The following is a 54,616-nucleotide window of genomic DNA, read 5'->3' as shown; positions in this document are numbered from 1 at the left end:
GCTTTGCAACAAGCCCATACGCATAAAGCAAGTCGAGACGTCTTGCTCGATACTCGTCCGACGTTTGACCAACATCCTGGGGAATAATCACCAAAATAATGCAGGCATGAGGGGTGATAGGGGAGCGAAAAATCTTCGACGTTCTTACATGACTAGGCGTGCCCCGGATTTTTGCTTGATACTCTTTCGCCAGTTGCCCACGGGTAAACCTGGTTTCTGAAGCCAGCATTCGAACCGCTGTCTCGTGCATATTCACTGATGCGTTGAGCGGGTTGGGTGCCGTGGCCGTCAAGATCGCTTTGGTGAAGCGCGAGATCAACTCATCCCAAAAATAACTTCCTTTGTGAAGTTGCTTCAGTCGAGCGCGGGCGCCTGAATTCACATAGTCAGCCCACTCGCCCTCAGGAATTTGAATGATCTCGAACTCAGCGGGCGCGGCCTTCTCATATTCAGCGAAAGGCTTATCAACCATCGGGCCTCCTTGCTTCATGTAAACAGCTAGCAATTCCTCTTCGCCCGTGATAACTCGAATACGTCCACGACGAATGGCGTCTTCTTTCACCTTCAAATATTTGATGAAATCAGGGGCGGTGTCCAGTTCGCGCAGCACAAGTTCAAGCGTGACTTCATCAAAGACGTGAACATAGGGCTTGCTGCGGTCGTCCAGGACGCTGAATGGGTGATCGTCTATTTCATCCGCATCGACGCTATACAAAATGAATGAACCGCTAGAGTTCATCCCGAACAATTCAGCCGCCGCCTTTTGCGTGTTCTTCGTGACTGCTATTAAGTGGATACGGTAGTCGGTGCCGGGTTCAATAAACGGGAAAGGCTTTTGGCATTGAGGGTCGAAGTAGAGTTTGCCGGGGTGCTCCTTGAGCCACTTGTAAGCGCCGTAGAGCTGACTCTTGGACTCATCGATTGATTTGCGTCGCCAACGAGGCCAGGCAATTGTTACGTCAATCTCTGCGTTGAAGCTAATGTCTTTGTCCGAGAAGATCAGTAGGTCTGAGCCGAACACAACAAGCATATCGCACAGCTCTTTGCCAACACCTTTGTCGCCTTTTCTCCCCTCTGAGGTGTAGAGCGACGGATAGCTCCACAAATCCAGGAACGTTTGATCGCACAGTCTAGCTAGTACGCGTTCTGTGTCGGTAACGCCTTTTGATCTCGTTATAGCTTTCATTGTGCGTCTGCGCCTTTGGTTGAAATGTCCGCTTGTGGTCGAGTCCGGGTACCTCCTTGGTTGAATTCGCGGCCACGCAGCTGACATTTTGGCTCATGGAGCCAATGCCCGGTATAAGCCGGGCAATTCGAATTTCCGTAGACCCGCTCCCGCTGCACTGCCGAATTACATTCCGCTCCATTGCTGCCACTCATTCTTGGCTGACTGTTTCCGAGAAAACTGCTCGACTCCAATTCAAAGCAATCAGTTGCCTACATCGCACTGAACCAGGGGGTAGGGTTTGGGTTGGAATGAATGGCGGTATTTACTGAAATGCGCGCGGGGTGTTGTTGTCTATGTGTAGGCCCGGCCCAACACCCGGCATATTTCTGGCACCGCCCGGTACAAGCACGAGTAGTGCGACAGCCCGCTGAAGCTTTGGGCTGAGGCAGCGCCCGGAATTGCCGATGCCAGGTAGTGCGCCATCTGCGGCGGCGACCAGTTGTCCGCATCACCATGCCAGAGGTGAGTGGGCACAGCAATGTCGGCCAGTGTGGCGCTCCACGGCTGCACATACGCCCCAACGTCTCTTGCATAGCCCCGCACGCGGCCCAGAAAGCATGAGCGCAATATGGCGGTGATGCGGGCCTGAAACTCAGGGTCGGCGGCCAGGGCCTTGTCAGCACCTTCGGCACTGGCAAACAGCAAGCGAAACAAGGCTTTGGGGGCCAGCCAGGCGAGCAAACTTTGCCAGTAAGACAACAGCAGAAACAGCACAGGCGCAGCCTTGGCCAGTTGAAACACCTGTTGGCCCGCCATGGCTGGCAGAAACTCCCCCGCCTCCAAAGGCGCTGCCGCAGACACCAAGTGCAGACTTGTGACCCCGTTGGGCATGTACCGGCAAGTCTGAAGGGCGATGAACGCACCGATGGAAAATCCAATGAAATCGACGGCTTGACCGCCAGCTTCTTTTGCAATTTCTTCGGCCAGAAGCCGGTAATACGCCTCTCCGGTGATAGAAGGATGGATGGCAAACCGGTCAAGGCAAAGCACCGTCAAGCCGTGCTTTTTTGCTTCCAGGTCGAAGAGCTGCCCTTCTTCCGGGGCACCGGGGGCACCGTGAAAATAGATGACCAGTTTGCCGTGGGTGGAGCCAAATTGATGAAGTTTCAAGGGTGCGACTTCCATGCTGGATATCTAGAAGTGGGTTCAGCTATTCGAGATTCTCGAATAACTGCCGCCGACACCAACTCAAGGTGCTGATCCGGTGTCGGAACACAGGCATAACCGATCAACATGATCTGTCTCACACGTGGTCGCACGCAAATAGTTTTCTTGCACGTGCCAGATCGGTGCTTCCATCCTCAGCCAATTCGAGGAAATAGGGGAGCTGCCAACTTTGGGTTTTAACCGCCTGTTTGGCGACCGGATGACTCCACGGCGGATAGACCCGAATGGCACGTTTTCCAGCATGTTTTTGACTCGACAGAATGCCCATTTTGATCAAGATGCTTTTGTCGAATACGAACTGCCCGCAGCTCTCTGTATTCGATGTGTACACGACAACAAAATCGACTGGATCGTTGGCATCAATAGGCGCTATTACACCGCTTGGCTGCGGACGTTTCCATAGTGTCACGAACTGGCCAACTTTGGTTGGCGTCGTCTTGGCCACACGAAAGACGACACGCTTTGCATCCACTTCAAAACGGCAGGCACCGTAATCCGCACTTTCCATTTCGCGCACAACGGCATCAGACAACTTCATTCCAGCAGACTCATACACATTCTTGACCAAAGCGTGCAAGTCCATTGAATCAAGATGGGGCATTTTTTCCACTCACAGATAGGTGGTTTGTGTTGGTGGTCATGATTTCACTCCGGGGTTGTTGCAGTCTTCATTGTCGGCATCGAAATGAGCACGCGATTGAGAATTTCAAGAATCATTTTCGAGTATCCAAATGTCTTGATTGCAGGTGACACATTCATGACCCGGCATGGACTCCCAAAAACCGTGTTGATGAGCAGGTCATTCTTTGCCGTGCGATTTCTTCCATTTTCTGAGATTGCCTACAGTTATCTCATGGCGGCATACCAGCTAGCCGCTTATGCACGTAGTCAGGGTTAAGTCGGCTGCTGACAATGCAGCCAACACAACTTTTGTCTTGGCACGAGTGACCCCATGAGCAAACCCACCACAGGTGATTTCACCCAAAGCGAAGCTTTCACCAAGACCCCCGGCTGGCTGGACTGGTACAGCGGCCCGGCCAAGCCGCGCTTCCAGTTGCCCGCAGGTAGCGTGGATGCGCATTGCCACGTGTTTGGCCCGGGGGCTGAATTCCCCTACGCACCCGAGCGCAAATACACGCCGTGTGATGCGTCCAAGGCCCAGCTGTTTGCGCTGCGCGACCACCTGGGTTTTGAGAAAAACGTCATCGTGCAAGCCACCTGCCATGGAGCCGACAACCGTGCGCTGGTCGATGCGCTCAGAAGCAGCAAGGGCAAGGCGCGCGGCGTGGCCACCGTCAAGCGCAGCGTGAGTGATGCCGAGCTGCAAGCCATGCACGACGCCGGTGTGCGCGGCGTGCGCTTCAATTTTGTCAAACGGCTGGTGGACTTCACGCCTAAGGACGAGCTGATGGAGATCGCCGCTCGCATCAAGGCCTGGGGCTGGCATGTGGTGATCTACTTTGAAGCCGTGGACCTGCCCGAGCTGTGGGACTTTTTCACCGCGCTGCCGACCACCGTGGTGGTGGACCACATGGGCCGCCCGGACGTGTCGCTGCCGGTGGACGGGCCGCAATTTGCGTTGTTCCAGAAGTTCATGCGCGAGCACGGCAATGTGTGGAGCAAGGTGAGCTGCCCCGAGCGCCTGAGTCTGACCGGCCCCAAGGCCTTGAACGGCGAGCAAAATGCCTACCGCGACGTGATCCCGTTTGCCAAAGCCATTGTTGAAGAGTTTTCAGACCGCGTGTTGTGGGGCACCGACTGGCCGCACCCGAATTTGAAGGATCACATGCCCGACGACGGCCTGCTGGTGGACTTCATCCCGCACATTGCGCCCACGCCCGAACTGCAGCGCAAACTGCTGGTCGACAATCCCAATCGCCTGTACTGGAGCTAAGACACGCATGGCACTCGACAAACCCTACAAAGACATCCCCGGCACCATCATTTTTGACGCCGACCAAAGCCGCAAAGGCTACCACCTCAACCAGTTTTGCATGTCGCTGATGAAGGCCGAAAACCGCGAGCGCTTCAAGCGCGACCAGCGCGCTTATCTGGACGAATGGCCGATGAGCGAAGAGCAAAAGCAGGCCGTGCTCGACATGGACCTGAACCGCGCCATGGCCTTGGGTGGCAACATCTACTTTCTGGCCAAGATCGGCGCCACCCACGGCAAGAGCTTTCAGCAAATGGCGGGCAGCATGACCGGCATGAGCGAGGAAGAGTACCGCGCCATGATGCTCGCCGGTGGCCGCTCCATCGAGGGCAACCGCCATCTGGGCGAAGACGGCGATGCCCAGCCGCAACATCAACCCCAAGGCCAAGCCGGCCGCAAAGCGAGCGTCTGACCATGGCCAAAATTACCGCCTCCGTTTACACCTCCCACGTGCCCGCCATCGGCGCGGCCATTGACCTGGGCAAGACACAAGAGCCGTACTGGCAGCCGCTGTTCAAGGGTTATGAGTTCTCCAAACAGTGGATGAAGGACAACAAGCCCGACGTGATTTTTCTGGTCTACAACGACCACGCCACCGCCTTCAGCCTGGACATGATTCCCACCTTCGCCATCGGCACGGCGGCGCAATTTCTTCCCGCAGACGAGGGTTTTGGCCCGCGCCCGGTGCCCAAAGTCATCGGCCACCCGGACCTGGCATCGCACATCGCCCACTCGGTGATCCAGCAGGACTTTGACCTGACCATCGTCAACAAGATGGAAGTCGACCACGGCCTGACCGTGCCACTGTCCCTGATGTGCGGCCAGCCCGATGCCTGGCCCTGCCCGGTGATCCCGTTTGCCGTCAATGTGGTGCAGTACCCGGTGCCCAGCGGCCAGCGCTGCTTCAACCTCGGCAAAGCCATCCGCAAAGCGGTTGAAAGTTATGACCAGGACCTCAAAGTGCAAATCTGGGGCACCGGCGGCATGAGCCACCAGTTGCAGGGGCCGCGCGCCGGCCTGATCAACAAAGAGTTTGACAACGCGTTTCTGGACCGCCTGATTGCCGACCCGCAAGGCCAGGCCAGCGTGCCGCACATAGACTACGTGCGTGAAGCTGGCAGCGAGGGCGTTGAACTGGTGATGTGGCTCATTGCCCGTGGTGCGATGGACGACGTGGCGGGCAATGCTGCAAATAGCATAGCTACACACGCAGGTAGCGTGCGGGTTAGACACCGTTTTTATCATGTTCCCGCGTCCAATACGGCGGTGGGTCATCTGATTTTGGAGAACATCTGAATGAGCAAAATCATCAAAGTCGCCCTCGCCGGCGCCGGTGCCTTTGGCATCAAACACCTGGACGGCATCCAGAACATCGACGGTGTTGAAGTTGTCTCGCTGGTCAGCCGCGATCTGGAAAAAACAAAAGAAGTCGCCGCCCGATACGGCATCAAGCACGTCACCACCGAGCTGGCGGACAGCCTGGCTTTGCCCGAAGTGGATGCCGTCATCCTGTGCACGCCGACGCAAATGCACGCCGCGCAAAGCATCGCCTGCCTGAAAGCCGGCAAGCATGTGCAAGTGGAAATCCCCTTGGCCGACACCCTCCATGGCGCCCTGGAAGTGGCGGCCATGCAGGAGCAGACCGGCCTGGTGGCCATGTGTGGCCACACCCGCCGCTTCAACCCCAGCCACCAGTATGTGCACCGGCAAATTGCGGCGGGCAAGTTCAACATCCAGCAGATGGATGTGCAGACCTATTTCTTTCGTCGCACCAACATGAACGCGCTGGGCCAGGCCAGGTCCTGGACCGATCACCTGCTGTGGCACCACGCGGCCCACACGGTGGACCTGTTTGCCTACCAGTGCGGCAGCCCCATCGTCAAAGCCAACGCCGTGCAAGGCCCGATCCACCCGGTGCTGGGCATTGCCATGGACATGAGCATCCAGCTCAAGGCCGCCAACGGCGCCATCTGCACGCTGAGTCTGAGCTTCAACAACGACGGCCCGCTGGGCACTTTCTTCCGCTACATCGGCGACACGGCAACCTACATCGCACGCTACGACGACCTGTTCACGGCCAAGGAAGAAAAGATCGACGTCAGCCAGGTTGACGTGTCCATGAACGGCATCGAGCTGCAGGACCGCGAGTTCTTCGCCGCCATCCGCGAAGGGCGCGCGCCCAACAGCAGCGTGGCCCAGCTGCTGCCTTGCTATCAGGTACTGCACGATTTGGAGCAGCAACTGCTGTCCTGATCACCCATGCATCGCCAGGGGCCACGCGGGCTTGGGCCGGGTAGGAGCCCACTACAATCACGCCCTTTTCCTGCCCGTAGCCCCCGTCATGCACATCGTCGTCAACGAAGACCTCAAAGCCTATATCGATCCCCTCACCCCCGACGAGCACGACGCCCTGGAACGCAGCCTGTTGGCTGAAGGCTGCCGCGATGCCCTGGTGCTCTGGGGTGATGTGCTGGTGGACGGCCACAACCGCTATGGCATCTGCCAAAAGCACGGCATTCCGTTCCAGACCCTGCAAAGCACGCTGTTCACGAGCATGGAAGACGTCCACCTGTGGATGATCGACCAGCACCTGGGGCGGCGCAGTGTGTCTGACTTTCAGCGCGGCGTGCTGGCGCTGCGCAAGCGCGAAATCCTGAACGACAGACGCCTCAAGGCAGCGCCCCCGGTGGGGCCTGGCAGCACGGCACCCGCTTTCGAGACCACAGACGCGTCAACACCCGCCGCCCCTGCCACGACCGAGCCGCTGAAAAGCCGCGAAGACATCGCCAAGGCCGCACGCCTGAGCAGCAGCCAGGTCGTGCTGATCGAAAAGATTCAAAAGCAGGCGGCGCCGGAGGTGGTGGCCGCGGTCAAGTCGGGCGCGATCTCGCTCAACGCCGCCGCAGCGGTGGCCACCCTGCCCGAGCAGGAACAAGTGGCCGCAGCCCAAGGCGGCAAGGAACTGCTGCGCCAGGCCGCCAAGCGCGTGCGCGAGAGCAAGAAGCGCGCACCGGTTGACGAGGCCCAGGATTCGGCGGAGGACTCAGTGGCGGCACTGAAGGCCCGCGTCACTGAGTTGGAAGCAGAGAACGCCAAGCTGCGCGCGCAGTTAGCGACATTGATGGGCTGATCGTGGCAACAACTCCCTATTTTTTCGCACCCGCTGGCCACGGGCTGGTTCCGGCTTTGCTGGCCATCCTGGCGCTTGCGGGTTGCGCCTCCACACCATCGGTCGAGCCCGGGGCAGCGGCACCATCGACGACCTCTGCTAACCCTACACCAGCCGGTGCGACACCTGCCACACTCGACGCGGTTGAAAACAGCCAGAAGTTTGCCCGTTGGGTGGCCGAATTCAGCGCCACCGCGCGCACGGCTGGCATTGACGAGGCCACGCTGCATATCGCGTTCGACAACGCCCGCTTCCTGCCACGCGTCATCGAGTCGGACCGTGCGCAGCCCGAGTTCACCCGCACACCGTGGGACTACCTCGATACCGCCGTGTCGGCGCTGCGCGTCACCCGTGGGCAAGACAAGCTGCTGCAACTGCGGCAGCAAATCGACCCTATCGCCGTGCGCTACGGCGTGCCGACCGAGGTGCTGCTCGCGATCTGGGGCATGGAGAGCAGCTACGGCAGTTTTGTGGGCGACCTACCCACCATCGACGCCCTGGCGACGCTGGGCTTTGAAGGCCGACGCGAGGCATGGGCGCGCAACCAATTGCTGGTTGCTTTGAAGATCTTGCAGAGCCACGACATAGTCCGCGTGCAGATGGTGGGCTCATGGGCGGGTGCCATGGGCCAGACGCAATTCCTGCCCTCGGTCTTCCTGGCCTACGCGGTCGATGCCGATGGCGATGGCCGACGCGACATCTGGGGCAGCGTGCCCGATGTGATGGCATCCACCGCCAACTTTTTGGTCGGCTCCGGTTGGCAGGCCGGTCAGCCCTGGGGGGCCGAGGTGCGCTTGCCGCCGGGATTCGACTACGCGCGCACCGATGCCGATGTGCGCCAGCCCACCGCCGCATGGGTAGGCGCGGGCGTGCAGGCCATGGACGGCACAGTGCTGCCAAGCTTTGCCGACGGCTCCATCCTGCTTCCGGCTGGCGCGCGCGGGCCAGCCTTTCTGGTCGGCAGCAACTTCCGCACCATCCTGCGCTACAACAACTCCACCAGTTACGCGCTCGGTGTCCACCTGCTGGCGCAGCGGCTGGCCGGTGGCCCCGCGATCCAGGCCGCCTGGCCGCGCGACCTGCACGCCCTGACGAGTGACCAGATGCTGGCGCTGCAAACGGCGCTGAATGCGCGCGGCTTCGACAGCGGTACGCCCAACGGCAAGATGGGCCCGGCCACGCAGCGCGGCATTCGCCGCTACCAGCGCAGCCTGGACCTGCCGACGGATGGTTATCCGACGCTGGACTTGCTGCAGCGTCTGCAGTGACTGCGCCTACTTGAACTGCAGTTTGGCACCGTTCAAGGGCACGGCGGTCAGGCTGTTCTTGGGCGAGCCGTCAACCAGCTTGTCCGAGTAGGTCAGGTACAGCAGCACCTGCCGCGTCGGGTCCACCATCCGCACGACGCGCATCTTTTTGAACAGCAACGAGCGGCTTTCGCTAAAGACTTCCTCGCTCTTGGGTATCGGCACCGTGGAGGAGATGAGCCCCACCTGCCTACAGGCGATGGAAGACTCCGACTTCTCCGTGGCCACGCCCAGCGCCCCCTTCAACCCACCCGCCTTGGAGCGGGACACGTAGCACGTGATGCCCGCCACCTTGGGATCGTCAAAGGCCTCCACCACAATCTTGTGGTCCGGGCCCAGGAGCTTGAAGGCGGTGTCCACTTCGCCGATTTGCTGGGCGATGGTGGCGGATGCGAACGGAATGGAAATGGCGAAAGCAATAGTGTGGCGTAGTTTCATAGCGCTAATGTAGATTCTTTACATCAAGCGTCTCGGCACACGCCTGGCAGACGCGTGCGGTACCTGGTTTTCACATGGCGTGCTCTAAAGCCTCAGTTTTTCAGGCTGCAAGTGCTCGCTACTGATCCGGCATAGAAATCAACCAATACAGGTACATCAAACCTATCCCAGTAAAGACCATCAGACTCAAAACGGGGATCGGTAGTCCGAGAAAAGCTGCCTGATCCGTTGCGCATTCCATGCCGCCGACTAATCCGGACCTGAAGAATCCAAAATAATTACCATTTTTAAAGAAGTAAACCAGACCCCTGCCGCAGGACCCAATGGCTGCCTCTTGGTGGAATAGCAAATAGACTTGGCGACATGAACTGACCCAGCCAAGAACAAAACTCAGTTCCGCTGCGCGTTGCGCTGTGCGGCGAATTGCAGACCCAGTGGCCGTCAGTAGCAAACCAATAGCTGCCAGTATCAACGCCAATCGCTGAAACCAACACATTGAGCAGACTTCTAAACTGAATGTCAACCCGACGGAAACCGCCGCGATAACCGCACCCAAGCAGAGGGTGCCGAATATCAACAACATCCGATTTGGACGCGCAAAAAAATCAAACATCACTTTTCTGTCCGAATGAATTTACGAACCAGTTCTATTCCGTGAGACGAAGGATTCAACTACACACGTAGTTGATTAGACGCGCCCACGCCTTCTCTTCCTCTGCAATCCAATTGGTAACAACTTGATCGACATTCATTTTCAATTCCTTATTCGAACGTGATTACAACTACAACAGTGGTAGATGGCCGCACCAATGCCGCTGGATGCGCCGGTCACCAGCGCGCGCTTGCCAATGTTGATGGTGAAGAAATGTGTATCGGTCATGCTGGAATGCTCCTGCTTTGGATGATCGGGATATCGATAGGGTCGGCAACGGTGGCAGCAGTCGGATCCCAGTTTGATTTACACCGGCGCACATGGCGTGAAGAAGCGTTGCTTGCGTTGGGGCGTCGTGCGTGGATAGGTCGGTGATGTGGGTGTTACGCAGGGCCATGCGGTGTTCTTTGTGGCCGCGTGCGGGTCGATAGGGTTCATTCCGGGCCGCGTCGCGCTGCCGATGATGTCACGGTCATTCAGATCGTGTTGACTGCGTTCAAAAACTGCGCCATGGATTTCGTATCACATTGGCGGCTCGCCCAATCGGCCACAGCAATTGCAGCCGACGCCTTTGCGCGCTCACGATCAGCACCAAGCCCGACAACGAGGTTGATGCACATGGGCACCAGTATTTCGATCGGCGGATTTAATGTCGCCGCGAAATGGCCGCCGAGTTCCAACAATATGAACCCGTGCAATGTGCTCCATAGCTGTGCAGCCATAAGGTCCGGTTCCATCTGGCGCACGCAGTTGCCTTTGATCAGGCGCTCGCATCCTCCCCGCAGGTGTGAGTAGGACGCCATGAATGCGTCCGCACCTACCTTTGGCGCAGTGGTCGACTCTCCCCGCACGGGACCGTATCTGCCCTGAATCGACAAGCCAAACATCAGGTCATACAGGTGCGCGTTGCGCATGGCGAAGTCCCGGCAGGCCAGCGCAATGGCACACAAATCGGTCATGGCGTCTTGGGTGTTCGCGACCTGCCTGAAGATGTCTGCCTGTTGCCGGAATCCTTCTTCTGCCACCGCCTGGAGCAGTTCTGAAACGCCGCCGAAGTGCGTGTAGACCCCCATCGTCGAAAGACCGGCTTCACTGGATACCGAGCGCGCCTTGATTTCCGTGGGGCCATGGGTGGCCAGCAAACGAATCGCCGCCTTCAGTAGGCGACTTCGGGGATCAGGGTTAACCATGAGAATATTTGCTTGCAGGGTTTCAATAACAACGTTATATTAACACCATAACACTGTTATTCCAGCCGCGCCTGATCCTGGGTTTGCGGTTTTCCCGGTAGTCCGGACTCGTGGGCTATTACCACGAAGCCACCAAGAGAAAGAGGTCAGACGATGAGCAACACCCCCCCGATGCCTGGGCGCATCAATGTGGAAAGCCTGGATTCGGTGTGGGTCGCACACTTGGACGGTGGCGCGTTCGGCCTGATGGGGCTGAACATGGCTGAAGAACTGGCGGCGCTGCTGGATCGCGTGGAGGCCAATGCCGCCGTTGACGCAGTGGTGTTTACAGGGATGCATCCGGGCCGCTTCATCGGTCACGCCGACGTGCGCTGGCTGCAGGAGGGCGGCGCGAGCATCCCGAGGTTGGGGTTGGGTACGTCGTCGGCGGTCGCCCGGGCCTCGAAGGCAGTGCGCGGTGTTCCGGGTCTGGAGGCGATAGCCGGGCTAACGCCACTGGATGGTGGCATGCAGCTCGACAAGCTGCACGAGACCTTTTTTCGGATGAACCGTAGCGGTGTGATTTTTATTGCGGCCCTGAACGGATCTGCGCTGGGGCTGGGCAGCGAGTTCGCGCAAGCCTGCGATGTACGTCTCATGGCCGACGGCGACTTCTTCATCGGGCAGCCGGAAGTACTGCTGGGCATCAACCCCGGAGGTGGCGGCACGCAGCGGTTGCCGCGCCTGGTTGGCAATCACCGCGCGCTGTTGTTGATGCTGGAAGGCCGCCCGGTACCGCCTCGGAAGGCATTGGAAATCGGTTACATCGATGAGGTGGTGCCGCCGGATGAGCTGCTTGAACGAGCGATCGCCCGCGCACGGTACCTGGGCTGCCGTCCCAGAAAAGCCAGGCAGGCGATCAAGCGCGCCGTGTACATCGGGGGGTCCGCCACGCTGGAGGAAGGGCTGCACATGGAGCGCACCGAATTCATCCACATATCGCCCAGCGAGACCGCGCAGACCCTGATGAGCGAATACCTGCGGCGAACCGATCAAGACGGTGATGTGCCGTTCTATAACCCCGAAATTCTCGAAGAAACACTCCAGCACGGATCCCTGCCGGTTCAGGGCAAAGGGAGCAATAAATGAATCGATCATCCAAACAGCATATGCAGGTGGTGCGCCATGACGTGCGCTTTGACTCAGGGGAAACTTACTGCTCGGCTTGGCTCTTTCTTCCAGTGGGAGTAGAGCGCCCCCCTGTAGTCGTGCTCGGGCATGGGCTGGGTGCCATCCGCGAGATGCGCCTGGATGCCTTTGCTGAACGTTTTGCCGCCCAAGGCATCGCCGCCTTGGCTTTTACGTACCGCTATTTCGGTGACAGCGGTGGTCAGCCACGGCAGCTCATGTCCGTCCCACGCCAGTTGGAAGACTGGGAGGCAGCGCTGAACTTCGTCAAGTCTCGTCAAGACCTCGACGACAGCAGGCTCGCAGTATGGGGCAGCTCTTTCGGGGGTGGGCACTCCATCACCATGGCCAGCCGCCATCCCGAGCTGCGCGCAGCGGTTGCCCAATGTCCGTTCTCCGACGGATTGGCTTCGGCCACCGCACAAGGGCTCATCGCGGGCATGAAGGGCTCAATGAGGCTTCTTCCTCTGGCAATGCGTGACTTTGCTGCCAGGCGCAAGGGGCGCGCGCCAGTGACGGTCCCCATCGCTGGAGACCCTGGCCAGTTGGCGTTGATGAGCACGCATGATGCGCTGAATGGCTACTTGAAGTTGGTGCCCAAGGGCTCCGAATTCGTCAACCACGTAGCCGCCCGCGTGATCCCGGAGATCGTGAGATACCGCCCCGGACTTTCTGCTCACAAGATCAAGTGCCCCATTTTGTTCTGTGTTAGCGAAACCGATACGGTCACACCACCGGGGCGAACCCTTGTCCTCGCACGCCGGGCACCACGAGGCGACATCAAGTGCTACAACGCCGGGCACTTCGACTTTTACCTTGGCGCGGTATTTGAGCAATTGGTCTCGGATCAGTCGCGCTTCCTGGTCGAGCATCTTGTGCCGACAACGCCCCATCCAATCTCTCACTAATTTGAAAGAACCCATCGTCATGAAACTCAACACACTTGCACTGGTTACTTTGTCAGCCGCTTGCATGGCCTTGCCAGCGTCGGCGAATGAGGCATCGCCAACGGGTCTTTGGAAAAACATTGATGACGCCACCGGCAAGCCGCGCGGCATGATCCGCATTACCGAATCGAACGGAACACTGCAGGGAAAAATCGAAAAGTTATTCCCTGCACCCAACGAAGATCTCAATCCAACGTGCAAAAAGTGCGAGGGCACGCTCAAGGACGCGCCGGTCATCGGCTTGACGATACTCAGCGGCATGTCCAAAGAAGGTGATCAATACGCTGGTGGCCAGATTCTGGACCCCGACAACGGCAAGACCTACCGCAGCCAGTTGCGTCTCATTGAAGACGGTAAGAAGCTCGAAGTGCGTGGTTACATCGGCGTACCCCTGTTAGGCCGCTCACAGACCTGGGTGCGTCAAGAGTAAGAACGCCCCTGCAAACAACCGCCCTGGAGTGCTATTGACAAATACGCACACCCATGTCGCCTTGTGTGCCAGCCATGGCTGAAACGGGCGCACATGCCGAATTCCATAGCCGACAAAGAGACAAGTATGTCACCCAGCAAACAAGAAATGACGCGATTTTCTGATCTTCCAAGCTCCCGCGCGGCTGCGGCGCCCGATGCGCCGTGTATCGCCGATGCCAGCGCCGCCCTGTCCAACAGCGACTTTCATTTGTGCGTCCTGCGCGCGGCTGGCGTTTTCGAGACCCATGGCATCAAGGCGGGCGACGTCGTCGCGCTCATGCTGCCGAACCAAGCCGAGTTCGTCGTCGCGATGTTCGCGGCCTGGCACCTCGGTGCCGCCATGACGCCTATCAATCCTGCACTGACGCAGAAGGAAGCGTCTCACCAGATCGTCGACTCCCGCGCCAAGCTCCTCATCAACAGCACTGGTGAGGCGGTGGTCGCAGGCGTCACCACGTTGCCCGCGACGGCACAGAAGGATGGCCCCAGGCATGAAGGCAAACCGGTGGACGACCCGTCCGCCCTGGCCTTACTGATCTACACCAGCGGCACCACCGGCCTGCCCAAGGGTGTGATGCTGGACCACGCCAACATCGAAGCCATGACGGAAATGGGCCGCGAGGGGCTGCAGATCACTTCTGCCGACCACTGCCTGCTGATCTTGCCGCTCTTTCATGTCAACGGCATCGTCGTGAGCGTTCTGACGCCATTGGCCAGCGGTGCGCACGTCACGATCCGGCGCCGCTTCGACATTGACACCTTTTTTGCCGACATCGAACGCCTGCGGCCCACGTTTTTCTCAGCCGTTCCGACCATCTACACGATGCTCGGGGCTCTGCCGTCCGATGTGCGCCCCGACGTGTCCAGCCTGCGCTACGGCGTGTGCGGCGCTGCGCCCGCCTCAGCGGAATTGCTCACTGGCTTCGAGGCGCGGTATGGCTTCCCACTGGTCGAGGCCTATGGGCTGTCCGAGGGCACCTGTGGGTCTACGCTGAACCCGGTCGACGGCGTGCGCAAAGCAGGGACGGTTGGTTTACCGTTGCCCGGTCAGAAGATTGCGATTGCGGACGGCAAGGGCGCGCACCTGCCTCCCGGTTCGACCGGTGAAGTGTTGGTCGCCGGCCCTAATGTCATGCGTGGCTACCTTAACCAGCCCGACGCCACCGCAAAAACCATCGTCAATGGCTGGTTGCACACCGGTGACATCGGCCGCATCGACGACGACGGTTACCTCTCCATCGTTGGCCGCCTAAAGGAGATGATCATTCGCGGGGGCGAAAACATCTACCCGAAAGAGATCGAAGATGTTTTGGTCGAGCACCCCAGCGTGCTGGAAGCGGCGGTGGTGGGCGCGCCGGACGAGCGGCTTGGCGAAATCGTGGTCGCCTTCGTATCGCGCCGCCCCGGTGCCACCGTGACGGTCGATGCGTTGAACGCACACTGCGCCTCGCGCTTGGCCCGCCACAAACTGCCGGCGATCATTCACATCATCGAATCCCTGCCAAAAAATGCAGTAGGCAAGATCGCCAAGCCGGTGCTGCGCGAGCAGGTTCGGGGGCAATGAGCATGACCGGCTCAGCACACCAAAGTCGACCGGCCATCTTCGTCACGGGTGCGGCCACAGGCATCGGGCGCGCCTGCGCCGAACGGTTTGCACGGCACGGCTGGTTCGTCGGCCTCTACGACATCGACGCGGATGGCGCTGCAGAGGTGGCTGCGACCCTGGAGCACGGCTGTGTGGTGGCGGGTGCACTCGACGTGACCGATCCTGATGCGTGGCGGGTCGCACTGGCCCAGTTCTGGGAGAAGAGCGGTCAGCGACTGGATGTGCTTTTCAACAATGCTGGGGTGCTGACCGCAGGCCCCTTCGAGACCGTCGAATTGGCGAGGCATCAGGGGATGCTGAACGTGAACGTGCTCGGAATGATCAATGGTTGCCACAGTGCTTTCGACTATCTGCGTCGCACGCCGGGCGCCCGGGTGATCAACATGGCCTCCGCTACAGCGATTTACGGACAGCCTGACCTGGTGACCTACTCAGCGACCAAGTTCGCCGTTCGTGGCTTCACAGAGGGGCTGGAACTGGAGTGGCATCGGCACGGCATTCGTGTCTCAGATGTGTGGCCCAGCTTCGTGCGGACGGACATGGCGAAGAAGTTTGAGCGCATCGCCAGCGCCAAGTCGCTGGGTGTTCGGCTGATGCCGGACGATGTTGCCGCCACCGTCTGGGCCTGTGCAACCAGCCAGTCGCTAGTCCCCAAAACGCATTGGACCGTTGGCCTTCAGGCCAGGCTGCTGGCCATCGCAACGAGTGTCTCACCGGCCCCGATCAGCCGTTGGGTGGTGCGGCAACTTGCACATCAAACATAGGAGCGCACCACACCCCATCCATAGACAACGCTCACATACACATCGCAGGCTGGCGAGCCTCAAGCCCCAAATCCGCATTAACAACTACAAAGGAGACACGATGTACACCAAACGACTCAATCCAATATGCGCTGCAACACTTGCAATCGCTGCTTCACTTCCCATGGCGGCCCACGCCGACGATCCCGACAACATCTTCCGCATCGGATATGCCCATGTCGGATTCGACCTCAAATCGAGCGACTTGACCGGTCCGCCCGGAACGACACCGCCTGGTTTGCGCATCAATGTCAAAGATCTTGACATCCTGGCGCTGAGCTACGAGCGACGTCTGTCTCCGAACTGGGGGGTCCAGTTCCAAGCAGGTATTCCGCCGACATTGACGACTGTGGGCGCAGGCGCGGCAGTACCGGTCGGTACCGTGGCGAAGGCGCGCATCTGGTTCCCGACGGTGTTGGCCCGGTACACCTTCACCGGCGTACCAACCGTTCGACCCTACGTTGGAGTCGGCGTAACCTACACGTTTTTCACTGACGAGGAGGTGACCACCGGTTACACAGCCGCCCTTCAGGGCAGCAGCAGCTCCATGAAGCTGGAGGACTCGTGGAGCCCCTATGTGAGACTTGGCGTCGAGTATCCGATCGATAAAAACTGGATCGTCAACGTTGAGTACTCGACATTTCAAATCAAAAGCACAGCGACCGTTGTCACGCAGACGCCTGGCTTGGGTCCGATCCCCCGGCGTGTGGACATCAAGGATACGCCGCAAATATTTGGCGTGACTATTGGCTACCGCTTTTGACACCCGCCCCCTCGTTGAACACCGATCGAGACTTCAAGAACACGGGACCAAGTCAGCCGCCGTCAGCACCGGCGACAACTATCTATAGGGACGGTATGCCAGCATGAAATTCGATTTTGACTGGTTGGTGATTGGCTCCGGTTTCGGGGGCAGCGTTTCAGCGCTACGGCTTACTGAGAAGGGCTACAGCGTCGGCGTGCTGGAGCGCGGTCGGCGGTTCCGCGACGAGGACCTGGCCGAATCAGCATGGCAGCTCGGACGCTTTGTTTGGGCGCCGATCCTGGGCCTCAAAGGCGTGATGCGCATGCGCGTCTTCCGGCATGTGTTCTTCCCGAGCCAGTCAGCGGTTGGCGGTGGCAGCACGGTCTATGGCGGCGTTCTCTACCGGGCGCGTGACAAGTTCTTTGAGAATGCGCAGTGGCGCGGGCTGGGCGACTGGGCACGCGAACTGCGACCGCACTACGAACAGGCCGAGCGGATGTTGGGGGTAAGCACCGTGCCCTTCACATCCACCAACCAGCGCCTGGCGTTGTCGATGGCTCGGCACTTTGGCCGGGAGGACGATTTCGTCCTGTCGCCGACGGGTGTTTACTTCGGCGATCCTGGGGTGACCGTCAAAGACCCGTTCTTCGGCGGCCAGGGCCCTGATCGCACCGGATGCATGCGGTGCGGATCGTGCATGGTGGGCTGCCGTACTGGCGCGATGAACACGCTGACCAAGAACTACTTGTGGTTCGCGGAGAAGCTTGGCGCGCAGATCAAGGCGGAACGCGAAGTCGTCGATGTGCGGCCGATCGGCGCAGCAGATGGCAGCGAAGGCTACCAGGTGACCACCCAGCGACCTGGTGCCTGGTTTGGCAGGGGGCGCCAAGTGCACACCGCTCGCGGCATCGTGTTGGCGGGCGGCACCTTGGGGACGAACGAGCTGCTGGCGAACTGCAAGCTGAGCGGTTCGCTGCCACGCATCAGTGACCGCCTCGGTGACCTGGTGCGCACCAACAGTGAGTCGGTCCTGAACGTGCGACTGCCCACCGACATGGAGACCTGGAAGGATGTCACCGCCAGCAGCTGCGTGAGACTGGATGACGAGACCCAGATCGAGTTCCTGACCTATGGTCGGCGCGCCGACCTCATGGGGATGATGTACACACTGTTGGTCGGAAGGGGAAACCGCGTCACGCGACCGCTCAAGTGGCTCGGCGCGATTACTCACCATCCCGTGCAATGGCTAAAGACGCTGTGGCCGTTCGGCTGGAGTCGGCACATGGTGACCCTGCTGGTGATGCAGACCCTGGACAACGCGATCGCCTTGAAGCCCAGGAAGCGCTGGCTGGGCGGGGGCTGGCGCGTTGTCACCGAGCAGAATCGAGAGCGGCCGAATCCAACGTACATCGACGTTGCCAACCAAGCAACCCAGTGGCTCGCGCGGCACACCGGGGGCATCGCCCAGAGCAACATCGTTGAGGCGTTGGCGAATATCCCTACCACTGCGCACGTTCTGGGAGGAGCCGTGATTGGCGCTGATGCCTCAAGTGGCGTGATTGATCAGCAGCTGCGCATATTCGGCTACAAGAACATGCTGGTCTGCGATGGAAGCGCGATGCCAGCCAATCCTGGTGTCAACCCGGCACTGACGATTACAGCGTTGGCCGAATACGCGATGTCGCACGTTCCATCAGCAACCACACACCGCCTTGGTACTGCAGGTCAGCCGTGAGCACTTCCAGCGGGATGGGCGGCCGAACCGCCTCGGGCTCTCCACGAAAATGTGCTTGTACCGCTTCCTGAATAGCGGCAGGCAGATCGCTCCACTCATCGGCGGCAGAGAAAGTCTGGAAACGTCACACCATGGGCGTGGCCCGGGTCGCCTACATGCACATAAACGGGATAAAGCATTTGGGTTACCCCTGTCATCAGTGATCAGCCAGGCCAGCCTGCTTGAGGATGCTGCGCTGGGTAGGCTGTGGCAAATCTTTCTTGGGGTGCGGCACTGTCACCTTGTTCGGCTGCACCGCGAGTATCACGATATGCTTCACTTTCAATAGCTACTCACAAAGTAATTACAAGAGCTACAGACCCATTTACTTTATAACCATCCCTCAGCGTCCCCAATCCTTTGCACTCATCCACGCCTCCTTGGGCACGTCGTGAATCCAGACGCGCACGTTGACGACAGGGCATCAGCAACTGTCCACTGAAAATGCGGAGGAAAGCGGCTTAGCAACACAGTTCTTGGTTTCGATAGATTGAATTTTCCGCGACTCACGCAGCACGACCTACCGCTTCCGTCATGGCTGGCGATGCCGTGTGGTCACTGCAACTATCAACAGCATCGACTGTCCAGCGTTCAACGACTTGGCGCTGTGCCACTTCCCATTTTGACTTTTGGATGATCGAAGATCAGACAAGTGGTGGTTGCATGCGCATATAGCTTGCCATCTGGTCCGACGATCCGCCCCTCTGCTGTGGCAACCTGACGGCCAGCATGAACCAATTTGCCTATCGCGCGGATTAACGGAACCCTATCGGTCAAAGCGCGCACCATATTGACCTTCAACTCCAGCGTGGTGAAGCCTTTGCCTGCCTGCAAGGTCGAATGCACTGCACATCCTACCGCCGTGTCGAGCAATGTGGCAAACCATCCGCCATGTACCGTGCCCAAGGGGTTGTAATGCCTGCGGTGCGGTCGACCTTGGAAAACCACGGAGCCAGGCTCAATGCGAATCGCAACGAAATCAAGAGTTTCCCCGATTGGGGCGGGCGGCAGTTTGCCTGTCCGTATCCTCTCGAAGAATTCCATACCAGAGAGACCGGCGAGCTGCTCTTTCGTAGCAATATCTGGTGCGATCAGGTGCGCACATGTTTCCTCTTCCTCTGCCATCCAATTGGCCACAACTTGATCAACATTCATTTGCAATTCCTTCTTCAAACATCTTGACATCGACAACAGTGGTAGATGCGGCATATCACATGGAGAGTCGTTCAAGACTATGCGGTGACGAGTCTTTTGACACGTTCCTCGCGGATGGGCAGATTCAGTAAGGCGGCCAAAGCGGCCAAGACCATGTCGGCGTACCACATCCAAGTGAAGTCTCCGAACTGACTCATTGAGATACCGCCCAGCCAGGCTCCTAGAAATCCTCCAATCTGGTGCGACAGCAATGTCAATCCGAACAAAGTCGCAAGGTAACGGGTACCGAACAGCTTGCCGACGATGGCGGCGGTCGGGGGTACGGTGGCGAGCCAGGTAAGACCAAGCCCGATGGCGAACAGGTAGTAAGTCCACTCGACTTTGGGCATCATCAGATACCCCAAGATGAGTAGCGTTCTTGAACCATACATCACTGACAGGATGTATTTGCTCCGATACTTTGCCACGAATGAGCCTGCAATCAGACTACCCAATATATTGGCGATGCCAATAAGCGCCAAAGACCAACTGGCAACATTAGGCGGCAGACCGCAGAGACCAACCTCCCCTGGTAAATGCGTCACCAAGAAGGCAATATGAAAACCACAGGTAAAAAAACCAGCATGCAAAAGGAGATAACTGGGGTTCTTGAGTGCATCCAGAATCGCTCGCTTTAGCCCACCGTTGTGTACGCCATGAGCGTCAAGTGCTGGCTGTGTGCCTGTCACCCGGCTGACGAGAGGAATGGCGGCCAGGGCCACGATTGCCATGGAGCCGATAGCCCCCATCCAGCCGATACTCTGAATAAGCTTTTGCAGGAGGGGCGCGAAAACGAACTGCCCAAAGGAACCGCCGGCATTGATGATCCCGGAGGCCGCACCTCTTGACTCTACCGGTAAACGCCGAGCTGCCGCACCAATCAGCACGGAAAAACTACCCATTCCCGACCCCACCGAAGCCAATAGACCAAGTGAAGCGGCAAGACCGAATCCACTTGAAACAAAGGGGGTGATGAGGCAACCTAGCGCCAAAATAACCAGGCCCGCGATGAGTACAGGGCGCGGACCGTAGTGATCAGCAATGGCTCCAGCCACCGGTTGAACAGCCCCCCAGGTGAATTGGCCGATAGCCAAAGCGAAGCTGATGGTGACAACACCCAGACCCGTCGAGGTATTCACAGGACTCACAAAGAGCCCGAATGACTGTCTGATACCCATGGTGACCATGAGAATACCTGCTGAAGCAAGAACGATGATCAGCAAATCAGGACGACGCACACTGTGAAACATGGAGCCGTTCTTTCAATAGGTTGTTTTTCATGGGCAGAGAAGTCCACTCCTGCCGAAGTTGCATTTTTATGCCCGCATGCGGCGCGTGCGAAAGGTGCCCCAACCGCTGCTTGCAGCAGACTTCAAGAAAGCCGACAGCCCGCTCTCATTGGGACGCGGCGATTGGCCCCTTGCAATGCGTTTGAGTTGGCGCTCGTACCACCACACCTCCATCATCCCCATGCGATCAACTGCCTTGATGCCGGTTTTGATCGGGCGGACCTGCTGCGGGCTGTCACGTCCTTGCAGCAAGGCGGCGGGTGCGTCGGGGTCGATCGCCAGCAGCCGCGCCAGGCCCACCACATCCAGCGCACCGGAACGCAGGGCGGCGTTCATGCCGGCCGCGGTGCGGAAGCCTCCGGTCACCATCAGCGGCACCTTCACGGCGGCACGCACTTTCTCGGCAAATTCGATGAAATAGGCTTCGCGGGCCACTGTGGACACCTTTTGAGGCTCTTGCGTCGCGCCACCCATGGCGGGCATCTCGTAGGTGCCACCTGAAATCTCGATCAGGTCGATGCCCGCATCGGCCAGCGCCCGGATCGTCTCGAGCGATTCTTCTTCGGTAAAGCCGCCGCGTTGGAAGTCGGCCGAGTTGAGCTTGATCGCCACCGGGAAGTCTGGCCCGACCTGGCGGCGGATTTCCGCGTAGACGGCCAACACGAAGCGCCGCCGCTTCTCAGAAGTGCCGCCCCATTCGTCATTGCGTCGGTTATGGTGCGGAGAGAGGAACTGGCTGACCAGGTAGCCATGCGCCCCGTGGATCTGCACGCCACTGAATCCGGCCTTTTTACAGATGGCAGCGCTGCGGCCAAATCGCTCGATGATGTCCTGTATCTCGGACGGGGTGGCTTCGCGCGGGGTCTCAAATATTGCCGCCATGTCCTCCCGGAAAGGCACAGCCGAGGGTGCGAGGTTGTACGCATTCAACCCCTTGGTTGATTGTTTTCCCGGGTGGTTGAGCTGCACCCAGATAGCCGTCCCTTGCTCGGTTGCCGCTTGCGCCCATTGCCTGAGGACAGACAAGTCAGTCTCGTCCTCGATCGCCACATTGCCCGGCTCGCCCAGTGCGCGGCGGTCGATCATCACGTTGCCCGTCAAGATCATTCCCAGCCCCGAGGAACCCCAGCGCCGGTACAGTCGTACAAAGTCCGGGGTCGGGCGATTGTCGTAGGTAGCCAGCGTTTCACTCATGGCCGCCTTGGCGAGTCGGTTGCGCAGCACGGTGCCGTTGCGGAGGGTCAAAGGTTGATTCAGCAGGTCTGTTTTCATGGGGACCTCAGAACGCGGTGCGGTCATAGGGAGAAACGATCTTCGGCGGCTGGAGGAATGCCGTCAGCCCCTGGAACCACATCACTTCGCGAAAGTCGCCACTGATGGTCAAGTCTTTGCTGCCCACGCCTCTGATGAAGGCTGCCTGGGCGTCCTTGGCTGACAGAATAGAGAAACCTTTGGCAGCATTGGTAAAGCTGAGTGTGAACTGGGCATTCGGCGACAAACCGGCAAAGGACTGGATCGCACCGTTTTCGATGACATAGTGGCGACCGGCACCGGAAGCTGTGCGAATCTGAAATAGCAGGCGTTTGGCCCCGACATACTGTGCGCAGTCGGGGCTGTGCTTGATCTTTCGTTGCAGCATCTGGGCGAGTGCCCACAACAGGAATTTAAATTTAAGCATTTCGGGCATCCTTTAGAAGTGAAGAGCGCGCTCGGACGATGACTGTCATCACGTCACTCGCTCAGAAACTGGACTGCGTGACGCAGGAAGCGCTGCGGGTACTGGAACTGTGCGGCGTGGCCAGCGTCGGGGTAGATGAACAACTGAGCATTCGGCATGTTGCGAGCCATGTAGAACGAGTTGATGGTCGGGACCATCACGTCGTTCACCCCATTGAGAATGAACGTGGGGTGGTGGACGCCGCGCAAATAAGCGAAGGGATCGTCCTCCGACAGCCTTGGCAGATAGAGTATGTTGGCCTCGATCTGTGCAATTCCGGCTTCCTGGGAGGACGGCGGATCTTGATCCTTGCGCTGGTGACGCCGTTCCCAGAACGCCTTTGCGGCCTGCTCGGCCTGCGCCGAGCGACCAAAGAACAGGTACAGGAAGTCTTCAAAATCGGGGACGGGATTGACGGCGGTGGTCAGCACGCGCTGCTCCATGTCGGGGTTGCCGCCGCGCGGGCCGGTACCCAACAACATCAGTTTGCGCACCAGAGTGGGATGACGCCAGGTCAGATCCAGTGCCTGAAAGCCGCCCAGCGAAAAGCCCAGAAGGTCGATCTGCTGCAGGCCCAGCGCGCGCACGAAGGCGGCCGCATCGTCGGCCATGTCCTCAATTCGGGTGCGCGGTTTGCCGCCAGACGACGCTATGCCGCGGCCGTTGTAGAGAATGACTTCACGGCCTTCGGCAAGACCGTCGGTCATCAAGGGGTCCCAATGGTCCATGCCGCCACGAAAATGTTGCAGCAACAACATGGGCGGTTGGTCTGACGTGGCATTGCCCCAGCGGCGATAGGCGAATTTGTCGCCATCGACTTCCACAAAGCGGGTGGTGGCGGTGAGGTGGTTGTAGCTCATATTGAAATCCTTTTGTGGACGGGCTTTGGCTGCGATCTCAGGTCGCGCTTCGCACCGGCAGCGCCAGTCGAGGCTTGCCCAGCACCTGGGTCGCCACCTTTGACGCAACGCGCCGCGACAAGAAGCGCACGCCGAACGTGGATAACTGGTTAAACAGGCCAGGTACCACCGTGCGCTTGCCAGCCAGCATTGCGCGGACGGCAGCGTGTGCCACGAACTCAGCGCTTTTCGTCGAAGCATTTGCGATCCACGAGTAGTCGCCCCCGCCGGACGCGGCGTGGAACGCGGTTTCGGTGCCGCCGGGGCAGATGCAGGTCACCGACAGTGGTGTGCCGCGGTACTCGTCATGGAGAGCCTCGCTGAAGTTGCGCACGAACGCTTTCGACGCGGCATACAGCGCCATATTCGGCACGGACTGGTACGCGCCGGTCGACGCGATGTTCAGCATGTGCGCAGGTGTGGTGCCAGCCCTGTGCGCATCCACAAAGCAGCGCGCAAGCGCGACGAGCGAAGTCATGTTGAGCTGGACAAGCTCCGCGTCACGCGCCCAATCGACCTCGTCGAAGCGGCGAAAATAGCCGAAGCCGGCGTTGTTGATCAGGATGTCGATAGGGCCACTGGCAGTGGCGGCGGCCCACAGTGCGTGCGCGGCATCGGGCTTGCCGAGATCGGCGGTGACGATCTCGACCTTCACGCCCTTGCAGCTTGCGGCGACCGCTTCAAGCGCGGCGCGGCGGCGCGCCGTCAGCACGAGATCAATGCCGAGCGCCGCCAACTCACGCGCGATGGCCGCGCCAATGCCGCTGGATGCGCCGGTCACCAGTGCGCGCTTAGCCATCTTGACGGTGGTGTTTGTACTCATATTTGCCTCAACAGACTCATGCGTTGACATCAACAACCACGCGGCCCTGGACTCTTCCTTCGAGCATTTGGGCGGCAACCGTGGGCACCTCGGCCAAGCCGACCACGTGAGTCGCGCGTGCGAGCTTGGCCAAATCCAGGTCCCGCGCCAGCCGTGACCAAGCCTCGATGCGCACCTGTTGGGGGGCATTGACCGAATCAATGCCAGCAAGCGTCACATTACGCAAGATGAAAGGCAGCACAGAAGCAGGGAGGTCCATGCCTTGGGCCAGACCGCAAGCGGTGACCACGCCCCGGTACTTTGTTTGCGCCAGCACATTGGCCAGCGTGTGGCTGCCGACCGAGTCGACGGCACCAGCCCACTTTTCACCGGCTATCGGCGCTCCCGGCTCCGACAGCGTCCGGCGATCGATGATGTCGGCAGCCCCCAGGCTGCGCAGATACTCGCTCTCCTCCAGTCGCCCGGTAGAGGCGACAACCCGGTAACCGAGGCCGGACAGGAGGGCGATGGCGACGGAGCCGACACCGCCATTGGCACCCGTCACGAGGATGTCCCCATGCTGGGGCGTGAGCCCGCCATGCTCAAGCGCCATCACCGACAGCATCGCTGTGTAGCCCGCCGTCCCGATGGCCATCGCATCCTTGGTGGACAAGGCGGCCGGAAGCTTGATCAGCCACTCACCTTTCACGCGCGCCTGCTGCGCATAGCCGCCGTGGTGGGTTTGGCTCAAGCCCCAGCCATTGGCGACGACGCGGTCGCCAGCAGCGATGCCGGGGTAGGAAGAAGTCTTGACCGTGCCGGCGAAGTCGATGCCGGGAATCAGGGGGAACTGGCGAATGACCTCCGCACGGCCGGTGATGGCTATCGCGTCCTTGTAGTTCACGGTGGAGTAATCGATGTCGACCACGACATCGCCGGGCATGAGGTCTGCATCGCTCAGCGAGACTACGCTGGTCGTGATCTTGTCACCGGTCTTGCTGGCAAGTAGTGCTTGGAATGTCATCGTTTTCTTTCAAATGGTTTGTTATTGCGATTGCTGAGCTGAAATCAACCGATCTTGTAGCGAGGAGCAGGCGTTCCAGCCTGGGTACCGGCAAACAGTTCGGTGCGGGCTGCCTCGTACTTGTCCCACAGACTGGCATCGGCGACTGACGGCCAAGTGATCATTTCGCCTTGGTCCAGGCCCGCGAGCGCCGCATCAACCATGTGCTCGGTCGTCATCAAAGTCTCCTTGTTGAGGGCGGCCAGCGGAACGCCCGACAGATCCCAGAGCTCGGTAGCCGTCGCTGCTGGCAGAACCAGTTGAACCTTCACCCCGGTTTCAGCCAGTTCTTGCTGCAAGCCTCTGCTGTATTGCAATACGAAGGCTTTGGTGCCGCTGTAGATGGCGCTGATGGGCAGCGAGTGGACGGCCAGGGCGGAAGCGATGTTGATGATCAGGCCCTGGTTCCTCGCCACGAACGCGGGCATCACAGCTTGCGTCAGACGCGTTAGTGCTGTGATGTTGAGGGCAATCTGGGTCAGCGCGTCGTTCGCAGATGTCTGGGCAGCAGGTGCCAGGCGCGCAACACCGGCGTTGTTCACCAGGACGTGCACGTCCCCATGGGTGGCCAGAATCGTCTCGATTCGCGCCACATCCTGATCTTTGGTCAGATCGGCCACGACTGGCTCGGCTTTGATACCGTGCGCCTTTGATATCTGCGTGCAGAGCGCTTCCAGTCGGTCAGCGCGTCGTGCGACCAGGATGAGATCGTATCCACGCGCAGCGAGGCGATCCGCATAGACGGCTCCGATGCCGGAGGAAGCCCCGGTGATAAGGGCGACTTTCTTAGAGCTGGGATTTGTCATTGTTAGCTTTCCAATTAAATTGAATGATTGATCTGCAAATGCCTGAATCTGTCCTATCGGGCAAGAAACTCAAGTGCGCTGGGCACGAATTCGGCATGGAACTGGAATATGCCGCCATGCCCCGCATCGGGATAAATGATCAAGGTGCTGTTCGGAAGCCGCCGCGCCAAGTCGTGCGTGTTTGGCGTGGGGACCATGCGGTCTGCATCGCCGTTGACAACGAGCACCGGCTGCTTCACGACCGAGAGATCCGCGGGTTCTTTTTGGCCCCAGGCGCGCAGGGCCTGCAACTGGGCCAGAAACGCGCTCACGGAAATGTCCTTGTCCCGATTCTCAGATCGCTCCTTCAACCGCTCCAGGAACGCCTTGCCGGCTTCGATGCCATTGGGTGTGCGGGTAAAGAACAGGTACTGCTTTGCATCCTGGCCCGTAAAGAAGCCCCGCAGCATGTCGTAAAAGGTCACCCCCGACACCGAACTGATGCCCTCGCCACCCGCAGGGCCGGTCCCCGCGAGAATCATTTTTCGGACGAGTTGCGGCTCCTTCAGCACGATTTCCTGGGCAACCATGCCGCCCATCGAAAAGCCCAACAGGTCCACCTGCTGGAAGCCCATGGCCTTGATGAAGGTGACGGCATCGTCGGCCATCTGTTCCATCGCATTCGACGGTGAGCCACTGGATGCCCCGATGCCACGGTTGTCGAAAGCAATTACATGGTGCTTCGCTGCAATGCCATCCATGATCCGGGGATCCCAGTTGTCCAGCACGGCAGCCAGATGGGCAAGAAGCACCACGGGCGTTCCGCCGTTTTGCTTCCCCAATTCCCGGTACGCGAAGCTGATGTCGCCTGCCGTAATGGTTTGCGTGGCCACACTCTTCCAGGAGTTTCCCAACGTTTGGCCAGATGTCTGCAGAGCTTGGGGCATCCCGGTGGACACCGCGTCTGCTGCGCTCACTGACGCTGGCAGGAGTGTGGCAGCCATTGCGAGCCCGACCAGTGCGGCCTTCAAAAAATGTTGCATTGCATTGGTCTTCATGCTCAGGCTCCGAGGCTTGGATAGTCGGTGTAGCCCTTTGGGCCGGGCGTGTAGAACGTTGACATGTCCAGAGCGCTGACTGCCGCGCCGTTTCGCATGCGGGCAACCCAATCGGGATTGGCGATAAATGGTCTGCCAAATGCAATCAGATCGGCACGCCCTTCTGCAAGCGCAGCCTCGGCACTGGCGCGGTCAAATCCACCGGCAAGAATGAAGGTGCCTTTGAACGCGGCACGCAAGGCTTTTTTAGTTGCTTCTGGTACGGGTGGTGTGCCCAAGGCAGAATGGTCTAGCACGTGGATATAGGCCAACTCCAGTGAAGACAAGGCATCCGTCAGTGCAAGGTATTGCGCATCCACTTCAGGGAATGTGCCTGTGCCTCCCAAAACACCGTGCGGGGACAGGCGGATACCCACCTTGTCCGCACCAATAGCGGCAGCGGTCGCGCGTGCAACTTCCAGTGCAAAGCGGTTCCGGCCTTCGATGCTGCTGCCATAGCCGTCCGTTCGCTTGTTGACGTTCGCATTCAGGAACTGCTCGATCAGGTAGCCATTTGCAGCGTGCAACTCAACGCCATCAAAGCCTGCTTCGATGGCCAGCTTGGCGGATTGCACATATTCATCAACGGCGGTCGTGATGTCCGCCTGCGTCATCGCCCAGGGCGTTGAATGCGGCTGCATGCCTTGAGCGTCTGTGATCATCTCTCCAGGGCACGGGTCTGCTGAAGGTCCCACCACCTCGGCCCCTGCCGGAAGATTGGCAACGTGCGTTACCCGGCCTGTGTGCATCAGTTGAATGACGATCTTCCCGCCTTTGGCATGCACGGCATCGGTCACCTGCTTCCAGCCTGCGACTTGAACGGCATTGAAAAGGCCGGGCATGCGGGGATAGCCCAGCCCGTTGGGCGATGGCGAGGTGCCCTCAGTGATGATCAAGCCCGCCGTCGCGCGTTGACCGTAGTACTCGGCCATCAGCGCAGTGGGTATGTTGTCTTGTGAAGCACGGCTGCGGGTGAGCGGCGACATGACAACACGATTGCTCAATTGCAAGGACGATGCCTTAAGCGGTGTAAATAACATGGTTGTTTTCCGATGGGTTGTGTGGGATGGGCTGTGATCAGTTCGCCTGGGGCAGGTAGCCCGGGCGCGGCGCCGTTAGCCCTTGCCGGACCTGTTGTGTCAGTGCATCGGCCAGCACTTCTTCTGCGCCTGTCTCCAGCCCGTCGAGTGCGCGTTGGACGATTTCTTCAGCGCTGCTCTTCGGTACTTCGAAGCCGCGTGTGAGGTCAGTGTCCACATAGGCCATGTGCAATCCCAGTACCTGGGTCTTCTGACCCGCCAGCTCGTGGCGCAGAGCGTTGGTCAGCGACCACGCGGCTGACTTGCTGGCCGAATAGGCTGCCAACTCGCCACCGTTCACCCACGACGCGACCGACAACACATTGAGCAGCGCGCCGCCGCCATTGGCCTTGAGCACCGGCGCGAAGGCCTTGCTCATGTTCAGCATGCCAAAGAAGTTGGTCTCGAAGATGCGACGCGCAACCGCTTCGCTGTCCTGCGCGAGAAACCCTCCGGGTTGGGCAATGCCGGCGTTGTTGATCACCAGCGTTACGTCCGCCGCCTGGTGTGCAGCGGCGGCAACCTGCCAGGCATTGGTCACATCCAGCTGCAAAGCCTGCACACCGGCCAAGGTCACCGTTGCAGGATCTCGGGCTGTGGCGTAGACTTTGCGGGCGCCACGGGCGAGCAATTCACGCGCAAAGGCCAAACCGATTCCACGGTTGGCACCGGTGACGAGGACGACAGCATTTTCGATTTTCATAGGGGACTCCAAAAGAGGGGGTGGGAAACTAGACTCACTTGACTTTGACGACGACCTTGCCTTTTGCCCGGCCTGCCTCGACGTAGGCCAGGGCTGCATTGGTTTCTGCAAACGGGAAGACCCTATCCACCACGGGGCGGATAACACCGGCGTCCAAGAGGCGGGTGATCTCGCGCAGTTGGCTGCCGTTGGCTTTCATGAAAAGGAACGAGAAATCGACCCCAAGGCGCTTGGCCTTGCGGCGGACGCCCGCGCTCAGCAGCCGCATGACCAGTCTGACGAAGCCGGGGGCTTTGATTTCCTTGCCGAATGCGGGATCAGGCGGCCCGGAGATGGAGATGAGTTTTCCGCCGGGTTTGAGCACGCTCAGAGACTTCACCAGAGTTTTGTTGTCCTGGCTGTTCAGGACCACGTCGTAGTCGCGCAGCACATCCTCAAAGTCTTGCGTCTTGTAGTCGATGACGACATCCGCGCCCAGACTCTTGACGAGCGCGACATTGCCTGAGCTCGTGGTGGTGGCAACGGTGGCGCCCAGGTGCTTGGCCAACTGGATGGCAAACGTACCTACACCGCCGGAGCCAGCCTGTATGAAGACCTTCTGCCCCTTCTTCAGCTTGGCCTTCTCGACCAATGCCTGCCAGGCCGTCAAGGCCACCAGGGGAATGGAAGCGGCTTCTTCCATGGTCAGGCCCTTGGGCTTGAGCGCCAGGGACGCTTCCTTGACGGGGACGAATTCCGCGAACGTGCCTATTCGTAAATCATCGGGCCGCGCATAGACCGCATCGCCCGGCTTGAACTGCCGCACGCGCCTACCAACCTTGACAACCTCCCCCGCCACGTCGTGACCCAGGATGAGCGGCAGGCGGTAGGGCACGATGAGTTTGAACTCTCCGTTGCGGACTTTGGCGTCCACCAGGTTCACGCCAGCGGCATGCACCTGGACCAGGATCTCGTCATCGCGCAGCTCCGGCGTTGGCACATCTGCCAAGCGCAACGCGCTCTTTTTTCCATAGCGATCAATGGTGAATGCTTTCATGGTTTTCCTCTTGTCAAAAAGTGGTGGGGTGGAACCCAATGGTTTGGGCTATCTTGGAATTTCGTATGATGATCGTCATATTTTTTGGCAAAAAAAACTTCAGTCGGTGGATGCAGGCTTAGCCAGACTCAGGCTCTTCAATGTCGCGCTACGCAGCGCGTCGGACAATGCGGAATCATTGACAGCGCGGGCCAGCATCAAAGTGCCAACCATCGTGGCCACGGTCACCAGCGCACGCTCATGCGCGCCGGGTTGCCCCCAGTCCGGGAACTGGCGGGCGACGAGATCAACCATCTCCTTGATACGGCGCGTGGCGGCGCGGCGCACCTCGGGCGATTGGCGCGGCATCTCGGAACCCAGGGCTGAAATCGGGCAACCGGTCTCAATGCTCTCCAGATGCTCCTTGGAAAGATAGACCTGCATGAGGGCCTGCAGCGCCCGCTCGGGCGGCACTGCCGCGATGACACTCGCCGCAGCGGCGTTGGCTTCGGCACCCGCACGGTCCGCCGCTTCGGCCAGCATGGCTTCGCGAGACGCAAAATGGGCGTAAAAGGCGCCATGCGTCAGGCCGGCTTCTTTCATGATGTCGGCAACACCCGTGCCGTCATAGCCGCTACGACGGATGGCGCGTGCCGCGGCATCGACGATGCGCTCGTGCGAAGCTTCTTTGGCTGCGGTTCGGATATTGGATGGTGAATTTCGCATGACGAGCATCATACAACAATTTATTCCAGCATGCAACAGGCTGATCAAGGCATGGCGGCAGTACCAGTATGCGGGCCACATTTTGCCACTTGCTAGCTATTAAATGTATAGCTGTATATGCATATTGCACGAGGGATGTCGCCACATTTATATTGAACCATTCGCTGAAAATGACCAATCCCCTAAACTAAGCTTTTCTCTCAACCAACACCGTCCGCCACCATGCACCTCCGCAAACTAGGCCCCTTCCAAGTCTCCGCGATTGGCCTGGGCTGCATGAACCTCAGCCACGCGTACGGCGCTCCGGTATCGGCAGAACAGGGCGAGCGTGTGCTGCTGTCGGCGCTGGACGCCGGCGTCACGCTGTTTGACACCGCTGCCCTCTACGGCTTTGGCGCCAATGAAATCCTGGTCGGACGGGTCTTGAAACCGCACCGCCAAAAGTTCACCTTGGCCAGCAAGTGCGGCATGCAGGGCGTGGACGTGAATGGCGACGGCAAACTGCTGCGCGTGATTGACGGGCGTCCGCAGACCATTCGCAAGACCTGCGAAGACAGTCTGCGCCGCCTGCAAACCGATGTGATCGACCTCTACTACCTGCACCGCTGGGATAAAAAGGTGCCGGTTGAAGACAGTGTGGGCGCCTTGAGCGACCTGGTGCGCAAGGGCCATATCCGCAGCATTGGCCTGTCTGAAGTGTCCGCCGCGACCTTGCGCCGCGCGCATGCCGTGCACCCGATTGCCGCCGTGCAAACCGAGTATTCGCTGTGGACGCGCAACCCCGAGATCGCCGTGCTGGATGCCTGCAAGGAACTCGGGGTGGCCTTTGTCGCCTTCAGCCCGGTGGCGCGTGGCTTTTTGTGCGGCCAGCTGCAAGACGTGAACACGCTGGATGCCAAGGACATTCGGCGCAGCATGCCGCGTTTCGCGCCCGATACCTACGCGGCCAACCTCAAGCTGCTGCCGGCCTACCAGCAAGTGGCCCAAGAGGTGGGCTGCAGTCCGGCGCAGCTGGCGCTGGCCTGGCTGCTGCACCGGGGCGAGCACATCATCCCCATCCCCGGCACCACCAGCGTGGCGCATCTGGCCGAAGACCTGGCGGCGGTGGACCTGCGTTTGAGCCCGGCGGTCATGGCCCGGCTCGATGCGTTGATCAACCAGAAAAATGTGGTGGGTAGCCGCTACAACGCGCAGGGCAACAGCGAAGTCGATACCGAAGACTTTTAGGCGTGCGCTGATACAAAACGAAATAAATCGAAACCCCGCTGAGACCTGCCGCCGGCCATTCTGGACATGATAGGGCCGGCGATGGACGGCTCTGAGCTGTGCCGCATCATCCGCAAAGAAAGCGACATCCCCCTTGTGATGCTGACCGTTCGCGGCAAGGATGTAACAAGCTGAATATCCACTGAACTGTGGGTCGCGCCACGTCTCCAATGTTCATGAAGCCATCTATCAAAGGCGCGGCGAAACGCCTTACCTTTTCGCTGTTTGTCGTGTCTGCCTTGGGCGGATGCGCGGTCTACGGGCCTGTCGCCCCTGGACCCTACACGTACACAACGGACGCTTATGGCCAACCCGTTTACGCGACGCCTCCCGTCAGTGCGTACCCGTACTATTCCCCTTACTACTATGACCCTGTGTACATAGCGCCACCGGTATCTTTGAACTTCGGCTTTGGATTCCCGTTATGGGGCGGCCATCATTCATTTGATCGGGGCGGGCGCGGTGGGCCACGCGGCTCTGGGCGCGGTCACCGGTGATCTTGGGCGTCCTTGGGGCTTGAATCCGGCATCCGTCACACACGGTTGATGTTCACTTCAGCAGCAGGGTGCCAAGGTCAAACGCGGCATCTCCGACTTGGGCTGGCGTGGGTGACACGCCGGCGTCGAGCAGCTTGCGCGCCTGCAGGTGGTCGCGGCTGGCGTTGACGCTGTCCACCGCCAGCAATTGCCCGGCGCGCAGGTGATACACAGAGAAACTGCCGCTGTCCATGTCGCCGCGCACAGCCCACTGGTCAGCGCCGCCGGAGAGGCCCGCCATCTGCAGCTTCTTGTCGTACTGGTCGCTCCAGAACCAGGGCGTGGCAGTGAAGGGGCGCTCTTGTCCCAGCAGCGCGGCGGCGACCGACTTGCCCTGCTCGATGGCGTTTTGCACCGACTCCAAGCGCAGCAGGCTGCCGTCCGGCAGGCGGCGCGCGGCGCAGTCGCCTGCCGCCACGATGACCGGATCACTGGTGCGGCCGCAGGCATCGACCACGATGCCGCGCTCGCATGCCAGGCCGGCGTCGCGGGCGAGCTGCTCGTTGGCGCTCACGCCAATGCCCACCACCACCAGGGCGGCGGGGTGCAGCGTGCCATCGGCCATGCGCACGCCGCTCACAGTGCCTTGGCGGTCGGCTTCCAGCGCCGTGATCTGCGCTCCCAACACCAGGTTGACGCCATGGCTGCGGTGCAACTGGGCGTACCAGTCGGACAGCAGCGGGGCCAGCACGCGCCCCAGCAGTCGGGGCGCAGCTTCCAGCACGGTGACGCGCAAGCCCTTCTTGCGCGCGGTGGCCGCCACTTCCAGGCCGATGAAACCGCCGCCAATCACCACCACCGGCAACTGCTGTTCGATGCACATCGCCATGCGTTCGGCGATGGCGCTGGCATCCATGCGTGAACGCAGGGCCAGCACACCCTTGGCATCGCCACCTGGCAGTGGCAGGCGGCGCGGAGTGGAGCCGGTGGCCAGCACCAGGCCGCTGTAGGACAGGGCACTGCCGTCGGCCAGCTTGACTTGCCGGGCCGCACGGTCGATGGCGTTGACCTGGGTGTGGGTGCGCAGCGCGATGTTTTTGCGCGCCAGCGCTTCGGGCGCACGCATCACCAGTTGCTCAGCGCCGATGTCACCGGCCAGCCAGGCTTTGGACAGCGGCGGGCGGTGGTAGGGGCCGTGGGGCTCGTCGCCCAGCAGGGTGATGGCGCCGGCAAAGCCGCCGGCGCGCAGGGCCTCGGCGGTTTGCACACCGGCCTGGCCGGCGCCGATGATGACGATGTGGGCCGTCATGCTCTATTCCTGCATGTCAGGCAGGTGGATGATCAGGCCGTCCAGCGCGGCGCTGGCCTTGATCTGGCAGGCCAGGCGGCTGCCCGGGCGGCGCTCGGCGGCCACGTTGTCCAGCATGGCCAGTTCGTTGTCGCTGGCGGGTGGCAAGTCCGCCAAGCGGGCTTCATCCACATAGCAGTGGCAGGTGGCGCAGGCACAGGAGCCGCCGCATTCGCCCAGAATGCCGTCCACGCCGTTGGCCGTGGCGCCCTGCATCAGGCTCCAGCCGTCGGCCAGCTTGAGGGTGGTGGCTTGCCCCGAGGCTTCGATGTAGGTGATGTTGGCCATGGTGTCAGACCACTGCCAATTCCAGCACCAGCGGGCTGCGGAAGGTGGAAGACGGCATCCAGGGCAGTTGCTCCTGCACGCGGTGGTACTCGGGCACCACTTTGTGGAACTCGTCAAACGCAATCTTCACCGCCAGGCGCGCAATGGCGGTGCCCAAACAGGCATGTACACCACCACCAAAGCCGAGGTGGCCGCGCGGCTTGCGCGTGATGTCGTAGGCATCGGGGTTGGGGTACTGGCGCTCGTCGCGGTTGCCGCTGCCATAGGCCAGGCAGACAAAGTCACCCGCCTTCATGGTCTGGCCGTGAAGGGTCACGTCTTTCATCAGGCGGCGGCGAAAGCGCTGGGCCGAGGTGTTGAAGCGTAGCGACTCTTCCACCGCGTCCGCCAGCAGCGCCGGGTTGGCCACGCACTGGCGGCGTGCATCGGCGAAGTCGGCCATGTTGAGGGCAAACATGGCCATGAAGCCGCCCAACGATTCGATACCGGCCATGATCAGCGTGGTGGTGGTCAGCAGCACTTCGCGCTCGTCGAGTTTGTCGCCATCAATTTCGGCCATGCTGAAGTGCGAGATCAGGTCGTTGCGCGGGCTGGCGCGGCGCTCGGCAATGACGCCGGCGGCGTAGTCCTGCATCCAGTTGTAGGCGGCGATGTGCTCGGGGCCCTTGGTGCGGGTGACCGGGTCGGACTGCACCATCATGACGGCCTTGTCACGCACGGTGGATTCCGGCACTGTGACCTCGGCTCCGGTGGGCAGTCCCAGCGCCGCAAACAGCACGCGCACCGTGAACTTGGACGAGAACTCGCTGATGAAGTCGAACTGTTTTTTTCCGCGCAAGGATTCGGCCACTTCACGGGCGATGTCACGGATCGGTTCGCTCAAGGATTCCAGATTGCGTTTCATGAATGCGTGCTGGATCAGGCCGCGCAGGCGGTCATGGCGCGGTGCGTCGGTGGTGCCCAGCGTGGCGCCGGCCCGGCCGGGCAACTCGGTCATCAGGTTGCCGCTGGCGGACGAATAGGTCTGCGCGTCCTGCCCGGCAGAGACGATGTCGGCGTAGCGCGACAGGATCCACATGTCGGCTTCAGGGCTCCAGAAGCAGGGGTGTTCGTCGCGCAGGGTTTTGTAAAACGGGAACGGGTTCGCGTCCACGGCAGGTGCATAAGGGTCAAAACTGAACATGGCTTGTCTCCGGTAGTTATTTGTCGAAGGCGAACTTTAGGGGCAGTGGTGCGGTTGCGCACTGCAAAAAGGTGTGCCAGTGCTGGTACTTTTCATTCAAAATTGGTTCATGACCATAAGCAATAAAACCCGTGTTCCCAAGCGCAAGGCACAGGCAATTCCGACCTTTGCCCTGTATGGCGAGAGCGTCACTTCGGCGCAGGACATGTTGCACATTGAAGATGTGCAGTCGCGCAGCCAGCTCTACCAATGGGAGATCGAGCCCCATGTGCACCACGGCCTGTACCAGGTGCTGTGGCTGCAGCAGGGCACGGCCGATGTGCTGCTCGATGAGCGGCGCGAAGCGGTGCGGGGGCCGACCGCCATCGTGGTGCCGCCGGGGGTGGTGCATGGCTTTCGTTTCGCACCTGCCACCGATGGCCTGGTGCTGACGCTGAGCGCCAAGTTTCTGGAAGCCGGGGAGTTCCAGGCCGTCGGTGAAGCGTTTCGTGCGCTGTTTGCGGCACCGGGCCTGCTGCCGTTTGAGCCCGGGCAGGTGACGGCGGTGCGGCTCAATGCGCTGTTTCGGGAATTACTGGCCGAGTTCCTGCTGCCGGGCTCGGACGGCTCGCCGGTGCCGGTGTGGCTGGCCCGCTCACTGGTGTGGCGGCTGGCCCAGGCCAGTGCCCGTGGGCAGCAGGTGCAGGGTAAACGCGCTTATGGGCACCAGGCACTTTTCACACGTTTTCTGCTGCTGGTGGAACAACACTTTCTGGAGCACTGGCCGCTGGAGCGTTATGCCTCACGCCTGGGCCTGTCCACGCCACGGCTGAACCGACTGGTACGTGAGCAGCGTGGTGTCAGCGCGCTGGAGCTGGTGCACGAGCGCCTGACGCGCGAGGCCTGCCGTCGGCTGATCTACATTGCCGCCCCGGCGGCCCGGCTGGCGGCAGAGCTGGGGTTTGAAGACCCGGCGTATTTCTCGCGCTTCTTCAAGCGCCGCATGGGCGTGAGCCCGCAGCGTTACCGGTCAGAGCACGGCGGGCAGGACTGAGCGAGGGTCATGACGGTGCTGCCAGCTCAGTGCTTGCCACTTTGAGCGAAATCTGGCTCAAGCCCGCGCGCAACCATTGATGCGCAGGATCGTTTTGGTAGCGAAGGTGCCAGATCATGTACATCGGCATCTTGGGGCAGTCCAGCGGCACCGGTGCGCTGGCCAGATCTTTGAACAGATGTTGCTGTAGCAAGCCGGGGGCTGTGGCCAGCAGCTGGCTGCCGCGCATGAAGGCGGGCAGCGCGGCCATGCCGGGCACCATGACCCTGAATTGGCGCTGCACGCCACGCCCGGCCAGCCACTGGTCCAGATCCAGCGCACGTTTGGGCTCGTACACCACGGTGATGTGTTCTGCGGCCAGGTAGTCGGCCAGGGTTTGCGGCGCGTCCCGCTGATTGGGATCGTAATACACGCGGTAGCTGTCTTCAAACAGGCGTTTTTGCATCACGTCGCCGCCCACTGGCGGGCGCGGGCTGATGACCAGCTGGCAGTGCTCCTGGCGCAGCATCTCCAGGCTGGGGATGTTGGACGGAATCACCCGCAGGGTCACACCCGGCGCTTCTTGCCGCAATTGCGCCATCAGCGGCGGCAGCAACACGTCACGCTGAAAGTCGTTGGCGGCGATGGTGAAGGTGCAGCGCCAGCGCGCCGGGTCAAACGCGCCTGACATGGCAAAACCTTCCATGGCCATCAGCAGCTCGCGCGCTTTGCCCGCCAGCTGCTCGGCGTGTGCGGTGGCCACGATACCCCGGCCGGATTTGACAAACAGCGCGTCGCCCGTGATGGCGCGCAGTTTGTCCAGCAAATGACTCACAGCCGACTGGGTCACACCCAGGCGCTGCGCGGCACCGGTGATGGAACCCACCTCCACCACCGCCACCAGAAGCTGCAGCAGGTGGCCGTCAAGGTCGGTGTAGTTGAATTTGCTCATGGGTGTCCGTTGTGCTTATTCATCGAATCTGCTCATGTGTTTCATCATGATTCATCTCTTTATTTTATTTAATAGTTGCCAAATACTCCAGCTTTGTCCGTCCTCTCAACAAGTCGAAACAGGAGATTCACAGTGGTTTCACGCACCCCCTTGCCGCAAATTCCGGGCACCAACCCGTTTGATGGCGAATTGGCCAAAAAAGGCTATGCACTCAACAAGATGTGTTTTTCGTTCAACTCGGCCGAGAACCGCGCCGAGTTCAAAAATGACGAAGAAGCCTACATGCGCAAATACGGTCTGACCAAACCACAGGCCGCCGCCATCCGTGCCAAGAACGTGCTGCAACTGCTTGACGCGGGGGGCAATGCCTACTACCTGGCCAAATTTGCCGGCATTTTTGGGCTGGATATGCAGGACATTGGTGCGCAGCAAACCGGCATGACCAAAGAAGAATTCAAGGCCAAGCTCGTGGCCGCAGGCAAATAAATCAGGAGAACAACAATGGCAAAAATCATCGGTGGCCTCGGCACCTCCCACATTCCCGCCATCGGCGGCGCAATCCACAAAGGCTTGCAGCAAGACCCGTACTGGAAGCCTTTTTTTGACGGCTTTCCCCCCATTCACGAATGGCTCAAAGCGCAAAAGCCCGATGTGATGGTGATCTTCTACAACGATCACGGCCTGAACTTTTTCCTGGACAAGATGCCCACTTTTGCGGTCGGTGCGGCTCCTCAATACGTCAATTCCGACGAAGGCTGGGGCATTCCTTCGCTGGAAGCGCTCAAGGGGGAGGTGGACTTGTCCTGGCAAATCATCAACCATCTGGTAGACAAGGAGTTCGATATCACCACCTGCCAGGAATTGCTGGTGGATCACGCCTGCTCCTTGCCGCTGAAGCTGTTTTTCCCCGAGGGTAACTACCCCGTGACGGTGGTGCCGGTGTGTATCAACACGGTGCAGTTCCCGCTGCCCAAAGCCCACCGGGTGTATACGCTGGGCCGCGCCGTGGGTGAAGCCGTGGCGGCTTGGGACAGCAGCAAAAAGGTGGCTTTCATTGCGTCAGGCGGCTTGAGTCATCAGCTTGAAGGCACACGCGCCGGTTTCATCAACAAGGACTTTGACCTGAAGTTCATGGAAAGCCTGCTGACCAACCCCGAGTGGGCGACCCAGTTCAGCATCCACGAGCTGGTGGAAAAAACCGGCACCCAGGGCATCGAGCTGCTGACCTGGCTGGCCATGCGTGCGGCCTTGACGGTGGGTGAGGGCGCAGGTGTGCGCAAGGTGCACAGCAATTACCACATCCCGATTTCCAACACCGCTACGGGTTTGCTGGCGCTGGAAAAGGTGAGCTGAAGAGCGGGAAGCAACCGGGGGGCTGCGGCGTGCCCCTCCCCCCGGTCGATCAGTCCTCGCCCAGCCCGATCGGTGCCGGGGCGTGGTTCACGATGCGGGTGAACAATTGGTCGTACAGCGGGTCACGCGGGTATTGGCCGGTGAGCGGATCGCAATTGGTCTCGAACGCGGCATCGATATCCTTCCAGTCAGCCGCGCTGAGCACCTTCATGGCCGCAGGCAAGATCACCGTTTCTTCCAGGCGCATGTGCTCCAGGTAGAAGCTCAGGTAACGTTTGGCAGCCACGTCAAACGGCTCGCGCCGGGATTCGCCCAGCAGCTCCCAGGCCAGCAGCAGGTGCTGCAACTCGCGCACGTTGGACTCACCCAGTTCGTGCTCCCGGTCCAGTTGGGCGATCAGCGCCGCGGTCTCGGGTGAACGGGCCGCCACCTTCGGGAATAACAACTCGGTTTCCTTCGGGTGGTGCAGGCGCTCGGGAAACTCGTCGATGTAGAACAGCATGGCACGCAACACGTCAAAGAAGTTTTGCGGATGGGCACCGGGGCCACGCGCCACCATCATGCCCAGCGAGCGCAGCATGGCCGCCAGGGTGGCGTGTTCGTCGCGAATGATGTGAATGCTGGAGGGTTCCATGGTGTGCTCTTTGGGTGAAGGTTGAAGATCAGGTGTCAAGCATGTTTTAGGCCTCTAGCCCAGGTAGAACGTGCACAAATAGCTATTATTTATATAGCAATCATAGTCAGCGTGCCACACCCAGCAGCTTGTCCAGCAGGGCGGGCTGCTCCTGCAGGCTGCGGGCGGTGCCGGTGTGCACCACGGTGCCACGGTCGAGCACAGCGGCGGTGTCCGAGATGGCCAGAATCGCCTGCGGGTGCTGCTCGACGATGATGGCTGACAAGCCCTCATCGCGGGTGATGCGCCGGATGGCGCGCAGCAGCTCCTGCACGATGATCGGTGCCAGGCCTTCACAGGGTTCGTCCAGCAGCAGCAGCGTGGGGTTGAGCACCAGCGCACGGCCCAGGGCCAGCATCTGCTGCTCGCCACCCGAGAGCTGGGTGCCCAGGTTGCTCTTGCGCTCGGCCAGGCGGGGAAACAGCTCGTAGACACGCTCGGGAGTCCAGGGGCGTGAGGCCCGTCCGGCGCGGGCCGGGCGGGCCACCGCGGTCAGGTTCTCATGCACTGTGAGGGACTTGAAGATGTTGCGCTCTTGCGGCACCCAGCCAATGCCGGCGGCGGCGCGTTCGTGGGAGGGCAGCTTGTGCAGTGTGACCGACGTTGCGCCAGTCCCCAAGCTGATGCTGCCGCCATGCTGGCGTGTGGCCCCGGCCAGGGTGTTGATCAGCGTGGTTTTACCGGTGCCGTTGCGCCCCAGCAGCGCCAGCGTCTGGCCTTCGGCGATGGACAGCGACACGCCGTGCAAGACCACCGCCTCGCCGTAGCCGGCGCTCAAATTCTCGACCTTGAGCAATTCACCCATGGTGTGTGCCTCCTGCGCTGGCCATCATGCCGCCCATGGCATCGTTGATTTCATCACCATGGCCCAGGTACACGGCCTTGACCTGCGGGTCATGGGCAATCTGGTCCGGGTCGCCCTCGGTCAGCACCGTGCCGTTCACCAGCACCGTCATGCGCTTGGCAAAGCTGAACACCAGGTCCATGTCGTGTTCGATCAGCAAAATAGACACGTCAGCGGGCAGTGCCGCCACGGTTTGCAGCAGCTCTTCGCGCTCACCGGCGGGCACACCGGCCACCGGTTCGTCCAGCAGCAGCACCCGTGGTTCACAGGCCAGGGCAATGGCGATCTCCAGCAGGCGACGCTTGCCGTAGGCCAGCACGCGGGTGGGCTGCGTCATCACCGCCGTCAGGTGGAACTGCTCCAGCAGTTGTTCGCAACGCTCGGTCACGCGCTGATTTGCGCCCAGCGCCTGCCACCATTTGTTGCCCAGGCCTTGCTGCTGCGACACCACCATGGCCAGCGTTTCCAGCGGGGTCAGGGTGTCGAACAACTGGTTGATCTGGAAGGTGCGCACCATGCCGCGGCGCACCCGTTGGTAAGGTGCCAGCGTGGTGATGTCTTGCCCCTCCAGCACGATCTTGCCCGAGGTGGGTTGCAGCACGCCGGTGAGCAGATTAATCAGCGTGGTTTTGCCCGCGCCATTGGGGCCGATCAGCGCGTGACGCGCGCCTTGTTTCAGGTCCAGCGTGACATTGTTGGTGGCGGTGATGCCGCCAAACTTCATCACCAGGCCTTGGGCCGACAACACGGTGTCGCTCATGCCGCACCCCCCGTCTTGCCTTTCCCAAACCAGGTCCAGGGCCTGATCAGGCGCTCACGCCCGACCAGCACCAGCACCACCAGGAACAGGCCGATCCAGAAGGTCCAGTACTGCGGCGTGATGCTCGATATCGCGTCCTGCATCAGCTTGAACACAATCGCGCCGGTGATGCCGCCATACAGCCAGCCGACACCCCCAATCACCAGGATCAGCATCACATCGGCCGAGCGGTGAAACTCGAACAAGTCCAGCGAGGCAAACCCGGTGGTTTGCGCCAGCAAGGCCCCTGCCGCTCCGGCCAGGGCCGCTGCCACCGTGTAGACCAGCGCCATGCGACTGTTGACGGCAATACCAATGGCCATGGCGCGCAAGCGGTTGTCGCGAATGGCTTTGAGCGTGGCACCAAACGGTGAATTCACAAACCGACGCGTGATGACAAAGACCACCAGCAGCACCGTCAGTGAATACCAGGCCGCCGTGCGCCCGGTCAGGTCAAACTCAAACTGCCCCAACAGCGGCCCCATCATCACGCCCTGCAGGCCATCGGCGCCGCCGGTGAGCCAGTCCAGCTTGTTGGCCAGCTCGCCCAGGATCAGGGCCACACCCAGCGTGACCATCAGCCGCGTCAGGTCGGTGCCGCGCAAAATGGTGGCGCTGCACAGCGCACCCAGCAGCGCGGCGCAGGCGATACCTACCGCCAGGCCGACCAGCGGGTCAGGCATCACCAGCTTGGCAAACAGGGCCGCCGAATACGCCCCCATGCCAAAGAAGGCCGCATGACCGAGCGACACGATGCCGGTGAAGCCCAGAATCAAATCCAGCGACAGCGCAAACAGCGCCACGATGGCTATCTCGTTGATGATCAGCGCGTGACCACTCAGCAGCAACGGCGAGGCCAGCGCCAGCAGCCACAGCGGGACTTCCCAACGCTTCCAGCGGCCAGTCTGGCGAAGCAGGTCTTGTGTGTTGCTCATCATTTGCCGCCCTTGCGCACAAACAGGCCTTGCGGTCGCCAGATCAAAATCGCAATCATCAGGCTGTACACAATAAAGCCGCCCAGTTTGGGGATGTAGTACTTGCCCGCCACATCGGCAATGCCCAGCAACAGCGCGGCCAGCAGGGGGCCGGTGATGCTGGAGGTGCCGCCCACGGCGACCACAATCAAAAAGTAAATCATGAATTTCAGCGGAAAGCTCGGATCCAGCCCCAGCACTTCTGCCCCCAGTGCGCCACCGAGACCGGCCAGCCCGGAGCCGACCGCAAAGGTGGTCAGAAACACCAGGTTGACGTTGATGCCCATACCGGCGGCCACACGCTGGTCGTCCACCGAGGCGCGCAGGCGACTGCCGAAGCGGGTTTTGGTCAGCACGTACTGCAACGCCACGGTGAGCGCCGCACATACGGCAATGATGAACAGCCGGTAGTGCCCCATGCCCAGCATCCAGGCCCCGTCACCGAATTCGGTGCGGCCCTTGAGCCATTCGGGCAGCTGGATAATTTGCTGGCCCGAACCAATGAAGTAGTCGGCGCTGGCCACGGCCATGAAGGTCAGGCCGATGGAAAACAGCACCTGGTCCAGGTGCGGCTTGTGGTACAGCGGGCGGTACAGCGTGCGCTCCAGCAGCGCACCCAAGAGGGCCGAGCCGACAAAGGCCAGCGGCAGGCACAGCAGAAAGGGCACGCCAAATTTTTGCATCAGCAGCACGGTGATGTAGCCACCCACCATGGCAAAGGCACCGTGCGCCAGGTTGATGAAGTTCATCAGCCCCATGGTCACGGCCAGGCCCACCGCCAGAATGAAGAGCAGCATGCCGTAGGCGATGCCGTCAAAGAGAATGGTCAGCATAAGCGATCCAGAGTAATGCACATACCGGAGCCAGTCCGGCCTGTGTGTCAGGCCAACGTGCGGTGAAATTACTTGGCTTTGCCGGGGTCTTTCACATCCTTGATCACGTCAAATTCCACGTTGTAGAGCTGGCCGTCTTTCTTCTCGACCTTGCGCAGGTAGATGTTGTGCACCACGTCGCGGGTTTGCGCGTCGATGAACATCGGGCCGCGCGGGCTCTCGAAAATCTGGCCCTTCATGGCCGCCAGCAAGGCGTCCCCACCGCCCTGCCCTTTGGTCGCCTTGAGCGCTTCGTAAATCACACGCATGCCGTCATAACCGCCAACCGCCATGAAGTTGGGGCGCAGGCCGGGGTTGGCTTTGCCAAAGGCTTCGACAAACTTCTTGTTCACGGCAGACGGGTGGGCGGTCGAATAATGGTGCGAGGTCACCACGCCCAAAGCGCCATCGCCCATGCCGTTGAGCTGATCGTCATCGGTCACGTCACCGGTGCCAATCAGCTTGATGCCGGCCTTGTCCATGCCGCGTTCCAGAAACTGCTTCATCACAGCAGCACCTGCGCCTGATGGCACAAACACAAACAGCGCGTCAGGTTTCAGGTCGCGCACTTTTTGCAGAAACGGCGCGAAGTCGGGGTTGCGCAAAGGCACCCGCAGCGATTCCGGAACCTGGCCGCCGTTGAACAGGAAGCGCTCCTTGAAATATTTTTCAGCGTCGATGCCGGGGCCGTAATCGCTGACCAGGGTCACCACTTTCTTGATACCGTTTTTCGGAGCCCAGTCACCCATGGCCACGGCGGCCTGCGCCAGCGTGAAACTGGTGCGCACCACATAGGGCGAGGCTTGCGTGATGCTGCTGGTGGCGGCGGCCATCACCACCAAGGGGGTTTTGGACTGCGTGGCAATCGGCGCGGTGGCCAGGGCCGAGGGCGTGATGCCAAAGCCGGCCAGCACGTTCACCTTGTCATTCACCACCAGGTCTTGCGCCAGGCGTTTGGTCACGTCGGGGATGCTGGTGTCGTCCTTGACGATCAGCCCCACCTTCTTGCCCGCCACCGTGTCGCCGTTTTGCGCCATGTACAGCTTGGCGGCGGCCTCGATCTGGCGGCCGGTGCTGGCCTGTTGGCCGGTCATGGGCAAAATCAGGCCAATTTTAAAAGTATTGCCTTGCGCTATTGAATTACTAGCAGCAAGTAAAGATACAGCAAGGGCTATGGCATGAATGAATTGCCGTTTGTTCATGGTTCGTCTCCAGGGTGATGGAAGGGTTCGCTTTTTTATGCTTAATGTGCAGGCAAAAAGAACCGCGCGCAATAGCGATTTCAGACTGTTTGTTATAACGCTTTGAGATAACCCAATAGCCCAGGGGCACAGCTCTTTGCCGTGGATCAGCCGCTGACTTGACTGAGGTCACAGAAGCGCTGAACAGATTCTCAGCTGCGCTTGCGAATCAGCCGCACACCAGGCATCTGGTCAAGCCGCTGGCTCAGCACGGCTTCACGCAGGTTGCGCTGGGCGATGCGGGAGTGCTCGCGCATCAGGCGACTGGACGAATACCTGCCAAATGCACAGCCATCATCACCCCTCAAGCACCGTCAGTGCCTGCGCCAGATCGGCCAGCAAATCGTCCGCCTGTTCGACCCCCACATGCAGGCGTAGCAGCCACCCGCTGCTTGTCGCGCGCTGTGGCGCAACGGCGACCAGGCTGTGCACGCCGCCCCAGCTGTTGCCGAGAGTGAAAAGCTGCAGGGCTGCGACGAAGTTTTCTATGGCCTGCATGTCGTTTTGCCGGAGGGTGAAAGACAGCAAACCATTGCCAAGTTTGAAATCGCGTTGCCACAGATGATGGTAGGTGTCGCCTGGCCGTGGTGGGTAATTGACCTGGCTTATTGCCGCATGGCTTTGCAGAAAGGTTGCAATGCGCAGGGCCGAGGCGTACTGGCGTTCCAGTCGCAGCGCCAGGGTGGGCAGACCGCGCAGAGCCAAGAAGCATTCATCGGGGGCGACATAGTAGCCAAGCAGTTCGGCGGTGTCGCGCAGGGCGTGATAGGCGGCAACATCGCGGGTGCTGACTGCGCCCATCAGCAAGTCGGAATGACCGCCCACATATTTGGTCAGGGCTTGCACGCAATAGTCCACGCCCGCATCCAGCGCCCGAAAGCCCAGTGCCGTGGCCCAGGTGTTGTCCATTGCCACCTTGATCTGACGCGCGTGCGCAGCCGCATGGTCACGGTCATGGGGCCGACACCGCAGGGCACCGGGGTGATCCAGGAGGCTTTTTTCTTCACGCCTTCAAAGTCCACATCGCCGACGATGACCGCGTTTTGCCCGGTCACGTCGATGTGCGCGGGCAGCGGCAGTTGCACCAGGATGCCGTGAGCGGAAATTGACCTGAAAAAGGGGCTGGGCTCGGATTGGGCCGATGGAACGCCAGCGTTTCGCGTTGCCAGTGACGTTTGGCGCAAAAGGCGCTGTCAAGGCCCGAACACCAGCCGAGACTAGCCTCAGCCTGCGTGGGCGGAGCGCCAGGCGACTTCCGGCAGCAAGCCGGCCAACAGCTCGTGCTCGGTTTCGTCACCCGATGGCAGATACCCGAAGTCCAACTTGAAGTCGCCCAAGGCCACGCCGTGCCGCCTGGCCCACGCGTACATGGCGCCAAAGCTGTCGGCAATGCCGGCCGCCGGACCGACGTGACGGTGGCGCAGCAGCTTCTGCGCCGGAATGTGCACCGCCGTGAACCCGCGCGGAACGGCTGCGCCCTCCCTAAGCCGCACCCCCACCAGTTGCAGATACGCCGAATCGACCAGGCCCAGAGACACGTCCATGAATGGCCCCTGTTGCAGCGCCTGCAACTCTGGCGCGCGCTGGAAAACCTGCTGCCAGGCCTTGGGCACTTCGTCCCATAGCCGCTGCCAGGGTGCCTGCACCAGCACGCCCGCGACGGTCATTCCCCCTTGTTCCACTACTTCCACGCGCGACCTCCCTTTCACTTTTCTGGGTATAAAAAAGAAGGCAATGTACTGCTCTCTTTCGCGGTACGCGGTCCTGGTTCCAAACTGCCCCCAAAACACGTGGATCACAAGATCGATCTCCATACCCATTGGGACACACGCCTTCCCTTCTCAACGGGAGATCTGCTTGGCGCCCTGGTTCGCAGATCCGAACCTGAGCGCTTTCGGCCAAGGAATCTGCACCAGCGCCACGCCGAGGAGAATGCAGGCAAGGCCAGGGAGCATGCGTGCGTGGAAGGTCTCTCCTCGGAACCAGCAGCCCAGAAGAACACCGACTATCGGGTTCCAATAGGCATAGGTTCCCGCCTTGGCGCAGGGCCAAACCTTCGAGAGATAGATATAGGCGGAGTAAGCCAGGATCGAGCCGAAGGTTATCAGGTATCCCACGGCGAGGAGGCTTCGGGGGTTCCACGTGCCGTGGGAAATGCCGCCGGTGAGGGATGCCGCAAGCAGGGAAAGTACACCTGCCACCAGCATTTCGACGCCGATCTGGGAAAAGTGCCCGCTTTCATCGGCATGGCGTTTGCCGTACAAGGTTCCGTAGGCCCAAAGTGAAGCCGAAAGGACAAGCGCCGCTGCGCCAGAAAGGGCCGGACCTTGTCCGGATGGCCACAGGAGCACCAGCACACCCAAAAAACCCATACCAAGCCCGCACCATGCCTTTGGATCGAGTCCGCGAGGATCCATCAACGCCAGGAACAAAGGGACGGTGGCTCCCAGCGCGGCAGTGACGCCACTGCTGACGCGACCTTCGGCCCAGCCGATCAAGCCCATGCATACGCCCAGCAACGTGATGCCCACCAAGGCGATGTGGGGAATCTCTCGCCATGACGGAAAGCGCTCCTTTCTAATTTGCCCGATGAGGAGGGCGAGGATTCCCGCCGGAATGAAGCGTACGGCCGAAAGACCAAATGGCGTGAAAGTCTCGATGGCAAAGGCAATGGCGAGGAAGGTAGAGCCCCACACAACGGAGGCGGTCAGGTAGGCGAGCCAGGCGAGCATTCCATCACCTCTCTTGCGGATTGGCGTTCATGCAGCGGTGCATCTTCTGGAGAAGGCGCGTGAGTTCTTCTCGCTCATCGCGCTCCAGGCAGGATTCAGGATCCGATGGCACCTTGCCGCTGCGCCACAGGCGCTCGGGCACTGAGGCGAGCTTCTCCATGCCAGCGTCAGTCATTGTGATGATGACCCGTTTCCCGTTGGAAGGATCGCGCTGCCGACAAATCCAGCCCGACCGCTCCAGTGTGTCCAGCATCGAGGTCGTGCTTGGTCGGTCTCCATGAATCAGAACCGCGACTTCGCTGGGTGTCAGTGTTGCGGACTCTTTCAGCTTGCGCAGCAGGAATATCTGCTTTGGAGTGATCCCGTGAGGTGCGAGCGCCCGGGCGACATGGCGCTTCCAGTCCAGATGGATTTCAGAGATGAGTTCGAGGGCTTGACCTTTCATGGTTAGAATTCTAATCATGCTTTTCAAGAAAGCAAGCAATAAATCGCTTCCAGCGAACCGCCAGCTGAACTCCCGCCAGCACTCCCCAAGAAGCGGCCCAGGCCCTGTGCCCACGGTGGCGGCCATCGGGCAGTCCGTGCAAAAGGCCGACACGTGCATATCGATAAAACCGGCATCCGCGTCAAAGGCCATCTGGACTGGCTGCGCTGCGCGGTCACGACCACCTTGACCTGGCTGTAGCGACGAATACAAGATAATTTTGTCAATATGAATACATCTGTGCCAGTGAACAAATTAGCAGAGGTTGAAGCGGGCGATTTTGGAGTCTGGCTCACGCAAGTGCTGGCCTCATTTCGGGGTTCCGCAGGAACTGACGTTCCGTGTGGGAGTTGCCGTGGTTGCTGTACATCTTCCTATTTCATTCACGTTCGCCCGAGTGACCTCAAGACCATCGGTGCTGTACCCAAAAGTCTCCTAACTGCTGCACCTGGACTGCCACAAGGCTACAAGTTGATTGGATTTACATCAAACGGCTTTTGCGCGCTGCTCAAAAACGGTGACTGCTCCATCTACAGCAGTCGTCTCCAAACTTGTCGTGACTACGACTGTCGGGTATTCACCGCAGCGGGAATCAATGCGGGAGGTGCAGACAAGGCTGCCATTAACCAGCGCGTGCAGGAGTGGCAGTTTTCCTATGCCACTGGTCAGGATCAGCAAATCCACAATGCCATCAAGAAGGCTGCATCGTTCATTGTCAAGAATCGCGCTGCGTTTCCCGGTGGGCGAGCGCCAGTTGCGCCGAGCGATATCGCCGTTCTTGCCATCAAAGTGCATGGCGTTTTCCTCCTGCCAGAAATGGGAAGTCAAACGCCGTCTGAAATTGCAGAAGCGATCATTCGGGCCAGTCGTGAGTTTGAGGCCTCCAGGTCAACGGATGGAACAGAAAAACAGTGATCACTATTGTTAGATTGCACCAATGACAGTTTTTGACCTGCAGCCCCCGTCAATACTTCGCAAGAGGCTATTATTTCAATAGCACATCCAGGCTGGCTGATCGCCTGCCGGTTTCGGGCGTAGGGCCCGTCACAGGCGGCAGGTGACGGCAAAAGCCGCATGCACCGTAGGCGCATCCCACCCCATCGAGCCACCCCTCAACGCTACCGCGCCGTTGCGCGCTGCGCAGGGAGTTCTTGATCCGCGTGGTCACGGCCAAGGGGGGCAACGGAGTTGCGTGGAACCGACGGTGACGGCGTTTTGGCCAACCCTCAGAGATCCAGCACCAGCCGCGCAGTTTTTGCCCGCGAGCAACAAGGCAGAAACTGGTCGTTGGCCGCCTGCTCCTCGGGGGTCAGGTACTGGTCCTTGTGATCCGGCACACCTTCAAGCACGCGTGTCAGGCAGGTGCCGCACACACCCTGTTCACACGCAGTTTGTACCTCGACGCCGGCGTCTGACAACGCCTTGGTGACGGTCTGGTCTTTGGCCACGGTGATGATGCGTCCTGAGCTGGCCAACTTGACCTCGAAGCTGGCATCAGCCTCGGACTTGAGCACCTCGGCGGCAAAAAATTCGTAGTGCAACCGGCCCTCGGGCCAGCCAATGTCGCGCGCTGTTTTTAGTACCGCGTCCATGAAGCCTTTGGGGCCGCAGACGTAGAGGTGGCAGCCAGCTTTGGGCGCACACAGCAGCGTTGCCAGATTGAGCTTTTGCGCCGCATCGCCGTCGTCGAAATGGAACTGCACCTGGTCAGCAAAGCTGGAGGCGGCGATGCGTTCCCGAAACGCCGTGCGCTCGATTGAGCGGGTGCAGTAATGCAGCTCGAAGTCGGCACCGGTGTTGGCCAGGCGCTCGGCCATGCACAGGATGGGTGTGATGCCGATGCCGCCGCCCAGCAGCAAGCTGTGCTTGGCATCGTGCGCTAGCGGAAAGTGGTTCTTGGGCGCGCTGATTTGCAACACCTGGCCTTCCTGCACCTGCTCATGCACCGCCTGCGAGCCCCCGCGTGAGGCCGGGTCACGCAGCACACCAATCAGGTAGCGGTGGGTTTCCTTGGGGTCGTTGCACAGCGAGTACGGACGGGTCAGGCCGCCGGGCAAGTGCACATCCACATGCGAGCCCGCCGAGAAGCCTGGCAGCGCTGTGCCGTCTTGTGCGGCTACCAGTTCCAGGGTGCAGATGTCGGTGGCCACGGTGGCTTTGCGCGCCACACGAACCGACAGGGCCGATGTGCTGCTCATGATGTGCCCCTCAAACGCTGGTGCCGACTGGGCCAGCGCCTTGTTTTTCCTGCGCAATCACACGCTCCAGAATCCTGCGCGACTGCACACCACCGGCATCGATATTAAGCATCAGCAAGGCGCGTTCGGGGTGGGCCAGCAGGTTTTGCTGCTGGCGCTCCAGCATCTCCAGGTCTTCGCCAAAAATCTTGCCCTGGCCTTCGCGAATGCTGGCGGTGAGCGCCTTGTCGGCCGGGTTGAACTTGCGCGCCATGCCCCAGAAGTAGTGGATCGAGGTCTCGGTCTCGGGCGTGATGAAGTCCACCACCACGCTGTAGGCCTTTTTGTCGTTGGGTGCGTCATAGCCGCCATGGCCCTGGTGTGCCACACCGACTTCAATCATCACGTGGCTGGGCGGTGTGAAGCGGCAAATTTGCCAGCGGTCCACCGGCACGTCGTCGGCCAGGTGGTTGGCGCGCAAGGCCATTTGCCAGAATGGCGGGGGCTGGATACCGCTCATAAAGCGGCTGGTCACCACCGTGTCGCCCTCGACCGTGGTCTTGCATGGGGTCTCGTCGATTTCTTTCTGGCCGATGCTGCTGGCGTGCACATAGGTCTCGTGTGTCAGGTCCATCAGGTTGTCGATCATCAGGCGGTAATCGCAATTGATGTGGTACAGGCCACCGCCATAGGCCCACTCGGGGTTGTCATACCACGCCATGTGCGGAATTTTGGCCTCATCCGCCTGCGCTGCGTCGCCGGGCCAGACCCAGATGAAGCCGTAGCGCTCAACGACGGGGTAGGCTTTGATGGCCGGAAAACCGCGCACGCGCTGGCCCGGCATGGCAATCGTCTTGCCCTGGCAGCCCATTTCCAGGCCGTGGTAGCCGCAGACCAGCTTACCCTCGGACACGTAACCGAGCGACAAGGGCGCGCCACGGTGCGGGCAGAAGTCTTCAACTGCGGCCACCTTGTTTTCTTCACCGCGATAGAAGGCGATGCGCTCGCCGCAGATGGTGCGGCCCAGCGGTTTTTCGTCGATTTCGTTGGGGGTGGCGGCAACGTACCAGGTGTTTTTGGGGAACATGATGGAGACCTCGTTGGTTCAAAAAAGTCCTGCGATGGGGTGGGCAGGGGTGGCTGGCGCAATTTTCATTCAGTATGCTGAATGTGATTCATTGTACGGAATGACTGAGGGCAGTGCCAGCCCGATTTGATCGGGATTAACCCTTGGTTTTGGGCTCGTCGGCTTGGTTCTGCTGGTCGTTCAAATGCACAAACTTGCGCAGCAGGCGCATGAATTCGCGCTGCTCGGCAGCGTCCAGACTGTCCATCATGCCCAGGTACATCTGCTCGATGCCCGAGCGCATGCCCTGCAAGACCGCTTCACCCGCCGGGGTGAGCGACAGGCTGCGCTGGCGGCGCGGCAGCACCTCGCGCAGTATCCAGCCCTTGGCCTCCAACCGGGTGGCGATGTCGGCGGTGCTGGAGGTGTCCAGCGCAATCAGCTGCGCCAGTGTCACCTGGTCCACACCGGGCGATTCAAACAGCGTGCGCAGGATGGCGTACTGGATCGGCGTGACCTGGCGGCCATGTACTTCGTGGAACTTGGACACCGCAATTTGCTGGGCGCGGCGAATCAGGTGGCCGGGCTCGTCATAGAGCGTGAAGGCAGGTGCTTGGCTTGTGGCTTGGGTCATGGCGGGATTTTGCCCCAAGGGCTTTTTTTATAGACAACAGGATTGAACACCGGCGTGAGGGGCAAACCCGCCATCCGCCCGTCATTAAGCGCGGCTGCCCTGCCCCTGCACTGGGTTGCCATGTGTTCTGATCCCGAAGATTTGCTATTGTTTTAATAGCTTCTTGTGCAGATATCTATTGGGCTACAGGTCAATTTCCCTTAAAAATCCATCCATGGCTCACAACGCTTCATGCCGGGGCGGCGGCACGTAGGCGACGCGCGCATCACGCACCTGCTGGTGGTTCTGCTCGGCCCAATGCAGCAGATTGCGCATCGGCAGCAGGAATGATTGCCCCAACGCGGTCAACTCATAGTCCACCCGGGGCGGCACCGTGGCATGGGCGGTGCGCAGCACCAGGCCGTCCTGCTCCAGGCGACGCAGGGTCTGCGACAACATACGCTGCGAAATATCGCCAATGGTGGTTTTGAGCACACTGAAGCGCAGGCTCTGGTGGTCGCCAAGTGTGAACAGCACCAGCATGCTCCAGCGGTCACCCATGCGTTCCAGCACGTCCCGGATCGGGCAACGCTCGGCCCAATCAACTTTTGATTTGTGTACTGCCATGGCTCTTCCTTTGCAACAGGGTGATGGTTACGTCAAGGGAACCTGGTGACTTTCAGAACCCTTCTTGTATTTTCGTCCGCAGTCCGTACCATACCATTAGCAACGAACAAAGTGAATATTAGTATTGAATAAATACCTAGTCACACCGCTGCGAATTTCGTTTCATTTCAACTTAAAGGACATCCACATGACTTCCACCTTGCTCGTCACCGGCGCATCCGGTCACCTGGGCCAACGCGTGATTCATCACCTGCTGGAGACGCTGAAAGTGGCCCCGCAACGCATCATCGCCACCACCCGCAAGCCCGAAACCCTCAAAGACCTGGCTGCCAAGGGCATCACCGTGCGCGGCGCCGACTTTGACGACGCAGCCTCGCTGCGCAGTGCTTTTGCGGGGGCGGATCGCCTGCTGCTTATCAGCACCGACGCGCTGGACCGCCCCGGCCGCCGCTTGGCGCAGCAGCAAGCCGCCGTCGCTGCAGCGCAGCAAGCCGGTGTGGCGCATGTGGTCTACACCTCCATGCCGCTGCCTGAAAATTCGCCCCTGTTGATTGCTCCTGACCACGCCGGCACCGAGAAAGCGCTGGCCAGCAGCGCGCTCAAGGGCTGGACGCTGCTGCGCAACCACTGGTATTTTGAAAACCTGTTCATGTGGCTGCCGTCAGCCTTGGCCAGCGGCCAGTGGTACAGCGCGGCCGAGCAAGGCAAGGTGGCCCACATCGCGCGCGACGACCTGGCACGTGCTGCTGCCGCCGCATTGCTCAAAGACACCGGCAAGAACACCTACACCCTGAGCGGCGCCGAGGCATTCACCACCGAGCAAATCGCCCAACAGGTGTCGCAAGCCACGGGCAAACCGCTGCAAGTGGTGCCTGTGCCGCTGGCGGGCCTGATTCAGGGCATGGTGAGCGCGGGCTTCCCCGAGCCACTGGCGGCAGTGTTTGCCTCGTTCGACACCAACACCGCCGCAGGCCGCGTGGCCGAGGTCACGGGTGACTTCCAGAAGCTCACCGGAGTTGCGCCGCAGCCATTTGCCGGCTGGTTAAGCGCCAACGCCGCTGCATTGGCTGCGTTATAAGCTCCTGACGAAGGCGAGTCATCAAGGGCAAGCGGGGTAGCTGCGGATCGTCGCCAGCGAGCCTGCTGCACTGTGGCGAATCTGGCTCTCGTCGTAGCGGTGCTCTGCACCCACCGGGCAGGCACTGCGGGCCGTACAACCCAGCGCACAGTCGGAGTCGGCAGCCAGTCGGCCCGTGTTGCAGGCTTGCAAATTGAAACTGCCACTGACCAGCGCCCCGGCCGGGCACGCCGAGATGCAGGGCTTGTTCACACAGCTGTCACAGGGGTAACCGTTGTCAATCGGGGCCGAGGGGGGAAGGGCCGTGTCGGTCAGGATCGCCACCCGGTAGGCAAACCAGCTGCCCCACACCGAATCAATGCCCACCATAAAAGGCGCGGCGCGATGCCAGCCTGCGATCGCCCCCAGCCGTTGCAAACCAATGCGTTGCGCGCCCGGAAACACCACACGCGAGCGCACTTGTGGCAAGGCCTGAGCCAGCCAGCGTTCGACGGTGCGCACGCTGTACTCGTCAATCGGATGCGCACTGTGAATGCCCTCGGCCTGCACACATTCCCACAAGCGCCGACCCGCATGCCCAAACAGAATCAATTGCCGTTCATGCGGTACCGGTTCCAGCGGAGCCACCAGATCCGGGGGCAGCGCCGCCAGGTCAAACACGTGCTGACGGTTCAGCCCGGCGTGGTCAAGGACATCGGCCTGCGGGAGGATGGTGCTTGGGTTCATAAGGGAGTCAGGTTCGGAAAGAACCTGAGTTTATGGGCTACCCAAGCCCCAGCAAGCGCACCGCGTTGTCTTTCAAGATGCCGGGCATCACCTCGGGTTTGAAGCCGGCTTCTTCAAAGTCTTTCATCCAGCGATCCGGCGTGATCAGCGGGTAGTCGCTGCCAAACAGAATGCGGTCTTTGAGCAAGGTGTTGGCGTACTGCACCAGTTGCTTGGGGAAATACTTGGGGCTCCAGCCGCTCAGGTCGATCCACACATTGGGCTTGTGCGTAGCCACGCTCAGCGCCTCGTCCTGCCACGGGAAACTGGGATGCGCCATGACAATCTGCATGTCGGGGAAATCAACCGCCACGTCGTCCAGGTGCATCGGGTTGCTGTAGGCCAGGCGCAGGCCGCCACCGCAGCGCATGCCGCTGCCAATGCCGCTGTGGCCGGTGTGGAAGATGGCGGGCATCTTGTATTCGGCAATCACCTCGTAAATCGGCCAGGCCATCTTGTCGTAGGGGTGGTAGCCCTGCACCGTGGGGTGGAACTTGAAGCCCTTGATGCCGAACTCCTCAATCAGCTTGCGGGCCTCGCGCGCACCCATCTTGCCCTTGTGCGGGTCGATGCTGGCAAAGGCCATCATCATGTCCGAATTGGCTTTGGCCGCCTCGGCAATTTCCTCATTGGGAATGCGCCTGCGCCCCATCTGGGTTTCAGCGTCCACCGTGAACATGATCAGGCCAATCTTGCGCTCGCGGTAGTAGGCAATGGTCTCCGCGATGGTCGGCCTGCGGCTGTTGCGAAAGTACTTGTCGGCCGCGCGGTCGTACTCCTCGCCATAACTGTCAAACGGGTTCCAGCAACTCACTTCCGCATGGGTG

At 60.4% G+C, this 54,616-nt stretch carries 62 protein-coding genes and 2 pseudogenes (2 of these 64 only partly in view); 20 read left to right on the top strand and 44 right to left on the bottom strand.

From position 1 onward, the window contains the following. From RFER_RS01670 to RFER_RS01660, 3 genes are all read right to left on the bottom strand, one after another. Positions 1 to 1,186, bottom strand: partial view of a YecA family protein gene (locus RFER_RS01670; RefSeq protein ID WP_049765598.1) — the 5' portion only. It extends 362 nt beyond the left edge of the window; the window shows 1,186 of its 1,548 coding nt (coding positions 1–1,186); it begins with the start codon at positions 1,184 to 1,186; the stop codon falls past the left edge of the window. Positions 1,187 to 1,519: 333 nt separating this feature from the next. After that, positions 1,520 to 2,338, bottom strand: coding sequence for an alpha/beta fold hydrolase (locus RFER_RS01665; protein ID WP_244095780.1), 819 nt, complete (start codon positions 2,336 to 2,338; stop codon positions 1,520 to 1,522). A gap of 133 nt (positions 2,339 to 2,471) precedes the next feature. Next, positions 2,472 to 2,996, bottom strand: coding sequence for a MepB family protein (locus RFER_RS01660; protein WP_011462660.1), 525 nt, complete (start codon positions 2,994 to 2,996; stop codon positions 2,472 to 2,474). 351 nt (positions 2,997 to 3,347) lie between these two features. Between RFER_RS01660 and RFER_RS01655 the strand changes: the two genes are divergently transcribed. From RFER_RS01655 to RFER_RS01630, 6 genes are all read left to right on the top strand, one after another. Beyond that, entirely contained in the window at positions 3,348 to 4,289 is a 942-nt protein-coding gene (locus RFER_RS01655) for an amidohydrolase family protein (RefSeq protein WP_011462659.1), read from the top strand. 7 nt (positions 4,290 to 4,296) lie between these two features. Next, entirely contained in the window at positions 4,297 to 4,740 is a 444-nt protein-coding gene (gene ligA / locus RFER_RS01650) for a protocatechuate 4,5-dioxygenase subunit alpha (protein ID WP_011462658.1), read from the top strand. A gap of 2 nt (positions 4,741 to 4,742) precedes the next feature. Next, positions 4,743 to 5,624, top strand: coding sequence for a class III extradiol dioxygenase subunit beta (locus RFER_RS01645; protein ID WP_011462657.1), 882 nt, complete (start codon positions 4,743 to 4,745; stop codon positions 5,622 to 5,624). Then, positions 5,625 to 6,581 (top strand): Gfo/Idh/MocA family oxidoreductase, encoded by a 957-nt coding sequence (locus RFER_RS01640; RefSeq protein WP_011462656.1) that lies wholly within the window; start codon positions 5,625 to 5,627, stop codon positions 6,579 to 6,581. It begins immediately after the preceding gene. Between the two features lie 88 nt (positions 6,582 to 6,669). Beyond that, positions 6,670 to 7,458 carry a hypothetical protein gene (locus RFER_RS01635; RefSeq protein ID WP_011462655.1) on the top strand — a complete coding sequence of 263 codons (789 nt, stop codon included), beginning with the start codon at positions 6,670 to 6,672 and terminating at the stop codon, positions 7,456 to 7,458. A 2-nt stretch (positions 7,459 to 7,460) separates the two neighbouring features. Further along, positions 7,461 to 8,765, top strand: a complete 1,305-nt coding sequence (locus RFER_RS01630) for a lytic murein transglycosylase (RefSeq protein WP_011462654.1) — start codon at positions 7,461 to 7,463, stop codon at positions 8,763 to 8,765. 6 nt (positions 8,766 to 8,771) lie between these two features. Here the strand turns inward: RFER_RS01630 and RFER_RS01625 are convergent, their stop codons facing one another. The 4 genes from RFER_RS01625 to RFER_RS01615 all read right to left on the bottom strand — a co-directional run bounded on the left by RFER_RS01625 (position 8,772) and on the right by RFER_RS01615 (position 11,084). Continuing rightward, entirely contained in the window at positions 8,772 to 9,242 is a 471-nt protein-coding gene (locus RFER_RS01625) for a CreA family protein (RefSeq protein ID WP_011462653.1), read from the bottom strand. Between the two features lie 118 nt (positions 9,243 to 9,360). After that, on the bottom strand, positions 9,361 to 9,855 hold the full coding sequence (locus RFER_RS01620) for a disulfide bond formation protein B (protein ID WP_041790018.1): 495 nt from the start codon (positions 9,853 to 9,855) through the stop codon (positions 9,361 to 9,363). Between the two features lie 141 nt (positions 9,856 to 9,996). Beyond that, positions 9,997 to 10,122 carry a hypothetical protein gene (locus RFER_RS24795; protein WP_279587690.1) on the bottom strand — a complete coding sequence of 42 codons (126 nt, stop codon included), beginning with the start codon at positions 10,120 to 10,122 and terminating at the stop codon, positions 9,997 to 9,999. A gap of 248 nt (positions 10,123 to 10,370) precedes the next feature. After that, the gene (locus RFER_RS01615) at positions 10,371 to 11,084 is read right to left on the bottom strand and encodes a TetR/AcrR family transcriptional regulator (protein WP_011462652.1); all 714 of its coding nucleotides are present in this window, start codon (positions 11,082 to 11,084) and stop codon (positions 10,371 to 10,373) included. A gap of 153 nt (positions 11,085 to 11,237) precedes the next feature. Between RFER_RS01615 and RFER_RS01610 the strand changes: the two genes are divergently transcribed. The 7 genes from RFER_RS01610 to RFER_RS01580 all read left to right on the top strand — a co-directional run bounded on the left by RFER_RS01610 (position 11,238) and on the right by RFER_RS01580 (position 18,558). Beyond that, positions 11,238 to 12,212: an enoyl-CoA hydratase/isomerase family protein gene (locus RFER_RS01610; RefSeq protein WP_011462651.1), complete on the top strand. Its 975-nt coding sequence runs from the start codon at positions 11,238 to 11,240 to the stop codon at positions 12,210 to 12,212. Beyond that, on the top strand, positions 12,209 to 13,159 hold the full coding sequence (locus tag RFER_RS01605; RefSeq protein WP_011462650.1) for an alpha/beta hydrolase: 951 nt from the start codon (positions 12,209 to 12,211) through the stop codon (positions 13,157 to 13,159). The genes RFER_RS01610 and RFER_RS01605 overlap by 4 nt, the downstream gene beginning before the upstream one ends. Before the next feature lie 19 nt (positions 13,160 to 13,178). Further along, entirely contained in the window at positions 13,179 to 13,628 is a 450-nt protein-coding gene (locus RFER_RS01600; RefSeq protein ID WP_041790015.1) for a DUF2147 domain-containing protein, read from the top strand. 147 nt (positions 13,629 to 13,775) lie between these two features. Next, complete coding sequence (locus RFER_RS01595; RefSeq protein WP_041791234.1) at positions 13,776 to 15,233, top strand: class I adenylate-forming enzyme family protein; 1,458 nt, start codon at positions 13,776 to 13,778, stop codon at positions 15,231 to 15,233. Further along, positions 15,230 to 16,039 (top strand): SDR family oxidoreductase, encoded by an 810-nt coding sequence (locus RFER_RS01590; RefSeq protein WP_244095779.1) that lies wholly within the window; start codon positions 15,230 to 15,232, stop codon positions 16,037 to 16,039. The genes RFER_RS01595 and RFER_RS01590 overlap by 4 nt, the downstream gene beginning before the upstream one ends. 100 nt (positions 16,040 to 16,139) lie before the next feature. Next, positions 16,140 to 16,841 (top strand): OmpW/AlkL family protein, encoded by a 702-nt coding sequence (locus tag RFER_RS01585; RefSeq protein ID WP_011462646.1) that lies wholly within the window; start codon positions 16,140 to 16,142, stop codon positions 16,839 to 16,841. A gap of 103 nt (positions 16,842 to 16,944) precedes the next feature. Then, the gene (locus RFER_RS01580; protein WP_011462645.1) at positions 16,945 to 18,558 is read left to right on the top strand and encodes a GMC oxidoreductase; all 1,614 of its coding nucleotides are present in this window, start codon (positions 16,945 to 16,947) and stop codon (positions 18,556 to 18,558) included. Here the strand turns inward: RFER_RS01580 and RFER_RS25055 are convergent. The 15 genes from RFER_RS25055 to RFER_RS01515 form a co-directional block, all read right to left on the bottom strand. Next, positions 18,479 to 18,643: a hypothetical protein gene (locus tag RFER_RS25055; protein ID WP_425057095.1), complete on the bottom strand. Its 165-nt coding sequence runs from the start codon at positions 18,641 to 18,643 to the stop codon at positions 18,479 to 18,481. The genes RFER_RS01580 and RFER_RS25055 overlap by 80 nt on opposite strands. Positions 18,644 to 18,754: 111 nt before the next feature. After that, a complete protein-coding gene (locus RFER_RS23270; RefSeq protein ID WP_011462644.1) occupies positions 18,755 to 18,883 on the bottom strand; it encodes a type II toxin-antitoxin system HicA family toxin in 129 nt (42 codons plus the stop codon). A 305-nt stretch (positions 18,884 to 19,188) separates the two neighbouring features. Further along, positions 19,189 to 19,752, bottom strand: coding sequence for a PaaI family thioesterase (locus RFER_RS01575; RefSeq protein WP_011462643.1), 564 nt, complete (start codon positions 19,750 to 19,752; stop codon positions 19,189 to 19,191). A gap of 77 nt (positions 19,753 to 19,829) precedes the next feature. Further along, positions 19,830 to 21,041 carry an MFS transporter gene (locus tag RFER_RS01570; RefSeq protein ID WP_011462642.1) on the bottom strand — a complete coding sequence of 404 codons (1,212 nt, stop codon included), beginning with the start codon at positions 21,039 to 21,041 and terminating at the stop codon, positions 19,830 to 19,832. Between the two features lie 66 nt (positions 21,042 to 21,107). Beyond that, a complete protein-coding gene (locus RFER_RS01565; RefSeq protein ID WP_011462641.1) occupies positions 21,108 to 22,352 on the bottom strand; it encodes an NADH:flavin oxidoreductase/NADH oxidase family protein in 1,245 nt (414 codons plus the stop codon). Between the two features lie 7 nt (positions 22,353 to 22,359). Next, positions 22,360 to 22,758 carry a hypothetical protein gene (locus RFER_RS01560; RefSeq protein ID WP_011462640.1) on the bottom strand — a complete coding sequence of 133 codons (399 nt, stop codon included), beginning with the start codon at positions 22,756 to 22,758 and terminating at the stop codon, positions 22,360 to 22,362. Positions 22,759 to 22,811: 53 nt separating this feature from the next. Continuing rightward, the gene (locus tag RFER_RS01555) at positions 22,812 to 23,657 is read right to left on the bottom strand and encodes an alpha/beta fold hydrolase (RefSeq protein WP_011462639.1); all 846 of its coding nucleotides are present in this window, start codon (positions 23,655 to 23,657) and stop codon (positions 22,812 to 22,814) included. 37 nt (positions 23,658 to 23,694) lie between these two features. Further along, positions 23,695 to 24,519, bottom strand: coding sequence for an SDR family NAD(P)-dependent oxidoreductase (locus tag RFER_RS01550; protein ID WP_041790010.1), 825 nt, complete (start codon positions 24,517 to 24,519; stop codon positions 23,695 to 23,697). Positions 24,520 to 24,535: 16 nt separating this feature from the next. After that, entirely contained in the window at positions 24,536 to 25,522 is a 987-nt protein-coding gene (locus tag RFER_RS01545; protein ID WP_011462637.1) for an MDR family oxidoreductase, read from the bottom strand. Between the two features lie 44 nt (positions 25,523 to 25,566). Continuing rightward, positions 25,567 to 26,367, bottom strand: a complete 801-nt coding sequence (locus tag RFER_RS01540) for an SDR family NAD(P)-dependent oxidoreductase (protein WP_011462636.1) — start codon at positions 26,365 to 26,367, stop codon at positions 25,567 to 25,569. Between the two features lie 53 nt (positions 26,368 to 26,420). After that, complete coding sequence (locus RFER_RS01535; RefSeq protein WP_425057094.1) at positions 26,421 to 27,293, bottom strand: alpha/beta fold hydrolase; 873 nt, start codon at positions 27,291 to 27,293, stop codon at positions 26,421 to 26,423. A gap of 113 nt (positions 27,294 to 27,406) precedes the next feature. Continuing rightward, positions 27,407 to 28,483, bottom strand: coding sequence for an alkene reductase (locus RFER_RS01530; RefSeq protein WP_011462634.1), 1,077 nt, complete (start codon positions 28,481 to 28,483; stop codon positions 27,407 to 27,409). A 37-nt stretch (positions 28,484 to 28,520) separates the two neighbouring features. Further along, entirely contained in the window at positions 28,521 to 29,225 is a 705-nt protein-coding gene (locus tag RFER_RS01525) for an SDR family oxidoreductase (RefSeq protein ID WP_011462633.1), read from the bottom strand. A gap of 34 nt (positions 29,226 to 29,259) precedes the next feature. Then, positions 29,260 to 30,261, bottom strand: a complete 1,002-nt coding sequence (locus RFER_RS01520) for an NADP-dependent oxidoreductase (RefSeq protein ID WP_011462632.1) — start codon at positions 30,259 to 30,261, stop codon at positions 29,260 to 29,262. 99 nt (positions 30,262 to 30,360) lie between these two features. Continuing rightward, the gene (locus RFER_RS01515) at positions 30,361 to 30,978 is read right to left on the bottom strand and encodes a TetR/AcrR family transcriptional regulator (protein ID WP_041790009.1); all 618 of its coding nucleotides are present in this window, start codon (positions 30,976 to 30,978) and stop codon (positions 30,361 to 30,363) included. 210 nt (positions 30,979 to 31,188) lie between these two features. Here RFER_RS01515 and RFER_RS01510 point away from each other — a divergent pair, with 210 nt between their 5' ends. Both RFER_RS01510 and RFER_RS24790 read left to right on the top strand, forming a co-directional pair. Beyond that, the gene (locus RFER_RS01510) at positions 31,189 to 32,193 is read left to right on the top strand and encodes an aldo/keto reductase (protein WP_011462630.1); all 1,005 of its coding nucleotides are present in this window, start codon (positions 31,189 to 31,191) and stop codon (positions 32,191 to 32,193) included. A 450-nt stretch (positions 32,194 to 32,643) separates the two neighbouring features. After that, positions 32,644 to 32,778, top strand: coding sequence for a hypothetical protein (locus RFER_RS24790; protein ID WP_279587689.1), 135 nt, complete (start codon positions 32,644 to 32,646; stop codon positions 32,776 to 32,778). Between the two features lie 3 nt (positions 32,779 to 32,781). Here the strand turns inward: RFER_RS24790 and RFER_RS01505 are convergent, their stop codons facing one another. From RFER_RS01505 to RFER_RS01495, 3 genes are read right to left on the bottom strand one after another with little or no spacing between them, the layout of a single operon-like run. Then, positions 32,782 to 34,017 (bottom strand): NAD(P)/FAD-dependent oxidoreductase, encoded by a 1,236-nt coding sequence (locus RFER_RS01505; RefSeq protein ID WP_011462628.1) that lies wholly within the window; start codon positions 34,015 to 34,017, stop codon positions 32,782 to 32,784. Positions 34,018 to 34,020: 3 nt separating this feature from the next. Next, entirely contained in the window at positions 34,021 to 34,344 is a 324-nt protein-coding gene (locus RFER_RS01500; RefSeq protein WP_011462627.1) for a 2Fe-2S iron-sulfur cluster-binding protein, read from the bottom strand. A 4-nt stretch (positions 34,345 to 34,348) separates the two neighbouring features. Next, positions 34,349 to 35,527, bottom strand: coding sequence for a cytochrome P450 (locus RFER_RS01495; protein ID WP_011462626.1), 1,179 nt, complete (start codon positions 35,525 to 35,527; stop codon positions 34,349 to 34,351). A 109-nt stretch (positions 35,528 to 35,636) separates the two neighbouring features. Between RFER_RS01495 and RFER_RS01490 the strand changes: the two genes are divergently transcribed. Further along, on the top strand, positions 35,637 to 36,560 hold the full coding sequence (locus RFER_RS01490) for a helix-turn-helix domain-containing protein (protein ID WP_011462625.1): 924 nt from the start codon (positions 35,637 to 35,639) through the stop codon (positions 36,558 to 36,560). Positions 36,561 to 36,567: 7 nt separating this feature from the next. Here the strand turns inward: RFER_RS01490 and RFER_RS01485 are convergent, their stop codons facing one another. Further along, positions 36,568 to 37,491, bottom strand: a complete 924-nt coding sequence (locus RFER_RS01485; protein WP_011462624.1) for a LysR family transcriptional regulator — start codon at positions 37,489 to 37,491, stop codon at positions 36,568 to 36,570. 132 nt (positions 37,492 to 37,623) lie between these two features. On the opposite strand from RFER_RS01485, the gene RFER_RS01480 reads away from it, so the two are divergent. Then, the gene (locus tag RFER_RS01480; protein ID WP_011462623.1) at positions 37,624 to 37,977 is read left to right on the top strand and encodes a protocatechuate 4,5-dioxygenase subunit alpha; all 354 of its coding nucleotides are present in this window, start codon (positions 37,624 to 37,626) and stop codon (positions 37,975 to 37,977) included. Positions 37,978 to 37,992: 15 nt separating this feature from the next. Further along, the gene (locus tag RFER_RS01475; RefSeq protein ID WP_011462622.1) at positions 37,993 to 38,844 is read left to right on the top strand and encodes a class III extradiol dioxygenase family protein; all 852 of its coding nucleotides are present in this window, start codon (positions 37,993 to 37,995) and stop codon (positions 38,842 to 38,844) included. Between the two features lie 49 nt (positions 38,845 to 38,893). On the opposite strand, the gene RFER_RS01470 is transcribed toward RFER_RS01475, so the two are convergent. The 12 genes and pseudogenes from RFER_RS01470 to RFER_RS01425 all read right to left on the bottom strand — a co-directional run bounded on the left by RFER_RS01470 (position 38,894) and on the right by RFER_RS01425 (position 47,550). Beyond that, a complete protein-coding gene (locus RFER_RS01470) occupies positions 38,894 to 39,478 on the bottom strand; it encodes a hemerythrin domain-containing protein (protein WP_041790007.1) in 585 nt (194 codons plus the stop codon). Positions 39,479 to 39,584: 106 nt separating this feature from the next. Next, positions 39,585 to 40,322 (bottom strand): ABC transporter ATP-binding protein, encoded by a 738-nt coding sequence (locus RFER_RS01465; protein WP_011462620.1) that lies wholly within the window; start codon positions 40,320 to 40,322, stop codon positions 39,585 to 39,587. After that, positions 40,315 to 41,121 carry an ABC transporter ATP-binding protein gene (locus tag RFER_RS01460; protein WP_011462619.1) on the bottom strand — a complete coding sequence of 269 codons (807 nt, stop codon included), beginning with the start codon at positions 41,119 to 41,121 and terminating at the stop codon, positions 40,315 to 40,317. Before RFER_RS01460 ends, RFER_RS01465 begins: the two co-directional genes overlap by 8 nt. Continuing rightward, complete coding sequence (locus tag RFER_RS01455; RefSeq protein ID WP_011462618.1) at positions 41,118 to 42,095, bottom strand: branched-chain amino acid ABC transporter permease; 978 nt, start codon at positions 42,093 to 42,095, stop codon at positions 41,118 to 41,120. Before RFER_RS01455 ends, RFER_RS01460 begins: the two co-directional genes overlap by 4 nt. Continuing rightward, positions 42,095 to 42,967 (bottom strand): branched-chain amino acid ABC transporter permease, encoded by an 873-nt coding sequence (locus RFER_RS01450; protein ID WP_011462617.1) that lies wholly within the window; start codon positions 42,965 to 42,967, stop codon positions 42,095 to 42,097. Before RFER_RS01450 ends, RFER_RS01455 begins: the two co-directional genes overlap by 1 nt. Before the next feature lie 68 nt (positions 42,968 to 43,035). Next, positions 43,036 to 44,208 carry an ABC transporter substrate-binding protein gene (locus RFER_RS01445; protein ID WP_011462616.1) on the bottom strand — a complete coding sequence of 391 codons (1,173 nt, stop codon included), beginning with the start codon at positions 44,206 to 44,208 and terminating at the stop codon, positions 43,036 to 43,038. Between the two features lie 191 nt (positions 44,209 to 44,399). Continuing rightward, positions 44,400 to 44,507 (bottom strand): annotated as a pseudogene (locus tag RFER_RS25015) (GntR family transcriptional regulator); the annotation flags it as partial. A gap of 37 nt (positions 44,508 to 44,544) precedes the next feature. After that, the gene (locus tag RFER_RS01440) at positions 44,545 to 45,156 is read right to left on the bottom strand and encodes a PLP-dependent transferase (protein WP_049765596.1); all 612 of its coding nucleotides are present in this window, start codon (positions 45,154 to 45,156) and stop codon (positions 44,545 to 44,547) included. Beyond that, positions 45,081 to 45,281 (bottom strand): annotated as a pseudogene (locus RFER_RS23845) (hypothetical protein); the annotation flags it as partial. The gene RFER_RS01440 and the pseudogene RFER_RS23845, both read right to left, overlap by 76 nt. A gap of 189 nt (positions 45,282 to 45,470) precedes the next feature. Then, positions 45,471 to 45,938, bottom strand: a complete 468-nt coding sequence (locus RFER_RS01435; RefSeq protein ID WP_166485629.1) for a GyrI-like domain-containing protein — start codon at positions 45,936 to 45,938, stop codon at positions 45,471 to 45,473. A gap of 150 nt (positions 45,939 to 46,088) precedes the next feature. Continuing rightward, entirely contained in the window at positions 46,089 to 46,979 is an 891-nt protein-coding gene (locus RFER_RS01430) for an EamA family transporter (RefSeq protein ID WP_011462614.1), read from the bottom strand. Between the two features lie 4 nt (positions 46,980 to 46,983). After that, a complete protein-coding gene (locus tag RFER_RS01425) occupies positions 46,984 to 47,550 on the bottom strand; it encodes a MarR family winged helix-turn-helix transcriptional regulator (protein ID WP_166485628.1) in 567 nt (188 codons plus the stop codon). 141 nt (positions 47,551 to 47,691) lie between these two features. Between RFER_RS01425 and RFER_RS23840 the strand changes: the two genes are divergently transcribed. Next, a complete protein-coding gene (locus RFER_RS23840; protein WP_011462612.1) occupies positions 47,692 to 48,378 on the top strand; it encodes a YkgJ family cysteine cluster protein in 687 nt (228 codons plus the stop codon). 311 nt (positions 48,379 to 48,689) lie between these two features. Here RFER_RS23840 and RFER_RS01415 read toward each other — a convergent pair whose 3' ends face one another. The 4 genes from RFER_RS01415 to RFER_RS01400 form a co-directional block, all read right to left on the bottom strand. Next, a complete protein-coding gene (locus RFER_RS01415) occupies positions 48,690 to 49,661 on the bottom strand; it encodes a PDR/VanB family oxidoreductase (protein WP_011462611.1) in 972 nt (323 codons plus the stop codon). Positions 49,662 to 49,671: 10 nt separating this feature from the next. After that, entirely contained in the window at positions 49,672 to 50,727 is a 1,056-nt protein-coding gene (locus RFER_RS01410) for an aromatic ring-hydroxylating oxygenase subunit alpha (RefSeq protein WP_011462610.1), read from the bottom strand. A gap of 136 nt (positions 50,728 to 50,863) precedes the next feature. Further along, positions 50,864 to 51,340, bottom strand: a complete 477-nt coding sequence (locus tag RFER_RS01405) for a MarR family winged helix-turn-helix transcriptional regulator (protein ID WP_011462609.1) — start codon at positions 51,338 to 51,340, stop codon at positions 50,864 to 50,866. Between the two features lie 219 nt (positions 51,341 to 51,559). Further along, on the bottom strand, positions 51,560 to 51,946 hold the full coding sequence (locus RFER_RS01400) for a winged helix-turn-helix transcriptional regulator (protein WP_011462608.1): 387 nt from the start codon (positions 51,944 to 51,946) through the stop codon (positions 51,560 to 51,562). A gap of 187 nt (positions 51,947 to 52,133) precedes the next feature. Between RFER_RS01400 and RFER_RS01395 the strand changes: the two genes are divergently transcribed. Next, positions 52,134 to 53,024 (top strand): SDR family oxidoreductase, encoded by an 891-nt coding sequence (locus RFER_RS01395; protein WP_011462607.1) that lies wholly within the window; start codon positions 52,134 to 52,136, stop codon positions 53,022 to 53,024. Between the two features lie 21 nt (positions 53,025 to 53,045). Here RFER_RS01395 and RFER_RS01390 read toward each other — a convergent pair whose 3' ends face one another. Then, a complete protein-coding gene (locus RFER_RS01390; protein ID WP_011462606.1) occupies positions 53,046 to 53,750 on the bottom strand; it encodes a hypothetical protein in 705 nt (234 codons plus the stop codon). A gap of 37 nt (positions 53,751 to 53,787) precedes the next feature. Then, positions 53,788 to 54,616: the 3' portion of a 4-hydroxyphenyl-beta-ketoacyl-CoA hydrolase gene (locus tag RFER_RS01385; RefSeq protein WP_011462605.1), read on the bottom strand. Its footprint extends 35 nt past the window's final position; only the last 829 of its 864 coding nucleotides appear in the window; its start codon lies off the right edge, out of view — the gene reads right to left on this strand; it ends in the stop codon at positions 53,788 to 53,790.

The organism is Rhodoferax ferrireducens T118, assembly GCF_000013605.1.
GTDB lineage: Bacteria > Pseudomonadota > Gammaproteobacteria > Burkholderiales > Burkholderiaceae_C > Rhodoferax > Rhodoferax ferrireducens.
The sequence above is the reverse complement of the archived record's forward strand: the minus strand, read 5'-3'. Positions and strand labels throughout refer to the sequence as shown.

Bases quoted from the DNA above. Each gene is read 5' to 3' on its own strand.
- RFER_RS01475 (WP_011462622.1), top strand. From the start codon at position 37,993: ATGGCAAAAATCATCGGTGGCCTCGGCACCTCCCACATTCCCGCCATC.
- RFER_RS23840 (WP_011462612.1), top strand. From the start codon at position 47,692: ATGAATACATCTGTGCCAGTGAACAAATTAGCAGAGGTTGAAGCGGGC.
- RFER_RS01390 (WP_011462606.1), bottom strand. From the start codon at position 53,750: ATGAACCCAAGCACCATCCTCCCGCAGGCCGATGTCCTTGACCACGCC.
- RFER_RS01625 (WP_011462653.1), bottom strand. From the start codon at position 9,242: ATGAAACTACGCCACACTATTGCTTTCGCCATTTCCATTCCGTTCGCA.
- RFER_RS01530 (WP_011462634.1), bottom strand. From the start codon at position 28,483: ATGTTATTTACACCGCTTAAGGCATCGTCCTTGCAATTGAGCAATCGT.
- RFER_RS01510 (WP_011462630.1), top strand. From the start codon at position 31,189: ATGCACCTCCGCAAACTAGGCCCCTTCCAAGTCTCCGCGATTGGCCTG.
- RFER_RS01655 (WP_011462659.1), top strand. From the start codon at position 3,348: ATGAGCAAACCCACCACAGGTGATTTCACCCAAAGCGAAGCTTTCACC.
- RFER_RS01485 (WP_011462624.1), bottom strand. From the start codon at position 37,491: ATGAGCAAATTCAACTACACCGACCTTGACGGCCACCTGCTGCAGCTT.
- RFER_RS24795 (WP_279587690.1), bottom strand. From the start codon at position 10,122: ATGACCGATACACATTTCTTCACCATCAACATTGGCAAGCGCGCGCTG.
- RFER_RS01450 (WP_011462617.1), bottom strand. From the start codon at position 42,967: ATGCTGACCATTCTCTTTGACGGCATCGCCTACGGCATGCTGCTCTTC.
- RFER_RS01470 (WP_041790007.1), bottom strand. From the start codon at position 39,478: ATGGAACCCTCCAGCATTCACATCATTCGCGACGAACACGCCACCCTG.
- RFER_RS01540 (WP_011462636.1), bottom strand. From the start codon at position 26,367: ATGACAAATCCCAGCTCTAAGAAAGTCGCCCTTATCACCGGGGCTTCC.
- RFER_RS01600 (WP_041790015.1), top strand. From the start codon at position 13,179: ATGAAACTCAACACACTTGCACTGGTTACTTTGTCAGCCGCTTGCATG.
- RFER_RS01620 (WP_041790018.1), bottom strand. From the start codon at position 9,855: ATGTTTGATTTTTTTGCGCGTCCAAATCGGATGTTGTTGATATTCGGC.
- RFER_RS01400 (WP_011462608.1), bottom strand. From the start codon at position 51,946: ATGGCAGTACACAAATCAAAAGTTGATTGGGCCGAGCGTTGCCCGATC.
- RFER_RS01405 (WP_011462609.1), bottom strand. From the start codon at position 51,340: ATGACCCAAGCCACAAGCCAAGCACCTGCCTTCACGCTCTATGACGAG.
- RFER_RS01445 (WP_011462616.1), bottom strand. From the start codon at position 44,208: ATGAACAAACGGCAATTCATTCATGCCATAGCCCTTGCTGTATCTTTA.
- RFER_RS01635 (WP_011462655.1), top strand. From the start codon at position 6,670: ATGCACATCGTCGTCAACGAAGACCTCAAAGCCTATATCGATCCCCTC.
- RFER_RS01580 (WP_011462645.1), top strand. From the start codon at position 16,945: ATGAAATTCGATTTTGACTGGTTGGTGATTGGCTCCGGTTTCGGGGGC.
- RFER_RS01500 (WP_011462627.1), bottom strand. From the start codon at position 34,344: ATGGCCAACATCACCTACATCGAAGCCTCGGGGCAAGCCACCACCCTC.
- RFER_RS01460 (WP_011462619.1), bottom strand. From the start codon at position 41,121: ATGAGCGACACCGTGTTGTCGGCCCAAGGCCTGGTGATGAAGTTTGGC.
- RFER_RS01525 (WP_011462633.1), bottom strand. From the start codon at position 29,225: ATGAAAATCGAAAATGCTGTCGTCCTCGTCACCGGTGCCAACCGTGGA.
- RFER_RS01520 (WP_011462632.1), bottom strand. From the start codon at position 30,261: ATGAAAGCATTCACCATTGATCGCTATGGAAAAAAGAGCGCGTTGCGC.
- RFER_RS01495 (WP_011462626.1), bottom strand. From the start codon at position 35,527: ATGTTCAGTTTTGACCCTTATGCACCTGCCGTGGACGCGAACCCGTTC.
- RFER_RS01645 (WP_011462657.1), top strand. From the start codon at position 4,743: ATGGCCAAAATTACCGCCTCCGTTTACACCTCCCACGTGCCCGCCATC.
- RFER_RS01545 (WP_011462637.1), bottom strand. From the start codon at position 25,522: ATGACATTCCAAGCACTACTTGCCAGCAAGACCGGTGACAAGATCACG.
- RFER_RS01430 (WP_011462614.1), bottom strand. From the start codon at position 46,979: ATGCTCGCCTGGCTCGCCTACCTGACCGCCTCCGTTGTGTGGGGCTCT.
- RFER_RS01560 (WP_011462640.1), bottom strand. From the start codon at position 22,758: ATGCTTAAATTTAAATTCCTGTTGTGGGCACTCGCCCAGATGCTGCAA.
- RFER_RS01455 (WP_011462618.1), bottom strand. From the start codon at position 42,095: ATGAGCAACACACAAGACCTGCTTCGCCAGACTGGCCGCTGGAAGCGT.
- RFER_RS01585 (WP_011462646.1), top strand. From the start codon at position 16,140: ATGTACACCAAACGACTCAATCCAATATGCGCTGCAACACTTGCAATC.
- RFER_RS01575 (WP_011462643.1), bottom strand. From the start codon at position 19,752: ATGAATGTTGATCAAGTTGTGGCCAATTGGATGGCAGAGGAAGAGGAA.
- RFER_RS01440 (WP_049765596.1), bottom strand. From the start codon at position 45,156: ATGGACAACACCTGGGCCACGGCACTGGGCTTTCGGGCGCTGGATGCG.
- RFER_RS01505 (WP_011462628.1), bottom strand. From the start codon at position 34,017: ATGACGGCCCACATCGTCATCATCGGCGCCGGCCAGGCCGGTGTGCAA.
- RFER_RS01415 (WP_011462611.1), bottom strand. From the start codon at position 49,661: ATGAGCAGCACATCGGCCCTGTCGGTTCGTGTGGCGCGCAAAGCCACC.
- RFER_RS01465 (WP_011462620.1), bottom strand. From the start codon at position 40,322: ATGGGTGAATTGCTCAAGGTCGAGAATTTGAGCGCCGGCTACGGCGAG.
- RFER_RS01595 (WP_041791234.1), top strand. From the start codon at position 13,776: ATGACGCGATTTTCTGATCTTCCAAGCTCCCGCGCGGCTGCGGCGCCC.
- RFER_RS01515 (WP_041790009.1), bottom strand. From the start codon at position 30,978: ATGATGCTCGTCATGCGAAATTCACCATCCAATATCCGAACCGCAGCC.
- RFER_RS01590 (WP_244095779.1), top strand. From the start codon at position 15,230: ATGAGCATGACCGGCTCAGCACACCAAAGTCGACCGGCCATCTTCGTC.
- RFER_RS01610 (WP_011462651.1), top strand. From the start codon at position 11,238: ATGAGCAACACCCCCCCGATGCCTGGGCGCATCAATGTGGAAAGCCTG.
- RFER_RS01570 (WP_011462642.1), bottom strand. From the start codon at position 21,041: ATGTTTCACAGTGTGCGTCGTCCTGATTTGCTGATCATCGTTCTTGCT.
- RFER_RS01565 (WP_011462641.1), bottom strand. From the start codon at position 22,352: ATGAAAACAGACCTGCTGAATCAACCTTTGACCCTCCGCAACGGCACC.
- ligA (WP_011462658.1), top strand. From the start codon at position 4,297: ATGGCACTCGACAAACCCTACAAAGACATCCCCGGCACCATCATTTTT.
- RFER_RS01550 (WP_041790010.1), bottom strand. From the start codon at position 24,519: ATGAGTACAAACACCACCGTCAAGATGGCTAAGCGCGCACTGGTGACC.
- RFER_RS01535 (WP_425057094.1), bottom strand. From the start codon at position 27,293: ATGCCCCAAGCTCTGCAGACATCTGGCCAAACGTTGGGAAACTCCTGG.
- RFER_RS01395 (WP_011462607.1), top strand. From the start codon at position 52,134: ATGACTTCCACCTTGCTCGTCACCGGCGCATCCGGTCACCTGGGCCAA.
- RFER_RS01615 (WP_011462652.1), bottom strand. From the start codon at position 11,084: ATGGTTAACCCTGATCCCCGAAGTCGCCTACTGAAGGCGGCGATTCGT.
- RFER_RS01660 (WP_011462660.1), bottom strand. From the start codon at position 2,996: ATGCCCCATCTTGATTCAATGGACTTGCACGCTTTGGTCAAGAATGTG.
- RFER_RS01555 (WP_011462639.1), bottom strand. From the start codon at position 23,657: ATGAGCTACAACCACCTCACCGCCACCACCCGCTTTGTGGAAGTCGAT.
- RFER_RS01425 (WP_166485628.1), bottom strand. From the start codon at position 47,550: ATGGCCGCCACCGTGGGCACAGGGCCTGGGCCGCTTCTTGGGGAGTGC.
- RFER_RS01410 (WP_011462610.1), bottom strand. From the start codon at position 50,727: ATGTTCCCCAAAAACACCTGGTACGTTGCCGCCACCCCCAACGAAATC.
- RFER_RS01640 (WP_011462656.1), top strand. From the start codon at position 5,625: ATGAGCAAAATCATCAAAGTCGCCCTCGCCGGCGCCGGTGCCTTTGGC.
- RFER_RS01490 (WP_011462625.1), top strand. From the start codon at position 35,637: ATGACCATAAGCAATAAAACCCGTGTTCCCAAGCGCAAGGCACAGGCA.
- RFER_RS01605 (WP_011462650.1), top strand. From the start codon at position 12,209: ATGAATCGATCATCCAAACAGCATATGCAGGTGGTGCGCCATGACGTG.